52 protein-coding genes and 1 pseudogene (2 of these 53 only partly in view) are annotated in these 56371 nt (G+C 70.9%); 26 read left to right on the plus strand and 27 right to left on the minus strand.

The window, feature by feature from the left end; all coding sequences use genetic code 11:
• The 3 genes in view from AB0230_RS05530 to AB0230_RS05540 are tightly spaced (at most 13 nt apart) and all read right to left on the minus strand, a layout consistent with a single transcriptional unit that may run on beyond the window.
• Positions 1–898: the 5' portion of a histidine kinase gene (locus tag AB0230_RS05530; RefSeq protein WP_366374439.1), read on the minus strand. 275 nt of this gene lie to the left of the window's left edge; the window shows 898 of its 1173 coding nt (coding positions 1–898); its start codon is at positions 896–898; the stop codon falls past the left edge of the window.
• A 13-nt stretch (positions 899–911) separates the two neighbouring features.
• Positions 912–1148: a YbdD/YjiX family protein gene (locus AB0230_RS05535; RefSeq protein WP_315993801.1), complete on the minus strand. Its 237-nt coding sequence runs from the start codon at positions 1146–1148 to the stop codon at positions 912–914.
• Positions 1149–1159: 11 nt separating this feature from the next.
• Positions 1160–3424 carry a carbon starvation CstA family protein gene (locus AB0230_RS05540; RefSeq protein ID WP_366374441.1) on the minus strand — a complete coding sequence of 755 codons (2265 nt, stop codon included), beginning with the start codon at positions 3422–3424 and terminating at the stop codon, positions 1160–1162.
• Positions 3425–3613: 189 nt separating this feature from the next.
• Between AB0230_RS05540 and AB0230_RS05545 the strand changes: the two genes are divergently transcribed.
• Both AB0230_RS05545 and AB0230_RS05550 read left to right on the plus strand, forming a co-directional pair.
• A complete protein-coding gene (locus AB0230_RS05545; protein ID WP_315993803.1) occupies positions 3614–3925 on the plus strand; it encodes a GNAT family N-acetyltransferase in 312 nt (103 codons plus the stop codon).
• Positions 3922–4944: a pirin family protein gene (locus AB0230_RS05550; protein ID WP_363387537.1), complete on the plus strand. Its 1023-nt coding sequence runs from the start codon at positions 3922–3924 to the stop codon at positions 4942–4944. Before AB0230_RS05545 ends, AB0230_RS05550 begins: the two co-directional genes overlap by 4 nt.
• Before the next feature lie 88 nt (positions 4945–5032).
• Here the strand turns inward: AB0230_RS05550 and AB0230_RS05555 are convergent, their stop codons facing one another.
• Positions 5033–6190, minus strand: coding sequence for a M15 family metallopeptidase (locus AB0230_RS05555; RefSeq protein ID WP_315993805.1), 1158 nt, complete (start codon positions 6188–6190; stop codon positions 5033–5035).
• Positions 6191–6305: 115 nt separating this feature from the next.
• Between AB0230_RS05555 and AB0230_RS05560 the strand changes: the two genes are divergently transcribed.
• Positions 6306–8279 carry an AAA family ATPase gene (locus tag AB0230_RS05560; protein ID WP_366374444.1) on the plus strand — a complete coding sequence of 658 codons (1974 nt, stop codon included), beginning with the start codon at positions 6306–6308 and terminating at the stop codon, positions 8277–8279.
• Between the two features lie 46 nt (positions 8280–8325).
• On the opposite strand, the gene AB0230_RS05565 is transcribed toward AB0230_RS05560, so the two are convergent.
• Complete coding sequence (locus AB0230_RS05565; RefSeq protein ID WP_366374446.1) at positions 8326–9018, minus strand: hypothetical protein; 693 nt, start codon at positions 9016–9018, stop codon at positions 8326–8328.
• Positions 9019–9145: 127 nt separating this feature from the next.
• On the opposite strand from AB0230_RS05565, the gene AB0230_RS05570 reads away from it, so the two are divergent.
• Positions 9146–10249 (plus strand): Rv2578c family radical SAM protein, encoded by a 1104-nt coding sequence (locus AB0230_RS05570; protein ID WP_315993808.1) that lies wholly within the window; start codon positions 9146–9148, stop codon positions 10247–10249.
• An 88-nt stretch (positions 10250–10337) separates the two neighbouring features.
• Here the strand turns inward: AB0230_RS05570 and AB0230_RS05575 are convergent, their stop codons facing one another.
• Complete coding sequence (locus AB0230_RS05575) at positions 10338–12536, minus strand: DEAD/DEAH box helicase (RefSeq protein ID WP_315993809.1); 2199 nt, start codon at positions 12534–12536, stop codon at positions 10338–10340.
• Between the two features lie 364 nt (positions 12537–12900).
• On the opposite strand from AB0230_RS05575, the gene AB0230_RS05580 reads away from it, so the two are divergent.
• From AB0230_RS05580 to AB0230_RS05590, 3 genes and pseudogenes are all read left to right on the plus strand, one after another.
• The gene (locus AB0230_RS05580) at positions 12901–13524 is read left to right on the plus strand and encodes an antibiotic biosynthesis monooxygenase (protein WP_315993810.1); all 624 of its coding nucleotides are present in this window, start codon (positions 12901–12903) and stop codon (positions 13522–13524) included.
• Positions 13521–14426 (plus strand): aldose 1-epimerase family protein, encoded by a 906-nt coding sequence (locus AB0230_RS05585; protein ID WP_315993811.1) that lies wholly within the window; start codon positions 13521–13523, stop codon positions 14424–14426. The genes AB0230_RS05580 and AB0230_RS05585 overlap by 4 nt, the downstream gene beginning before the upstream one ends.
• Before the next feature lie 241 nt (positions 14427–14667).
• A pseudogene (locus AB0230_RS05590) lies at positions 14668–15291 on the plus strand (DUF998 domain-containing protein); the annotation flags it as partial.
• A 593-nt stretch (positions 15292–15884) separates the two neighbouring features.
• Here AB0230_RS05590 and AB0230_RS05595 read toward each other — a convergent pair.
• The 5 genes from AB0230_RS05595 to AB0230_RS05615 form a co-directional block, all read right to left on the minus strand.
• Positions 15885–19061 (minus strand): efflux RND transporter permease subunit, encoded by a 3177-nt coding sequence (locus AB0230_RS05595; protein ID WP_366374450.1) that lies wholly within the window; start codon positions 19059–19061, stop codon positions 15885–15887.
• A gap of 82 nt (positions 19062–19143) precedes the next feature.
• A complete protein-coding gene (gene crcB / locus AB0230_RS05600; protein WP_315993813.1) occupies positions 19144–19509 on the minus strand; it encodes a fluoride efflux transporter CrcB in 366 nt (121 codons plus the stop codon).
• On the minus strand, positions 19506–19868 hold the full coding sequence (locus AB0230_RS05605) for a CrcB family protein (RefSeq protein WP_366374528.1): 363 nt from the start codon (positions 19866–19868) through the stop codon (positions 19506–19508). Before AB0230_RS05605 ends, crcB begins: the two co-directional genes overlap by 4 nt.
• 169 nt (positions 19869–20037) lie before the next feature.
• Positions 20038–21003 carry a DNA topoisomerase IB gene (locus AB0230_RS05610; RefSeq protein ID WP_315993814.1) on the minus strand — a complete coding sequence of 322 codons (966 nt, stop codon included), beginning with the start codon at positions 21001–21003 and terminating at the stop codon, positions 20038–20040.
• A gap of 5 nt (positions 21004–21008) precedes the next feature.
• On the minus strand, positions 21009–21278 hold the full coding sequence (locus AB0230_RS05615; protein ID WP_315993815.1) for a Rho termination factor N-terminal domain-containing protein: 270 nt from the start codon (positions 21276–21278) through the stop codon (positions 21009–21011).
• A 237-nt stretch (positions 21279–21515) separates the two neighbouring features.
• Between AB0230_RS05615 and AB0230_RS05620 the strand changes: the two genes are divergently transcribed.
• The 3 genes from AB0230_RS05620 to AB0230_RS05630 all read left to right on the plus strand — a co-directional run bounded on the left by AB0230_RS05620 (position 21516) and on the right by AB0230_RS05630 (position 23492).
• Positions 21516–21680, plus strand: coding sequence for a hypothetical protein (locus tag AB0230_RS05620; RefSeq protein ID WP_298870623.1), 165 nt, complete (start codon positions 21516–21518; stop codon positions 21678–21680).
• A 361-nt stretch (positions 21681–22041) separates the two neighbouring features.
• Positions 22042–22887, plus strand: coding sequence for a DUF4097 family beta strand repeat-containing protein (locus AB0230_RS05625; RefSeq protein WP_363387561.1), 846 nt, complete (start codon positions 22042–22044; stop codon positions 22885–22887).
• Positions 22887–23492 carry a PadR family transcriptional regulator gene (locus AB0230_RS05630; RefSeq protein WP_315993817.1) on the plus strand — a complete coding sequence of 202 codons (606 nt, stop codon included), beginning with the start codon at positions 22887–22889 and terminating at the stop codon, positions 23490–23492. Before AB0230_RS05625 ends, AB0230_RS05630 begins: the two co-directional genes overlap by 1 nt.
• A 4-nt stretch (positions 23493–23496) precedes the next feature.
• On the opposite strand, the gene AB0230_RS05635 is transcribed toward AB0230_RS05630, so the two are convergent.
• Positions 23497–24012, minus strand: coding sequence for a universal stress protein (locus tag AB0230_RS05635; protein WP_315993818.1), 516 nt, complete (start codon positions 24010–24012; stop codon positions 23497–23499).
• A gap of 178 nt (positions 24013–24190) precedes the next feature.
• On the opposite strand from AB0230_RS05635, the gene AB0230_RS05640 reads away from it, so the two are divergent.
• Entirely contained in the window at positions 24191–24373 is a 183-nt protein-coding gene (locus AB0230_RS05640; RefSeq protein ID WP_116537293.1) for a DUF3073 family protein, read from the plus strand.
• Positions 24374–24523: 150 nt separating this feature from the next.
• Here the strand turns inward: AB0230_RS05640 and AB0230_RS05645 are convergent, their stop codons facing one another.
• From AB0230_RS05645 to purM, 3 genes are read right to left on the minus strand one after another with little or no spacing between them, the layout of a single operon-like run.
• Entirely contained in the window at positions 24524–25744 is a 1221-nt protein-coding gene (locus AB0230_RS05645) for an MFS transporter (RefSeq protein ID WP_363387566.1), read from the minus strand.
• Positions 25741–27216 carry an amidophosphoribosyltransferase gene (gene purF, locus AB0230_RS05650; protein ID WP_315993820.1) on the minus strand — a complete coding sequence of 492 codons (1476 nt, stop codon included), beginning with the start codon at positions 27214–27216 and terminating at the stop codon, positions 25741–25743. Before purF ends, AB0230_RS05645 begins: the two co-directional genes overlap by 4 nt.
• A gap of 6 nt (positions 27217–27222) precedes the next feature.
• The gene (purM, locus tag AB0230_RS05655; RefSeq protein ID WP_315993821.1) at positions 27223–28365 is read right to left on the minus strand and encodes a phosphoribosylformylglycinamidine cyclo-ligase; all 1143 of its coding nucleotides are present in this window, start codon (positions 28363–28365) and stop codon (positions 27223–27225) included.
• Between the two features lie 92 nt (positions 28366–28457).
• Between purM and AB0230_RS05660 the strand changes: the two genes are divergently transcribed.
• Positions 28458–29069, plus strand: coding sequence for a zinc-binding alcohol dehydrogenase (locus tag AB0230_RS05660; RefSeq protein ID WP_366374456.1), 612 nt, complete (start codon positions 28458–28460; stop codon positions 29067–29069).
• A gap of 3 nt (positions 29070–29072) precedes the next feature.
• On the opposite strand, the gene AB0230_RS05665 is transcribed toward AB0230_RS05660, so the two are convergent.
• Positions 29073–29408, minus strand: coding sequence for a potassium transporter Trk (locus tag AB0230_RS05665; protein ID WP_363387572.1), 336 nt, complete (start codon positions 29406–29408; stop codon positions 29073–29075).
• 102 nt (positions 29409–29510) lie between these two features.
• Entirely contained in the window at positions 29511–29867 is a 357-nt protein-coding gene (locus AB0230_RS05670) for a sterol carrier family protein (protein WP_076673345.1), read from the minus strand.
• A gap of 258 nt (positions 29868–30125) precedes the next feature.
• On the opposite strand from AB0230_RS05670, the gene purD reads away from it, so the two are divergent.
• Positions 30126–31397: a phosphoribosylamine--glycine ligase gene (gene purD / locus AB0230_RS05675; RefSeq protein WP_366374459.1), complete on the plus strand. Its 1272-nt coding sequence runs from the start codon at positions 30126–30128 to the stop codon at positions 31395–31397.
• Positions 31398–31522: 125 nt separating this feature from the next.
• On the opposite strand, the gene AB0230_RS05680 is transcribed toward purD, so the two are convergent.
• The 6 genes from AB0230_RS05680 to AB0230_RS05705 form a co-directional block, all read right to left on the minus strand.
• Positions 31523–32455 (minus strand): sugar kinase, encoded by a 933-nt coding sequence (locus AB0230_RS05680; protein WP_366374461.1) that lies wholly within the window; start codon positions 32453–32455, stop codon positions 31523–31525.
• Positions 32452–33075 (minus strand): bifunctional 4-hydroxy-2-oxoglutarate aldolase/2-dehydro-3-deoxy-phosphogluconate aldolase, encoded by a 624-nt coding sequence (locus AB0230_RS05685; RefSeq protein ID WP_315993826.1) that lies wholly within the window; start codon positions 33073–33075, stop codon positions 32452–32454. Before AB0230_RS05685 ends, AB0230_RS05680 begins: the two co-directional genes overlap by 4 nt.
• Positions 33065–34291 (minus strand): D-mannonate dehydratase ManD, encoded by a 1227-nt coding sequence (manD, locus tag AB0230_RS05690; RefSeq protein ID WP_315993827.1) that lies wholly within the window; start codon positions 34289–34291, stop codon positions 33065–33067. Before manD ends, AB0230_RS05685 begins: the two co-directional genes overlap by 11 nt.
• Positions 34292–34379: 88 nt before the next feature.
• The gene (locus AB0230_RS05695; protein WP_315993828.1) at positions 34380–35780 is read right to left on the minus strand and encodes an MFS transporter; all 1401 of its coding nucleotides are present in this window, start codon (positions 35778–35780) and stop codon (positions 34380–34382) included.
• Positions 35781–35824: 44 nt separating this feature from the next.
• Positions 35825–36829: an L-idonate 5-dehydrogenase gene (locus tag AB0230_RS05700; RefSeq protein ID WP_366374464.1), complete on the minus strand. Its 1005-nt coding sequence runs from the start codon at positions 36827–36829 to the stop codon at positions 35825–35827.
• 75 nt (positions 36830–36904) lie between these two features.
• Positions 36905–38428, minus strand: coding sequence for a mannitol dehydrogenase family protein (locus tag AB0230_RS05705; protein WP_366374466.1), 1524 nt, complete (start codon positions 38426–38428; stop codon positions 36905–36907).
• A gap of 88 nt (positions 38429–38516) precedes the next feature.
• Between AB0230_RS05705 and AB0230_RS05710 the strand changes: the two genes are divergently transcribed.
• Together AB0230_RS05710 and AB0230_RS05715 are read left to right on the plus strand one after the other, a co-directional pair.
• Complete coding sequence (locus AB0230_RS05710) at positions 38517–39479, plus strand: LacI family DNA-binding transcriptional regulator (protein WP_366374468.1); 963 nt, start codon at positions 38517–38519, stop codon at positions 39477–39479.
• 84 nt (positions 39480–39563) lie between these two features.
• Positions 39564–40154, plus strand: coding sequence for a class I SAM-dependent methyltransferase (locus AB0230_RS05715; protein WP_366374470.1), 591 nt, complete (start codon positions 39564–39566; stop codon positions 40152–40154).
• A 67-nt stretch (positions 40155–40221) separates the two neighbouring features.
• On the opposite strand, the gene AB0230_RS05720 is transcribed toward AB0230_RS05715, so the two are convergent.
• From AB0230_RS05720 to AB0230_RS05730, 3 genes are all read right to left on the minus strand, one after another.
• Complete coding sequence (locus tag AB0230_RS05720; RefSeq protein WP_366374472.1) at positions 40222–41799, minus strand: DHA2 family efflux MFS transporter permease subunit; 1578 nt, start codon at positions 41797–41799, stop codon at positions 40222–40224.
• Positions 41796–42416, minus strand: a complete 621-nt coding sequence (locus AB0230_RS05725) for a helix-turn-helix transcriptional regulator (protein WP_366374474.1) — start codon at positions 42414–42416, stop codon at positions 41796–41798. The genes AB0230_RS05720 and AB0230_RS05725 overlap by 4 nt, the downstream gene beginning before the upstream one ends.
• Before the next feature lie 254 nt (positions 42417–42670).
• The gene (locus AB0230_RS05730; protein ID WP_366374476.1) at positions 42671–44437 is read right to left on the minus strand and encodes a BCCT family transporter; all 1767 of its coding nucleotides are present in this window, start codon (positions 44435–44437) and stop codon (positions 42671–42673) included.
• A gap of 121 nt (positions 44438–44558) precedes the next feature.
• Here AB0230_RS05730 and AB0230_RS05735 point away from each other — a divergent pair, with 121 nt between their 5' ends.
• The 9 genes from AB0230_RS05735 (at position 44559) to nhaA (ending at position 55072) form a co-directional block, all read left to right on the plus strand.
• Complete coding sequence (locus tag AB0230_RS05735) at positions 44559–45491, plus strand: phosphoribosylaminoimidazolesuccinocarboxamide synthase (protein WP_366374478.1); 933 nt, start codon at positions 44559–44561, stop codon at positions 45489–45491.
• A gap of 139 nt (positions 45492–45630) precedes the next feature.
• Complete coding sequence (locus AB0230_RS05740) at positions 45631–46968, plus strand: solute carrier family 23 protein (protein WP_366374480.1); 1338 nt, start codon at positions 45631–45633, stop codon at positions 46966–46968.
• Positions 46969–47246: 278 nt separating this feature from the next.
• On the plus strand, positions 47247–48299 hold the full coding sequence (locus AB0230_RS05745) for a LacI family DNA-binding transcriptional regulator (protein ID WP_366374482.1): 1053 nt from the start codon (positions 47247–47249) through the stop codon (positions 48297–48299).
• 62 nt (positions 48300–48361) lie between these two features.
• Positions 48362–49654: an extracellular solute-binding protein gene (locus AB0230_RS05750; protein WP_366374484.1), complete on the plus strand. Its 1293-nt coding sequence runs from the start codon at positions 48362–48364 to the stop codon at positions 49652–49654.
• Between the two features lie 63 nt (positions 49655–49717).
• Complete coding sequence (locus tag AB0230_RS05755; protein WP_366374486.1) at positions 49718–50659, plus strand: sugar ABC transporter permease; 942 nt, start codon at positions 49718–49720, stop codon at positions 50657–50659.
• A gap of 1 nt (position 50660) precedes the next feature.
• A complete protein-coding gene (locus AB0230_RS05760) occupies positions 50661–51614 on the plus strand; it encodes a carbohydrate ABC transporter permease (protein ID WP_366374488.1) in 954 nt (317 codons plus the stop codon).
• Positions 51611–52549: a PfkB family carbohydrate kinase gene (locus tag AB0230_RS05765; protein ID WP_366374490.1), complete on the plus strand. Its 939-nt coding sequence runs from the start codon at positions 51611–51613 to the stop codon at positions 52547–52549. The genes AB0230_RS05760 and AB0230_RS05765 overlap by 4 nt, the downstream gene beginning before the upstream one ends.
• 1 nt (position 52550) lies before the next feature.
• Entirely contained in the window at positions 52551–53522 is a 972-nt protein-coding gene (locus tag AB0230_RS05770; protein ID WP_366374530.1) for a glycosyl hydrolase family 32, read from the plus strand.
• A gap of 218 nt (positions 53523–53740) precedes the next feature.
• Entirely contained in the window at positions 53741–55072 is a 1332-nt protein-coding gene (gene nhaA / locus AB0230_RS05775) for a Na+/H+ antiporter NhaA (protein WP_315993839.1), read from the plus strand.
• 10 nt (positions 55073–55082) lie between these two features.
• Here the strand turns inward: nhaA and AB0230_RS05780 are convergent, their stop codons facing one another.
• A complete protein-coding gene (locus AB0230_RS05780) occupies positions 55083–55634 on the minus strand; it encodes a hypothetical protein (protein ID WP_366374492.1) in 552 nt (183 codons plus the stop codon).
• A gap of 194 nt (positions 55635–55828) precedes the next feature.
• Between AB0230_RS05780 and AB0230_RS05785 the strand changes: the two genes are divergently transcribed.
• Complete coding sequence (locus AB0230_RS05785) at positions 55829–56341, plus strand: VOC family protein (protein WP_315993841.1); 513 nt, start codon at positions 55829–55831, stop codon at positions 56339–56341.
• Positions 56334–56371 carry the beginning of a MerR family transcriptional regulator gene (locus tag AB0230_RS05790; RefSeq protein WP_363387626.1) on the plus strand. The gene runs 754 nt beyond the window's last position, so the window shows 38 of its 792 coding nt (coding positions 1–38); it begins with the start codon at positions 56334–56336; its stop codon lies beyond the right edge, outside the window. The genes AB0230_RS05785 and AB0230_RS05790 overlap by 8 nt, the downstream gene beginning before the upstream one ends.

A 56371-nucleotide genomic window follows, 5' to 3' on the forward strand; every position in this document is an offset into this window, starting at 1 on the left:
CGCCCTCACCGGGTTCGAGCCCGTGCCGAACGGCGTTCTCGACGAGGGGCTGCACGGAGAGGAACGGGATGACGGTCGCCAGGGTCTCGGGGGCGATGCGTAGCCGCACGGTGAGCCGCTCGCCGAAGCGCGCCCGTTCCAGTTCCAGGTAGGAGTGGATGCTGCGCAGTTCCTCCGACAGCGTCGTGAACTCCCCCTGCCGACGGAACGAGTACCGCGTGAAGTCGGCGAACTCGAGCACGAGATCGCGCGCCCGCGGCGGGTCGGTCGAGATGAACGACGCGATCGCGGTCAGGGCGTTGTAGATGAAGTGCGGGCTGATCTGCGCGCGCAGCGCCCGCAGTTCCGCCTCGGCCAACGCCGCCCGCGACGCGTCGAGACCGGCGAGCTCGATCTGGGCCGCGCACCAGTCGGCGACGTCACCGGTCGCGCGCACGAGCGGGCCTCGCGCCTGGTCGGCGAACGCGACGACCGCTCCCCACACCCGTCCGTCGACGACGATGGGCGCGCCCACCGCCGACCCGCCCTCCTCGGAGAACACCTGCCGACGTCCCGTGTCGTACACCCGTGCGGCGATGCGGCGCGCGGAGGTCGCCAGCGCCTCGGATCCGTCGAGCGCCACCCGGTCGCCCCCCGATTCGACGATCGCCACGGCATCCGCTCCGAGCAGCGCGCGCAGGTGCGTGGCCGCACGCTCGGCGTCGGGCTCGTCGCGGCCGCCGCGCAGCGCCGCCGCGGCGGCCGCGGCGACGTGCAGGGTGCGGTGCGTGGCGCGGTCGACGTCGCTGCCGAGATCGCGTGAGCCGCGCGCGAAGCGCCGGGCCGACACGAGCGCCAGGGTCAGGACCGCGCCGACCACGACACCCACGGCGCCCGCGAGCAACGGTGCGTCGAGCATCCTGGCAGCCTACTCAGCAGCAGCGGGCGCCGGGGTTGCGGTCCTGCTCGTCGGATCGCTGACGCCAGAACTGCCGCTCCGTGAGCGGCTGCGCCTGAGGGTGGTGCGCTCGGAGGTGACGCACGTAGACGTCGTAGGCGCGATCGCCCATGAGGGTCGTCACGTACCACCGGATGCCACGGCCCACCCGCGCGAAGCGGGTGCCCATGCTCTCGCGGGGGCCGGGGGCAGTGGCATCCGTGCGGTCCATGATCGACGGCCTCAATGGTGCGACGACGCGGTCGGACGGTCGGGGTGGTCGGCCGGGAGGGCCTCCCACTGCTTCTCGATGGCGCGCTCCTCCTTCGTGGCGAGGAAGCCCGCCGCGGCGAAGCGGCGCGACGGAACCGGCGCGTCTTCGAGGTTCTCCCCTCCCCCGGCGCGCAGAGCCTTCGCCGTCACGATCACGGCCATGACGATCACGACGATCGCGAGCGTGACGAAGATCACCGAAAGCACGCCCTGCACGAAGGTGTTGCGGACGACGGCCTCCATGGCGGCGACGCTCTTGGCGGTGCCGAATTCGGTCTTGCCCTCGGCCAGCGCCCCGCGGAACGCGAAGTGGTTGGCCCAGTACCCGACCGCCGGGACCGGCGAGAAGATCTTGTACATGGATGCCGTGATCGTCACGACCGCGGCGAACGCCAGCGGCACGGCCACGATCCACAACCAGCGGAAGTACGAGCGGCCGCGCTTGGCGACGATCGCGAGCACCACGGCGAGCGCGATCGCGGCGAGCAACTGGTTGGCGATGCCGAACAGCGGGAAGAACGTGTTGATGCCGCCGAGCGGATCGGTCACGCCGAGGATGAGGATCGAGCCCCAGCCCGCGACCATGATCGCGGTGCAGATCCAGGCTCCGGGCCGCCACGAGAGGTCCTTGAACTTCGGGATGACGGTGCCGATCGAGTCCTGGAGCATGAAGCGGGCCACGCGGGTTCCGGCATCCACCGCCGTGAGGATGAACAGCGCCTCGAACATGATGGCGAAGTGGTACCAGAAGGCCATCATCGCCTGACCGCCGAGGGCCTGCTGCATGATGTGCGCGAGGCCGAGCGCGAGAGTCGGGGCGCCGCCCGTGCGCGAGACGATCGAGGTCTCACCCACCGCTGCGGCGGTGGAGGTGAGCATGTCGGGCGTGAGGTTCACCCCGGCCAGGCCCAGTCCGTTCACGAAGGCGACGGCGCCCTCGACGGTGCCGAGGGTGGCGGCAGGCGAGGAGTTCATGGCGAAGTAGATGCCGCGGTCGATCGAGAGGGCGGCGACGAGCGCCATGATCGCGACGAACGACTCCATGAGCATTCCGCCGTAGCCGATGAAGCGCGTCTGGCGCTCCTTCTCGACGAGCTTCGGGGTCGTTCCCGAAGCGATGAGGGCGTGGAAACCGCTCAGCGCGCCGCAGGCGATCGTGACGAAGAGGAACGGGAAGATCGGGCCGCTGAACACCGGGCCCGTCTGGCCACCGGCGAACTCGCTGAACGCGGGGACCGAGATCTCGGGGCGCACGAGCACGATGGCGCCGGCGAGCATCACGATCACGCCGACCTTCATGAAGGTGGAGAGATAGTCGCGGGGAGCGAGCAGCAGCCAGACCGGCAGCACCGCGGCGACGAAGCCGTAGATGATGACGCCCCACGCGATGACGGAGCGGTCGAGGTGGAAGGCCGCGTAGCCCCACTCGGTCGAGGCCACCCAGCCGCCGGCGACGATCGCCCCGATGAGGAGCACGAAGCCGATGATCGAGATCTCGGTGATGCGGCCCGGGCGGATGTAGCGCAGGTACAGGCCCATGAACAGCGCGATCGGGATCGTCATCGACACGCTGAACACGCCCCACGGGCTCTCGCCGAGGGCGTTCACGACGACGAGGGCGAGGATCGCGACGATGATCAGCATGATGAGCAGGCTCGCGAGGATCGCGGCGGTCCCGCCGATCTTCCCGAGCTCGTCGCGGGCCATCTGGCCGATCGTGCGGCCGCCCCGGCGCATGGAGAAGAACAGCACGAGGTAGTCCTGCACCGCACCGGCGAGGATCACGCCGACGATGATCCAGATCGTGCCCGGGAGGTAGCCCATCTGGGCCGCGAGCACGGGGCCGACGAGGGGACCGGCGCCCGCGATGGCGGCGAAGTGGTGGCCGTAGAGCACGCGGCGGTCGGTGGGGACGAAGTCCTTGCCGTCGGCCTTCCGCTCGGCGGGGGTCGCGCGGCGGTCGTCGGGGCGCGTGATGTAGCGCTCGATGACCTTCGAGTAGAAGCGGTAGCCGATGAGGTACGTGCAGACGGCGGCGAACACGAACCAGATCGCATTGACGGTCTCCCCGCGCACGATCGCGAGCATCGTCCAGCCGAGGCCGCCCAGCAGGGCGATCCCGATCCACAGGGCGATCTTCGCCGGGGTCCACCGGCTCTCGAGCTTGTCGGGCGGGACCGCGACGGGCGGAAGGTTCGGGTCGGTGACGACGTCGTCGTCGACGGATGCGCTCATGATGCCTCCTGTTCGCGGCGCTGCGGACTCGCCGACACTAAGCGGATGCCGTGCCCCGACGCCCGCGGCATCCGTCGATCGTGCGGTGAGCGGCGCGAACGGTGCGACGAGCGGCGCGGCGTGTCCAGGGATGGCGGAACATCCATGCCAGCGCATACGTTGCTGTGAGCACCGACGACAGGAGACCCCATGGCCGACGAACTGACCGTGACCCGCAACGACGAGGCGCACCGCTACGAGATCCACGTCGGAGACGAGCTCGGGGGGTTCCTGGAGTTCGAGCCCGCCGGTGACCGCGTCGAGCTCCCCCACACCGAGATCGACCCGGCCTTCAAGGGGAAGGGTCTCGGCTCGAAGCTCGCCGGCGAGGCACTGTCCGACCTCGCGCGCCGCGGCGACACCGTCATCCCCTCGTGCCCGTTCGTCGCGCACTACCTCGGCGAGCACGACGTCGACGGCCTCTCGGTCGAGTGGCCCGAGGGCGCCGACGAGGCGTCGTGACCCGCCTCGACGTCGCCCCGCCCGAGGCGGAGGGCCCGGTCGAGTGCGACGGGCCGCGCGCGCTCGTGGTCGAGGCGCGCGAGGTGCCGCTGGGCGGCGTGCGCGGCATGGAGGTGCATCGCACCCTCCCGCACCGCTCGCTGCCGATGGTCGGCGCGTGGTGCTTCCTCGACCGGTTCGGTCCGCAGCAGACCCTCATGCGCGTCGAACCGCACCCCCACATCGGCCTGCAGACGGTCACCTGGCCGATCGTGGGCGAGGTGCGGCACCGGGATGCCGTGGGCAGCGACGTCGTCGTGCGGCCCGGCGCCCTGAACCTCATGACCAGCGGCGCGGGCATCGCGCACTCGGAGTACTCGGTGGGCGAGGGACCGATCCCTCTCGACGCGCTGCAGCTGTGGGTGGCCCTGCCCGAGTCGCGTCGGCACGGCGCCCCCGCCTTCGAGCGCCACGAGGACCTGCCCGTGCTCGACCTGGGCGACGGATCCGACGCGGTCGTCGTGATGGGCGAACTGGGCGGAGTCTCGTCGCCGGCGACCGTGCACACGCCGATCGTCGGCGCGGAGCTGCGCCTGGCCGCCGGTGCCACCGTGCGGATCCCCTTGGACCCCACGTGGGAGTACGCCGTCTCCGGCATGGTCGGCGCCGCCGAAGCGACGACGGGGGTGGATGCCGTCGACGCCGACGCCTCGAGACGACCGGCGCCCGCGATCGAGCCCGGGTCGACGGCATCCGTCGATCACACGCGGCTGGTCTACCTCGGCACCGGACGCGACCACCTGGAGCTGCGCAGCGACGAGGGCGCCCGGGTCTTCCTGCTGGGCGGGGAGCCCTTCGAGGCCGACATCGTGATGTGGTGGAACTTCGTCGGCCGCTCGCACGACGAGATCGCCGAGGCACGCGAGGCGTGGGAGGCCCGCTCTTCCCGGTTCGGCGAGGTCGTCGACCACGGACCCGAGCGCATCCCCGCGCCGCCCCTGCCCGGGGTGCGCCTCACCGCGCGACGACGCCGGGTCTGACGGCCCGCTCGACGGAGGCCGTGCGCAGGGGGCGGGACGGCGGAGCCGCGCGCATCTTCGCAGCGTCGGGACGCCGCTTGAACGACGCTCAGTACGTCGGCGCCGCCGGGAGCCCGAAGAACTCCTCGAGGGTGGTGTATCCGCCGTCGTGGTACGCCTGGGCGAGCTCCGGCCCGATGAAACGCAGGTGCCAGGCCTCGGGCTCGTAGCCGCTGACATCCTCGCGTCCCTCGGCATAACGCGTGATGAAGCCGAACTCCCAGGCATGCTCCCGCACCCAGGCGCCCTGCGCCGACGCCGCCACGTCGTCGAGCGTCGCGCAAGAGCCGTTGCACGGCACGATGTCGACGGCCTTTCCGGTCTGGTGCTCGCTGAACCCCGGGCGTGCGCTCTCGCGATCGGCCTCGGCCACGCCGCCCACGGCGACCCGACCGGCGTACGTGGACTGCTGCGTGGAGTAGGAGCGGAAGGCGCTCAGATAGCCGATCTCGCCCACCCCCGCGTCGGAGGCCGCGCGGACCATCGCGCTGAGGGCTTCGGCGGGAGCGGCGCGCAGGGCCGACTGCTCCAGAGCGCGCACGTTCGACGGCATGACGAGGTCACCCGGGTAGTAGTCGAGCGGATCGAGCGGGCGCTGCTTGTTGACGACGAGCCACTCGCGATCCGGGTCGCTGAGCGAGACGCAGGGGGCGAGTCCGGATGCCACCGCGGAGCGGAACGCCGCCCCACCGCCCGCAGCGGCGATCGCGGCGGTGTCGTCGCCCTGCGAGAGGGCAGTGGTGAAGGCCGGGTCGTCGCACGGGGTGGCGGTCGCGGCGACGGCGGCGACCTGCGGAACCGGCAGCCCGTCGTCGGGGACGGCGGGGGGACCGGCGACCGCAGCCGACACGACGGAGGCGTCCGCCGCGGCCGAGCCCTCGGCATCCGCGCTGCGCCCGAGCGTCGCGGCCCCCACCACCACGGCACCCACCAGCACCGCGACCGCCGCCCCGGCGACGAGCGCGAGGCGCCGCCGGCGCCGGAGCGGCAGGGGGGCGAAGAGGTCGGGGAGCCGACCTCTCGTCGCGCCCCGCGGCGTCGCGGCCGGTTCGTCGGGCCGCGCCGGGAGCGCGAGGGCACCGGTCGCCGCTTCCCGCAACTGGCGTCGGGTGATGGGCGCCGGGGCCACCGATACAGCCGCCGTCGCGAGTCGCTCGGCCTCCGCGCGCGCGGCGCGGCGGGGAGAGAGCTCGGGATCGGGGGACATCACTGCGTCCATTGTCTCCCGGACGCCCGCTGCGGTCGACCCGTGGCAGGCCGGAGGTTGCCCGACTCACGTCGGCCCGGCAGTCTGGGGACACCGTGAGCCGACCGGGGGGACCATGCTCGACGACGACGACCGCGCACTCATGCGCGCCATGAGCCGCTACCTCGAGACCGTGAACCGCGTCGTCGCCGACGACAGGGCAGGTGAGCGCACCCCGCTCGGCGAGGAGCTGAGCGCTCATCTCGGCGTGGACGTCACCACACTCCCGGTCACCACCGAGACCCTGTCGGCGCACCGCTACGTCGACGCCGACATCGCCCTGGATGAGCTCACCGAACGCGGCGGCGGACGCCTCATCGGCGTGACCGGGGGCGAGCAGCGGTTGCACGTGTCGGCATCCGAGCTGTTCGCGGGCCCCTACTCGCACTTCGCTCCCGGACCGGTGTCGTACGAGTCGCGCGACGTGAGCGCCACCGCCCAGCGGCGGGTCGTCTCGTTCGGCGTGCGGCTGCTCGCCTTCGACGGTCACCCGCTCGTGATCGTGCAGCGCTCGGCGAACCCGCGGTCGATGCCGTCGCAGCCCCAGCTCGAAGTGATCGGCGCGGATCCGGATGCCACGGCGGCGGCGCTCGCGGAGATCCGACGACTGATGATCGAGCGCAGCGTGCTGCGCGGCCACGTGCTGTCGTTCGTGCCGACCGAGTACGGGCACGAGGCCGGGGCCACCTTCCTGCCCCGCCCCGAGGTCGGCGCCGACGACATCGTGCTCGGCGAGGGGGTTCTGCAGCGGATTGTCGATCACGTCGTGGGTATCGGCGACCACCGCGAGGCCCTGCGCTCCGCCGGACAGCACCTCAAGCGCGGCGTCCTGCTCTACGGTCCTCCCGGCACCGGCAAGACGCTCACGGTGCGCCACCTGCTCGCCCGCACGCCGGAGACGACGGCCGTCGTGCTCACCGGATCGAGCATCCGCTTCATCACCGCGGCGGCCGAGATCGCGCGCACCTTCGCCCCCGCCCTCGTCGTGCTCGAAGACATCGACCTGGTGGCGGCCGATCGCGGCTTCTCGCCCGAGCCCGTGCTCTTCGACGTGCTCGACGCCCTGGACGGGTTGGAACCGGATGCCGACATCGCCTTCGTCATGACCACCAATCACGTGCAGATCCTCGAGGAGGCTCTCGCCGCCCGACCGGGTCGCGTCGACCTCGGCGTCGAGATCCCGCTCCCCGACGACGCCGACCGACGCCGACTGTTCCGTCGCTACGCCCAGGGTCTGCCGCTGTCGGCGGAGGCGATCGAGGCCGCAGCCGACCGCGCGCAGGGCACGACGGGCTCGTTCGCAAAGGAGCTGCTGCGCGGCACCGTGCTCCGCGCCGCCGTCCGGGGCGAGGAGGCACCGACCGATGACGATCTGACGGCGGCCCTCGACGAGCTCCTCGACTCGGGAGCCGCTCTGACGCGCGTGCTCCTGGGGGCACGGCCCGAAACCCCTCCACCGTCCCCCTCTGCGTACATCGCCACCGAGACCCCCTTCGTTCCGCGCCCCGGCGGCCCCTCGATGCAGGTGTCGCCCTCGGGGGAGATCGGCTACCACGACGAGACCGACGGCCACTGGGTCGCCCTCGACACCGTCGGCGACGACACGGTCGGTTCGATCGCGTTCGACCAGGAGGTCGAAGACCCGCTCGTCGACACCTCGGAGCCGACCCACGAGCTGAGCTTCCCGATGCCCGTCTGGCACACCGTCTACGCCGAGCTCGGCAACACCGGCTCCGTCGAACGCGTCGGCGGCGACCCGGTCATCGCGGCCCGCACGGAACGGCTTCAAGCTGCCGGCAGCGCGGCGGCCGCGCGGCATCCCGGCCCCCTCGCTCCCAGCGGGTGGCCGCTCGACGACGCGGAATTGCCGGTGTCGCTGGCGGATGGGGACGAGGAGTTCTTGGTGGAGATCCTCGCGGGCGGGCAGCGCGTGACGCGCGGGATCCTGGCGGAGCCCGACCTGCCCGACCATGTACGACGCGAACAAGAGGAGTCCTTCACGGCGGGCGCAGAGGCCCTGCGGTTCATCGCGGCCCGTCTGCCCGACTGAGGTGGTTGCGACCGCTCGTCCCGCCGCGACACTGGCGCGCCGCGCGTCAGGCGATGCCGCTGGATGCGACCTCGGCCGCCGCGAAGAGGGCGACCACGATGCTCAGCACTCCCGCGACCAACAGGAGCGAGGGGTGCGCGAGCCCGATGACGACGCGCCGGGTGTGCGGCAGCTCGGTGAGGAACTCGTCGGGGATCCGATGGCGCTCGGGTACGCCCGCCCACCCGCGCAGGCGCGCGATGTAACCGACGCAGCGGAAGACGAGCACGGCCCAGAGCATCGCGACGATGAACGGCACGACCGCACCGAAGATCTCGAAGGCCTCGACCCACGCTTTCTCGGGATCGGCCCCGGTGTCCTCGGCCAGCTGCACCGCGACCGCCGCGCCGAGGACGACGGAGCCGACCCACAGGATCAGCGCGCCGAGGACCGCGAAGAACCGCGCGAAGAAGTGACCGAGGATGGACTCCTCGTACGCGAGATGCGTGCGCGGCGTCTGCGCGAGCACCAGCAGCGTTGCGCCGAGCGACGGCAGGGCGCCGAGCAGCGAGAGGACGACGCCGGCGGTCTCGTCTTCCACCCAGATCTCGCAGACCACGAGCAGCACCACCGCGACGCCGAGCCAGATCCATCCCGACAGGGTGGGATGCCGCACCACGAAGAAGGGATGCAGCGACTCCACCCGGCGCGCGGACCCGTTCACGAGCGTGTGCCCCCACACGTGCCGGTCCGCATCCATGTCCGCCCCCTGTCCACCCGCGCGGGGCGGGCTTCGCAGCCACAGTAGCGGTTCGCGGTTCGTGCATGCGGACGCATGTGGAGAGGTCGGCCTTGCTTCTGGGTAGAACATGTGTTCGACTGTTCGCATGAGGTGGCAGGGTCAGCAGTTGGGCGTCGACGACACGGCGGCGCTGCCCGGCATGGAGCGCATCGACGGTCTCGTCCGGTCGGTCACGACCCCCGAGTTCGCGGGGATGACGTTCCACGAGGTGCTGTGCAAGACCGCCCTGAACCGCGTGCCCGGCGCGTCGGCCATGCCGTTCGACTGGACGGTGAATCCGTACCGCGGCTGCAGCCATGCGTGCTCGTACTGCTTCGCCCGCAAGACGCACGAGTATCTCGACCTCGACTCCGGCGCCGATTTCGACTCGCAGATCGTGGTGAAGGTCAACGTCCCCGACGTTCTGCGGACCGAGTTGCAGCGCGGATCCTGGGCGCGCGAACCGGTCATGCTCGGCACGAACACCGACCCCTATCAGCGGGCCGAGGGGCGTTACCGCCTGATGCCCGACATCGTCGGTGCCCTCACCGACACCGGAACACCCTTCTCGATCCTCACGAAGGGCACGCTTCTGCGGCGCGATCTGCCGCTGCTGGCGGACGCCGCCCAGCAGGTGAAGGTCTCGCTCGCGATGTCGATCGCCGTCTTCGACGACGCTCTTCAGCACTCGATCGAGCCGGGGACCCCCAGCGCCGAGGCGCGCCTCGAGACGGTGCGCACCGCGACGGCGGCGGGATTCCGCGTGACGGTGTTCCTCATGCCGATCCTCCCCCACCTCACCGACTCGATCCCGGCGCTCGACGACGCCCTCGCCCGCCTGCGTGCGGCCGGCGCCGCGAGGGTGGTCTACGGCGCGCTGCACCTGCGCCCGGGCGCCAAGCAGTGGTTCTTCGCGTGGCTCGAACGCGAGCACCCGCACCTCGTGTCGTCCTACCGCGGCCTCTATCCCGGCGTCTCGGTCACCGCACCCAAGGCGTACCGCACGTGGCTCGGCAAGCGCCTCCGCCCACTGTTGCGCCTGCACCGACTCGACGGGTGGGACGAAGACGACCACCCACGTGGTCGCCCACAACCGGGACTCGCGGCCCGCACCCCGGCCACCAGCAGCCTGGGGCCGGTTCGCACGACCCGGGGCCCGGCATCCCCTCGCCCCCAGGTCGCGCCGGCGAGCGAGCCGAGGCTGTTCTGACGGCGAAGGCCGGGACGTCGCGGCCACCGACGGCAACGGGAAAGCCCCCGCCGCGCGAACGCGAACGGGGGCTTACCGGTGTGACGGATTACGACGTGACGTCGGAGAGCTGACGACCCGAGATCTCCTCGAGCACGTCGTCGCCCAGCTGCGTCGGCTCGAACGGCGCCTCGATCTCCGCACGGTCGAGCAGCTCGGTCATCCGGCGCTGACGCTGACGCGTGATGAGCGTCACCACCGTGCCGCTGCGACCGGCGCGGCCGGTGCGGCCCGAACGGTGCAGGTACGTCTTGTACTCGTCGGGGGCGTCGGCCTGGATGACCAGATCGATGTCGTCGACGTGGATGCCGCGAGCGGCGACGTCGGTGGCCACGAGCACGTTGACGCGACCCGAGGTGAGCTTCTCGAGGTTGCGCGTGCGCTTCTGCTGGTTCAGGTCGCCGTGCAGCGCGACGGCGGCGATACCGGCGTCGTCGAACTGCTCGGCGAGCATCTCGGCGTAGGCCCGGGTGCGGGCGAACACGAGCGTCTTGCCCTCGCGATCGACGAGCGAGTCGAGGATCTGCGCCTTGTCGCGGTGCTCGATCACGAGCACGCGGTGCTCGATCGTGCTCGAGTCCTGGTCTTCACCGGCGACCTCGTAGACGGCCGGCTCGACGAGGAACTCGTCGACCAGGGCCGCGACCTCGCGGTCGAGCGTGGCCGAGAACAGCAGCTTCTGGCTGCCCTTCGCGGTGGCGCGCAGAATGCGCTGCACGGGCTCGAGGAAGCCGAGCTCGCACATGTGATCGGCCTCGTCGAGCACGGCGACCTGCACCTGCGAGAGATCGAGCTTGCCCTGGTTGAGCAGGTCTTCGATGCGACCCGGGGTGCCGATGATGATGTCGACGCCCTTCTTCAGCGCACCGACCTGACGCGCCTGAGGGACGCCGCCGTAGATCTGCGTGGTGAAGAGCCCCACGCTGCGGGCGATGACCTGCACCGTGCGGTCGATCTGCAGGGCGAGCTCGCGGGTCGGCGCGAGGATGAGCGCCTTCGGCGCGCGACCGAACTCACGACGCTGACCGGCCTGGGCGCGCAGGATGCTCTCGACGAGCGGCGCGCCGAAGGCGATGGTCTTGCCCGAGCCGGTGCGGCCACGGGCCAGAACGTCGCGTCCCTCGAGGATCGGCGCCACGGTCGCGGCCTGGATCGGGAACGGCTTGTCGGCACCGAGGCCCGCGAGAGCGCGGACGATGTTGTCGCCGAGACCCAGCTCGGCGAAGCCGGCGCCGGTCACGGTCGCGGCATCCACCGCTTCGGCCTGCAGTCGCTCGTGCACGACGTCGACGCGCTGCTCGTGCTCGGCCGAGCGCTTCGGGCTGGCGTTCCAATCCGAGCGGCTCGGGCCGTCGGCGCGACGCGGACGCTCGTCGAACGAACGGGCGGGGCGGTCGCCGAAGTCGCGACGGGGGCGCTCGTCACGGTCGAACGACCGCGCGGGACGATCGTTGCGGTCGAAGGAACGCGCTGGACGCTCACCGGCGTCACGACGGGGACGGTCGTCCCGATCGAACGAACGCGCCGGGCGATCGTTGCGGTCGAACGAACGCGCCGGACGGTCGTTCCGGTCGAAGGACCGCGCGGGACGGTCGTTCCGGTCGAACGAACGCGCGGGACGGTCGTTGCGATCGAAGGACCGCGCCGGACGGTCGTCACGGTCGAACGAACGCGCGGGACGCTCGTTCCGGTCGAAGGAACGGGCCGGGCGCTCACCCGCGTCACGACGCGGACGCTCGTCACGATCGAACGAACGCGCCGGACGGTCATTGCGATCGAACGAACGCGCCGGACGGTCGTTCCGGTCGAAGGAACGGGCCGGGCGCTCACCCGCGTCACGACGCGGACGCTCGTCACCATCGAACGAACGCGCCGGGCGCTCGTTCCGGTCGAAGGACCGGGCGGGACGCTCGTTCCGGTCGAAGGACCGGGCGGGGCGGTCGTTCCGGTCGAACGAACGCGCGGGACGGTCGTCGAACGAACGGGCGGGACGGTCGTCGCGAGCGGACTGGCGGATGCCACGGGCCTCGTCGCGGCCGGCACGATCCGATGCGCTCCACCGGCGCTTGTCGGGGGCGGCCTCGGTCTCGGCGCGGTAGCCGCGGTGGTTGGGGCTCTTGCTGCCGGGCTTGACGGGGCCCTCGGCACCGGGACGACGCTTGCGGTCCTGGAACGAGGTCTTGGCGCCGTAGCGCGGCTCGAAGTTCTTCGCGGCGCGACCGCCGGCGGGCTTCTTGTTCTTGGGCATGGGGGACTTCCTGGGTTCTGTTCGCGCGAAACAGCGACACCGCTCGTGGCGGTGAGATACCCGGACTGTCGTCGGCCGGGGGCCATTCACTGATGATGGTCGAGGCCGCGATCGCGTCCTGTCCATCGGCCCCTTGGACTCACAAACCCATCCGCGCATCACACGCGGTGTCCAGAGCCGACCGCCCCACGTTACAGCCCGCGCCTGGGAATGGCATCCACGCCCCGGGTCGCCGCGTGCGACGAGAACAGGGGATGCCACCGGAACAGGCCGATTCGGCGGAGAGCCCCCTGTTCTCGCGACATCGCCTGTTCTCGTCACGGCCGGTGCCGACGGAAGCGCCGACAGGACCGAAGATGGACGCATGGCAGACACCGACGCCCACCCCATCACGGTGGCGATCGAGCGGCGCATCGACCCGACGCGCACCGCCGAAGCGACCTCCTGGATGCAGGCCGGCACCGACCTCGCGACCGCGTTCCCGGGCTTCCTCGGCTCGGGCTGGGTGCGCGCGGGCGAGGACAGCGACCTCTGGTACATGCTGTACCGCTTCCGCGACATCACCACGCTCGAGCAGTGGGAGACCTCCTCGCAGCGTGAATGGTGGCTCGACTCCGGGCGCCCGTTCGCGCGCGAGGAGCGCACCGAGCGGCGCACCGGCATCGAGGGGTGGTTCGACGCCGCGTTCGGCTCGGTCCTCGCCCCGACGGATGCCACGACCTCCCCCGTGCAGCAGCCGGTGCCCCCCGCTCCCCCTCGGTGGAAGCAGGCCGTGACGATCTGGGTCGGGTTCTTCCCCACGAACCTCCTCGCGTCGTGGTTGCTGGGCTTCGTCCCGGGGTTCGCCGAGATCCCCCTGCCCCTGCGCGTGCTCGCCACCACCCTCATGCTCACCCCCGTCATGACCTACGCCGTCTTGCCGTGGGTCACCCGGCTGCTCCGTCCGTGGTTGCAGCGTCCGCCCCGCTCCCGAAAGGCCTCGTCATGACCGCTGATCCCACCGGCCGGCGCTTCCACCTGCGCGGCGCGCACTCCTCCGCCGAGATCGCCCAGGTCGGCGCCGCTCTGCGCGCGCTCACCGTCGACGGCGTCGACCTCGTGCCCCGCTACCCCGATGACGTGCCGACGCCCGCGGCATCCGGGGTCGTCCTCGTCCCGTGGCCGAACCGCATCCGCGACGGCCGGTACTCCTTCGACGGCGCCGACCTGCAGCTGGCGATCAGCGAGCCGAAGTTCGGCAACGCGAGCCACGGCCTGCTGCGCTTCGGCGCGTACGAGCCGATCGAGCAGTCCGACGAACGACTCGTGCTCGGAGCCGACGTCGTCCCGCAGACCGGCTATCCGTTCCACCTGCGCACCCGTGTGACCTTCTCCCTCCGGAACGACGGACTCCACGTCGCCCACGACATCGAGAACGTCGGAGCGACGGCCGCTCCCGTCGCGCTGGGCGTGCACCCCTACCTGCAGATCGGCGGGGTTCCCACCGCCGACCTCGTGGTCCGTTCCACCGGCACGACGACGCTCGTCCTCGACGACCGCAACATCCCCGTCGACGAGGTCCCCGTGGGTGCGGGCACCGATTTGCGCGCGGGCGTGCGCCTGGGCGACGCCGCTCTCGACAACGGCTATCGAGGCCTGGACAGGGATGCCGAGGGCCTCGCGCACCACACCCTGACCGCGCCCGACGGGGCTCGCGTCGAGCTCTGGCAGGACGAGGGGTTCCGCTGGGCGCAGGTGTTCACGACCGACCGCTACCCCGGCCACTCCCTCGCCGTCGCGATCGAGCCGATGACGGCGCCCGCGAACGCTTTCGCCACGGGGGACGATCTCGAACGGCTCGAACCGGGAGACATTCTCCACCGGGAATGGGGAGTTCGCTTCTCGGCATAGATGTCCTTGTCCCCCATTTGGGGGACATGAAATCTCGCATATGACCTGGGGAAAGCTGGGACAACCCCGTACCTATTTGGGCGACGCGAACGATACCATTCGTCGTGACGGATTTCCGTCAAGGCCGGGGGCGGCAAAGGGTCAAGGTTCGCCCCGGTTCATACCCGAATGAGCCGACGGGGGCCGAGGGTCTCGCGATGTGGGGGGATCCTCGTTCCGTCACGAGGAAAGATCCCCCATCATGAGCAGCGCGCTCCGCTCCGCCGTCCCCTTCTCCCTGTCGACGTCGCACCTGACCGGCCTCACCCGCCGTCTGCGCTCTCTCCCGTCGCTGCACGTCGGGGCCGCCGCCCTGACCGTGCTCGTGACGGGCCTGCTGCTGGCGATCGCGACGACGAGCGACCCGCTGTGGTGGCAGCTGCATTTCAGCCAGCTGGGAATCTTCGGCGACGTCTCGAGCGCGTTCTTCAACACCACGCTCAAGGTCAGCGGGGTCATCGTCGTGGTCTTCGCGTTCTGCGTGCGCCGCGATGTCCGTCGGCTCGGCCGGGGACCGGTGCGCCGAGGGGCTGCGACCGTGGCATTCATCTGCCTGAATGTCGTCGGCGTCAATCTCGCTCTCGTCGGCTGCATTCCGCTGAACACCGACAAAGACCTCCACGATCGCGTCGCGGGCTCGATGGTCCTCGGTTTCCTCGCCCTCCTGATCAGCGCGCCGATCATGTTCAACCGCCTCGGCAAGCGGATGGCGGTGAGCACCGTGATCGCCACCGTGTGGCTGGTCGTCTCGATCGCCCTCTTCGTCTCGGCGACGATCAATCTCGCTCTGTTCGAGACCATCTCGTGCACCGCGATGTTCGCCTGGTCGGGAATGTTCACGCATGTACTGGCCGGCGCCGCCTCACGGGCCGTGACTCCCGCGCACGCGGACTCCTCGCGCTCCGGCGCCCACCTCGCGGGTCGCCGCGCGCGCAGCCGCCGTCTGGCCGGCTCCCTCGGCGTCGTCTCCTCGACGACCGCCGCCGCGTCCGTGTCGCGCACCCGCTCCCCGCGCGTCAGCGGCCCGGGTCGTACCGCTCGTCGCATGAGCGTCCTCGCCCTCCTCGCCGGCCGCCCCGCCTCATCGCTCGCGGCCCGCGCCGAAGGACGCATCGACCGCGCCTCGTCGATGCGCTCGGTCGGCGCAGACCGGCTCCGCTCCGCTGCGGCGTCCTCGGCACGCGGCCCCCGCGCGGGAGCGACCACGACCGACCCCCACTCGACGCGGTCGCTCGCAACCGCCACTCGGGCGAACGCCCGCGACGACGCCGCGACAGCCTCGGCTCCCCTCGAGGCGCGGGGCCCCGCGGCATCCGCCGCCCGCCCCGCGATCGTCGCTCAGGCGGGCGGGTGCCGGACCGCGCCGCGGACGCACCGCCGTGACGAGCGGAGCGAGCCCCGCCGCGGGCCCGCGCGCCGTCAGTGCTTCTCGCGCAGCTCGCGTCGGCTCAGCGGGTGCCCGTCGTCCGCGATCGGCGCAGCGCCCGTCGACGGCGACGACGCCTCGTCGCGCGCGGCACGCCGCGCCCGTCGACGTTCGCTCGCTCCTTCGATGAGGTTGTAAAGGGTCGGCAGTACGAGCAGCGTCAGGAACGTCGACGACACGAGGCCGCCGATCACGACGACCGCGAGCGGCTGCGAGATGAACCCACCGTGGCCCGTGATGCCGAGGGCCATCGGCACCAGGGCGAAGATGGCGGCGAGCGCCGTCATGAGGATCGGCCGGAGACGTCGCGCCCCACCGACGATCGTGGCGTCGTGGACGCTCAGCCCGCGCGCACGGTACTGATTGACGAGGTCGATCAGCACGATGGCATTCGTCACGACGATGCCCACGAGCATGAGCGCCCCGATCATCCCGGCGACGCCGAGCGGCACGCCCGTCACCAGCAGCAGCAGGATGGCGCCGGTGGCGGCGAACGGGACCGACACGAGCAGTTCGAGGGGCTGGCGCAGCGACTTGAACGTCGCGACCATCACGACGTACACGATGAGGATCGCCGCGAGCAGCGCGAGACCGAGCTGACCGAAGGCGTCCTGCTGGTCGGTGACGGCCCCGCCGACCTTCGCGGTGGCTCCCTCGGGCAGCTGCACGTCGGCGAGGGCCGCGTTCACGCTCGCGGAAGAGCTGCCGAGGTCGTCGGTCGTGGGGGTGACCGTCACGGATGCCGTGCGGAGTCCCCGCGCGGTGGTGATCGAGGGCGGAGTCTGGCTCTGCTCGACGGTGGCGATCTCGTCGAGGCGCACGGCGCCCCGGGCGCTGGGGATCTCGAGGGCGCGTAGATCGTCGATGGTCTGGGGCGGGTTGGCCGTCGCGAGGTAGACCGTCACGCCCCGACCGTCGAGCTCGACCGTGCCCGCCTGGCGCGGCTGCTGGGCGCCCGACACGAGGGCGCCAACGGTCTGCTCCGAGAGGCCGCGCTCGGCGGCCGCGTCGCGGTCGACGCGCACCGACACGAACGGCAGCGAGGCCGACAGGCTGCTGGTGACCTGGCCGATGCCGTCGCGTCCGTCGAGACCGGCGACGACCGCGTCGTTCGCCTGCTGCAGCGTCGTCGCGTCGGGCGCGGTCACGTCGACCGTGATGTCGGTCGAGCCGAAACCGCTCCCCTGCGCGGAGACCTCGATCTCACCGGCATCCGTCAGCTTCTCGAGTTCGGTGCGTACGCGCTCGCGCAGCTCCACCTGGTCGGTGCCCGACTGCGAGGTGATCGAGTAGGTGATGCCCGAACCGCCTCCCGAGAAGGCGTCGCGCAGCGCCGAACCACTGGAGCCGATCGAGGTCTGCACCGTCTGCACGCCCTCGGTGTCGAGCAGCACCGCCTCGACCTTCTGCGCCGCCGCGTCCTCGGCATCCAGGCTCGGGGCGGATCCGATCTTCTGCGTCACGGTGAAGGTGTTCTGGCCCGAGTCGCCCAGGAAGTCCGTCTTGAGGAGCGGCACCGAGGCGAGCGTGCCACCGAGCACCAGCACGGCGAGGCCCAGGGTCACCCACGAGTGCTTCAGCGTCCAGCTGAGCACGGGAACGTAGGCCTTCTGCAGACGCGAGGGGGGCGCGTCGGCCGCTTCGGGGTCGATGGCGTTGCCCTCGGCATCCCGCACGACCTTCCCCGGCTTGAGGAACCACGACGCCAGCACGGGCACGATCGTCAGCGAGACCAGCAGCGACGCCGCCATCGCGATCGTCACCGTGAGCGAGAACGGGCGGAACAGCTCCCCCGTGACGTCGCCGACGAACGCGATCGGCAGGAACACCGCGACGGAGGTGATCGTGGATGCCGTGATGGCGGCCGCGACCTCGCGCACGGCCCGGATGATGGTGGGGATCTTCTCCGCGTCGCCGACGTAGTGCCGCTTGATGTTCTCGATGACGACGATGGAGTCGTCGACGACGCGGCCGATGGCGATCGTGAGGGCGCCGAGCGTGAGGATGTTCAGCGAGTAGCCGAAGGCCTGGAGCCCGACGAAGGTGATGAGCACACTCGTGGGGATCGAGATCGCGGTGACGAGCGTCGAGCGCACCGACATGAGGAAGATCAGGATCACGACGACCGCGAAGACGAGACCGAGGAGCCCCTCCTGCGCGAGCGCCTCGATCGACTGCGTCACGAACGGCGCCTGGTCGAAGACCACGGTGAAGGTCGCGCCCTGGCCGAGCTGCGACTCGAGACCCGGCAGGGCGGCAAGCACGCCGCGCGAGACGTCGACCGTGTTGGCCGCGGGGAGCTTGGTGACGGCGATGGTCAGCGCGGGCTGGCCGTCGACGCGCGAGAGGGTGGTCACGGGGTCCGTCTGCAGCTCGACGGACGCCACGTCGCCGATGGTCGTCTGCCCCGCCTGGAACTGCGCGGCATCCGTCGGCACGAGCGGAAGGGCGGCGATCTCGTCGACGCTGGTGAGCTTGGTGCCCGTCTGGACGGTGAGCGTCTGATCGCCCTCGGTCAGCGAGCCGCCGGGGAAGAGCACGCCGTTCGCGTCGAGGGCGTCGGTGATCGCCTGCTGACTGAAGCCGCGGTCGCCGAGCTTCGTCGTGTCGGGGGTGATGGTGACGCGCTGGCCGGTGCCGCCGACGATCTGGGCGCCGTTGACGCCGTCGACGTCTTCGAGATCGGGGATGACGCTGCTCTGCAGGATCGACTGCGTGGCTTGCGCGTCGGTGAAGCCGGTGACCGCGAGCTGGATCACGGGGAAGTCGTCGATGCTGGCGGAGGCGACCGTGGTGTCGGCCGACTCGGGCAGCTGATCGTTGATGCGCGCGATCGCGGCCAGGATCTTCTGCTGCGCCGCGGCGAGATCGGTGCCGTAGGTGAACGACGCCGACACGATCGAGGAGTTCGTCGTGCTGGTCGCGGTGGTGGACTCGAGACCCTCGACCCCGCGGATCGCGTTCTCGACGGGCGTCGACACGTCGGCCTCGACCACCTCGGGGGAGGCGCCCGGGTACGTCGTGACGATCGCGAGCTGGGGGAACTCGATCGAGGGGATGAGCTCCTGCTTGAGGCTCGTCAGTGCGAGGCCGCCGAAGATCGCCGCGACGATCGTGACGAGGGCGATGAGGGCACGGTTCTTCAGGCTCAGAACGGCCAGGTACGACACGAAGGACCCTCCGGGATCACGATTCGATACAGGGGTGTATCGAGAGGCCAGTATCCCATGCCCCTCCGCGGCCCGGCGCGGCTCAGAGCAGCGAACCCACCGTGAGGCCGAGGGCGGCGGCGAGCACCGACCCGACGAACGACAGCAGGGCGTACGACACCGCGGCCCGCGTACGCCCCTCTTCGGCGAGCAGGGCGGTGGTCACCGCGACCGCACTGAAGGTCGTGTACCCCCCGAGCAGCCCCGTGCCGAGGATCCAGCGCCACGCCTCGTCCGCCGGGAGCGGACTCAGGATGCCGAGCGCCAGCGCGCCGGTCAGATTGACGACGAGGATGCCCCACGGGAACCGCTCGCCCGTGCGGCGGCGGATCGTGACGTCGAGCAGGTATCGCAGCGCCGCGCCGACGCCGCCGGCGAAGGCGACCGCGACGAAGACCAGGGGCGTCATCGTGCGCGCCCCCCGCGCCCGAGCAGCACGCCGCCCCAGGCGGCCGCGGTGCCGACGATGACCGTCGCCACTCCCCACCACAGCAGCGCGAGGTCGGCCGACTCCACGGCGAGCGCACTGTAGGTGGTGAACCCGCCCAGCACCCCCGTGCCGATGAAGAGCTGCACGCGCTGCGCGCGCGAGGACTCCGGCATCCGGGCCCGCCATCCGAACAGGATGCCGATCGCGAACGCCCCCACGACGTTGATGATCGGCACGAGGGCGGAACCCAGGTCGTCGCCGAGACCGAGGGTGAGTCCCACGCGCACGGCCGTGCCGATGGCACCGCCCACCGCGACGAGGACCGCGTCACGCCACATGCTCACCGCGCCACCCTACGCCGCCGCCGCGTTCCCCCGGCGCCCGCCGGCGTTCGCTCACGTCCGGCCCGCTCACCGTCGTCGAGCGCCCACGGTACCCGGCCGATCCTCCGCGGCGTCCGGGTGTCCCGGAGACGCTCGACGACCGGTGCGGGCACGCGTGCCGTCGTCACTCCCCGAGGATCAGGCGTCTGATCGCGGCATCCTTCGATCCGCCCAACTCCATCGTGCGGCCCTTGCGGTACAGCGAGAAGACGCGCGGATCGATGTAGCTCGACCGCGCCACGGCGGGGGTGTTGCCGAGCGCCTCCGCCGTCGCGCGGACAGCGGCGACCTCGGCCTTCTTGCGTTCGTTCTTGCCGCCGACGGCTCCCACCTTCGCGAGCGATTCGGCGGCCATGATCGTGCCGCGGAGCGTGCGGAAGTCCTTCGCGCTGAAGGGTCCTCCGGTGAGGGAGCGCACGTACGCGTTGACGTCGCCCGGCGTGAGGGGAACGCGTCGCCGTCCGCGCTTGTAGCTCAGCAGCGCCGCTCGCGGTCGCCCCAGCGCGAGTTCTCCGATGAGGGATGCCAGTTCGGCGTCGTGCACGCGCAGATCGGCGCGCTTGCCGCTCTTCGCCGGGAACGACAGCCGGACGAGATCACCCTCGACCGTGGCATCCCTGCGCTGGAGGGTGGTGAGCCCTCGGCTGCCGTTCGTGACGAAGTAGCGCGCGTTGCCGACGCGGGGCGCGACCAGGTCGAGCAGGCGGAACGACACCGCCAGCACGCGTTCCCGATCGATGTCGCTGCGCCGCAGCGACTGCGTCACGCGAGCGCGAGCGCGCGGGAGGGCTTCAGCGAGTTGCAGGGCACGGGAGAACTTGCCCTTGTCCTGACGCTTCGACCAGTCGGCGTGATACGTGTACTGGCGCCGCCCGGCCTCGTCTGTGCCGACCGCCTGGATGTGGGCGTTGGGCTCTCGCGCGATCCACACCTCGCGCCACGCGGGCGGGATGACGAGACCGCGCGCGCGCTCGGCGTCGCGGTCGGGAACGGCCGCCCCGGTGTGATCGACGAAGCGGAACCCCGACCCCGAGCGCACCCGGCGATACCCCGGATCCTCGTAGGGCCGGACGCGGATCAGTCGCGCCATGCGCGTCAGTGCGAGCGGAGCATGTCGATCAGCTCCGCCTTCTTCTTGCCGGAGTAGCCGGTGATGCCGAGTTCCTTCGCGCGCTTCTTCAGCTCGTCGACGGTGCGGTCCTCGTAGTTCTCGGCGTGGCCGCCCTTTTCACCGATGCTGTCGCGTCCCTGCGCGGCGGCGGCGTTCGAGATGCGGGCCGCCTTCTCCTTCGAGTCGCCCTGCGCGCGCAACTCCTCGTACAGTTCGGGGTCCTTCAGGCTGTTGGATCCTCGCCCCTGGGGCATGGCCGTCTCCTTCCGTCGAGGATCCGACGCTACGGGCGCGCCCGTCGCGGCGTCCGCGGGGTTGACAACCACGCGGCTACCAGCCGGTTTCGCGCAGCGTCAACCCCACCGACAGCGCCCCTCACCGGTGGCACGGTGGATACCGATCATCCGGTGCGTGCGGCGTTCGCGCGGAGCGCAGCGGATGGACCTACTCGCCAGGTCCCGCGCCATCGCGCGGGGAAGAAGGAGCCCCCCATGAACATCTTCCTCATCATCATCATCGTCGCCGCGATCGTCATCGCCATCTTCAGCGGACTGGGCCAGGCGGCCAACTTCCTGCTGTGGATCGCCATCATCGTCGGCCTCATCGCCCTCATCGTGCTGCTGTTCCGTCTCATCAGCGGACGCAAGCCCGTCTGACCTCATCGAGGAGCGACGCGTTTCGGGTGCGCGTCGCCCTCGACTCCCGGCGGGTCTTCCCGCCCCGGATGCCACGTCCTCACCGAGGGCGTGGCATCCGTCGTTTCCGGGGGTCCCGGTCCCTTCGACAGGCTCAGGGAACTCCGGAGCGGCGCGGAGCGAAAGGCGAGTCCGAGCGCCACGCCCGCGCGGGTGGCTGAGCCCGTCGAAGCCTCCGGACGCCACCATCTGCACCGAGAGGTGGCCGAGCCCGTCGAAACCACCGGACGCCGCCACCGCCCACGCGGCAGGGGTTGACTCGAACGCGATATATCGCGATACTCGACCCAACGCGATATATCGCGAGTGAGGAGACCAGACCATGGAGAAATGGATCGTCCATCCGGGCGAGACGCGCGTCATCGACGTCGCGGCCCTGCGCGAACTGAAGATCGGCCTCGTCGGCGGGCAGGTCGACGTGATCGCCCATGACGAGACCGACGCCCGCATCGAGGTGCACGGCGTCACCGTCAAAGACCTCCGCATCGAGATGGTCGACGGCCGTCTCGAGATCGACCACCCCCAGCTGCGGTGGGACAACTTCCTCGAGGTCTTCCGTAATTTCGGTGCCGGCGGCCCCAAAGCCGAGATCAGCGTCGCCGTGCCGCGCACCGTCGCCCTCACGCTCGGCGTCGTCAGCGCGAGCGCCCTGGTCGCGGGCCTGCGCAGCGACGTGCGCCTGAACACCGTCTCGGGCGACATCATCGTCGACGGCATCGAGGGCGACGTCGACCTGAACGCCGTCTCCGGTGACCTGCAGGTGCGCGAGCTCGACGGCGCGCTCAGCGCCAACAGCGTCTCGGGCGACGTCGCCGCCACCGGCCGCATCACGAAGGCCTCGATCGACACCGTCTCGGGGGCGATGCTCGTCGACTCCAGCGGTCACACCCAGTCCATCTCGCTCAACTCCGTCAGCGGCACCGCGACCATCCGGCTCGATCGGTCGCTCCCGGCGAACTACGTCTCGCGCTCGGTGAGCGGCCGCGTGCAGATCGACGGCATCGTGCGCTCGGGCAAGGGCCCCACCACCTATTCGGGATCGACCGGCACCCTCGCGGGGAGCTTCGTCGACGTCCGGGCCAACACCGTCTCAGGCGAGATCACGGTGCTGCGCCGCGGCATCTCGGGCCTGCGCCCCGAGGAGCTCGCCGGAGAGGAGGAGTGGTGATGAGCCCCGTCTTCTCCCACGGCGATCTGCGCCTGTACATCCTCAGCCTGCTCGACGAGGCCCCCCGCCATGGTTACGACCTCATGCAGGCCCTGTCCGAGCGCACGGGCGGCACCTACTCGCCCTCCGCCGGCACGATCTACCCGCGCCTGTCGAAGCTCGAGGAAGAGGGGCTGGTGACCAAGACCGTCGACGGCCGCAAGACCGTCTACGAGATCACCGATGCCGGACGCGCCGAGGTCGCCGAGCGCTCCGGCGACCTGGAGGGCATCCAGGCCGGACTCGCCGACAGCGTCCGGCTCATCGCCGACGAGGTGCGCGGAAGCGTCCGCGACGCGATGCGCAGCCTGCGCGCCGACCTCGCCGCCGCCTCCCGCGAGGAACGCGAACAGGCGCAGACGACTCCCGCCGACGACGCCCGCTCGCGCAGCCGTGAGCAGCTGTCGCGCGCCGACGCGGCGATCACGGAGTTCCGCGGACGCGTGCGCTCGGAGCTCCGCGCGCACGTCGCCCGGGGCGGCGAGCTCTCGGCATCCGGGGTCGACGGGATCGAAGAGGCGCTGCAACGGGCGTCGGACGCCGTCGCGCACGCCCTGCGGAGCTAGGGCGTCACTCCCACGGCAGCTGATCGTCGGCGCCGGCCGGCTCGCCCACGGGGACGACGAGCACCGGTCGGCGCTGACGATGCGTGAGCCGAGCCGCGACGGATCCGGTGAGGAACTCCCGCAGCGACTCGCCCAGCCCGCGCTTGCGCGTGCCGACGACGAGGAGAGAGGCCTCGAGCTGGTCGGCGAGATGGATCAGCGCGAGCGCGGGGTCACCGATCTCCTGCTGCACGCTCCAGCTCACGTCGTCGCCGGCCAGGGCCTCGGTGGCCGCGCGGCGCACCTCCTCGAGCGCCGCCTTCGACGCCGCACCCGCCACATCGACCGTGGAGGAGTGCACGTAGCCGTCGGGGTCTTCGAACGCGACGAACCGGGTCGTGTCGACGTGCACGACCACGAGGGGCGCTCCCGCGAGCGCCGCGTAGCGGGCCGCCTCCCGCACGACCCGCGGCGACTGCCCGGGAACCACTCCGGCGATCACCGCTCCCGCGGCGCCGTGCGAACGGGACTGTTCGGTCATGCCTGCTCCTCTCGCCACACCGGCGCCGAGCCGCCCGCCATCCGCGCCCTCTCGGGCCGGACGGCTGGGCCGGAATGCGCCGTGATATCCTGGCTGTTACTCTTACCGGCTCGGTCCGGAACCGCAATACGCAGGGCCCGCAATGCGGCCCTCGACGTCGATCGTGAGGGGGTCTCGCATGGGGCGTGGCCGTCAGAAGGCGAAGAACACCAAGATCGCCCGTGAGCTGAAGTACGACACCTACTCGGTGAACTACTCGGCGCTCGAGCGCGAGCTCGGCGCACCCGCGGCGGGTGAAGACGCGTACGTCGACAAGTGGGCCGACCAGTACTCCGACGAATACGAAGACGAGAAGGCCTGACGCCTTCCGCTCGTTTCGTTCACGCGCCGACGCCTCAGCGTCGGGTGAGCGACAACGCGATTCGCCGACCCTCGACGCTGAACGGCGGTGACGACATCGTCACCGCCGTTCGCACGTGCACCTCTCGATGACCACGCCCGGTGGCGTCCGTCACCAGGTGCGCCCGGTGCGGCGCTCCCACGCGTCCTCGATGCTCTCGCGCCGCGCGACGACGATGCCCGCCGGCACGGCGCACGCGACCGCCAGCCCGAGCAGCACGAGGGCCGCGGTCCACCCGCCGGTGATCTCGTGGGTCAGGCCGATCGCGAGCGGCATCAGCGCCGCCAGGCCGTAGCCGACGCTCTGCACGAGACCGCTCAGGGCGACCGCCGTCTCGTGCGCACGCGTGCGCAGCCCGAAGAGCACGAGCACCATCGGGAAGAGCAGGGGCGGGATGCCGATCAGCACCACCCACAGCACGGTCGCCGCCGTCGGGGCGAGAAGCAGGCCGCCCGCCCCGAGCAGACCCGAGATCACGGCCGCCGCGTAGAACGGCGTCGTCCGACCGATGCGCTGAACGAGCAGGGGAACGACGAGCGACACCGGCAACCCCATGAAGGCGAACAGCGCCAGCAGACCGCCGGCCGTGGCGGCATCCACCCCCGCCACATCGATCAGCAGGGGCGGGAGCCAGGCGAACAGGCCGTAGGCGATCGAGGAGTTCACCGCGAACGTGACGACGAGCGCCCACGTCTGCGGCACGCGCACCACGCGCGACAGCACCGAGGTGCGGGGCTCTTCCACCATGTCGGCGCGGGAGGCCCGCGCCCGCAGGCTCATCGCGATCCAGGGCACCACGGCCGCGAGCGCCACGACGGCCCAGACGGCGAAGGATCCGCGCCACCCGACAGCGTCGGCCAGCGGGACCGCGACCAGCGGTGGCGTGAAGGTCGCGACCGCCATCGTGGTCGTGTACACGGTGGTCATCAGGCCGATGCGCTCGGGGAAGTACTTCTTCACGACCGCGGGGATCAGCACGTTGGCCACGCCGACCGCCGCGAACACCCCCGCCGTGGCGGCGAGGAGCGTCCACGCGTCGACCACGGCCGCCCGGAGGCCGAGCATGACCGCCGCGACGACGGCGGCGATGAGCACGCTGCGCTCGAGACCGAGGCGGCGCTCGATGGCGGGCGCGACCATGCCGGCGAGCGCGAACGCCACGGGAGGGGCCATGCCGATGAGACCGACCACCGCGGCCGGGAGCGCGAAATCGCGGCCGATGATCAGCAGCAGTGGCGACAACGACGCGACGGCGATGCGCAGCGTCAACGCGAGCAGCACGATGGCCGAAGCGGCCAGTGCGAGCGTTCCCGCCGCTCTCGCCGGGGTCAAGACTCCTGACTGCCCTCGACCCAGGCGAGGTACTCCTCCGACACGGTGCCCGTGACGTAGCGCCCGTCGAAGCAGCTCATGTCGAGGTCGACCAGGTCGGTGCCCTCCATGATGGCGGCCTTCAGGTCCTCGACCTCCTGGTACACCAGGTAGTCGCAGCCGAGCTCCTCGGCGATCTCCGGGATCGTGCGCCCGTGCGCGACGAGCTCGTGACGCGAGGGCATGTTGATGCCGTAGACGTGGGGGTAGCGCACGGGAGGTGCGGCCGAGGCGAACGTGACGCTCTTGGCCCCGGCATCCCGAGCCATCTGGATGATCTCGCGGCTGGTGGTACCGCGCACGATCGAGTCGTCGACGAGGAGGACGTTCTTGCCCTGGAACTCCGTCGACATCGCGTTGAGCTTCTGGCGCACGCTCTTCTTGCGCACCGCCTGCCCGGGCATGATGAACGTGCGGCCGACGTAGCGGTTCTTGTAGAAGCCCTCGCGGTACTCGATGCCGAGCTTTCGGGCCACCTGCATCGCCGCCGGACGTGCCGAATCGGGGATGGGCATGACCACATCGATGGCGCCCGCGGGAGTGTACTTGGCGACCGTGTCGGCGAGCCGCTCCCCCATGCGCAGGCGGGTCTCGTACACCGAGACGCCGTTCATGACCGAGTCGGGGCGCGCGAGGTAGACGTACTCGAAGGAGCACGGCGCGAGCATCGTCTTCTCGGCGCACTGCTGGGCGTGCAGGGTGCCGTCGAGGGTGATGAAGACGGCCTCACCCGGCTCGACGTCGCGGACGACCTCGAAGCCGCCGTTCTCGAGCACGAGGGATTCGGATGCCACGATCCATTCGTCGCGCGGCTCACCGCCGGGCACCTGCGCCGCGGGACGCTTGCCGAGGATGAGCGGACGGATGCCGAACGGGTCGCGGAACGCGAGCAGCCCGTAGCCGGCGATGAGCGCGATCGAGGCGTAGGAGCCCTCGACGCGCTCGTGCACGCGACCGACCGCGCGGAAGACCTGCGCGGGGTCGAGGTCGGGTCCGGTGATCTCGGACTGCAGCTCGGAGCCGAGGATGTTGACGAGCAGCTCCGTGTCGCTGCTGGTGTTGAGGTGACGACGGTCCTTGTGGAAGAGCTCGGTCGTCAGCTCGCGCGTGTTCGTCAGGTTGCCGTTGTGCACGAGCACGATGCCGTAGGGGGCGTTGACGTAGAAGGGCTGCGCCTCTTCTTCGTTGGATGCCGTGCCCTTGGTCGCGTAGCGCACGTGCCCGAGGCCGATGTCGCCGAGGAGGGCGCGCATGTCGCGCGTGCGGAACGCTTCGCGCACCTGGCCGCGGGCCTTGTGGATGTGGAACACGCCGCTGGACTCGGCCGTGGCCATGCCCGTGGAGTCCTGTCCCCGGTGCTGGAGGAGGAGGAGCGCGTCGTAGATCTCCTGGTTGACCGGGCCCTGCCCGGCCATGCCGACGATGCCGCACATGGGGTGTTACTTCGCTCCGTTCGCCGGGTGACCGGCATCCGCGTAGGTTCCGACGAGACGGACGGCGCCGCCGTCGACGCCCTTCGCGCCCTGTTCGTAGTCGCCCTCGGGGCGCTGGTCGTCGCGGACGACTCCGACCTGCCAGGTGGCGATGCCGTCGGCAGTGAGCGCCGCGGTCGCGGCATCGGCGATCTCGGGCGCCACGACGGCGAGGAAGCCGATGCCGAGGTTCCAGGTGCCCTCGGTCGCGGTGAGGTCGAGTCCGCCGATGTCGGCGAGCACGCGGAACACGGGCGACGGGCTCCACGTCGAACGATCCACGTCGACCCACGTGTTCTGCGGCAGCACGCGCGCGAGGTTCGCGGCGATGCCGCCGCCGGTGACGTGGCTGAGCGAGTGGATGCCGGAGCCGACCGCCGCGTCGTCGAGCAGACGCAGCAGCGGCGAGGTGTACAGGCGCGTGGGCTCGAGGAGCGCTTCGCCCCAGGTCGCGCCGAGTTCCGCCGAAGCCGAGCCGTAGGCGATGCCGGCGCCCGTGATGATGTGACGCACGAGCGAGTAGCCGTTGGAGTGCAGGCCGCTCGAGGCGAGGGCCAGCACGACGTCGCCGCTCTTGACGCGGTCGGCGCCGAGGACGCGGTCGGCCTCGACCACGCCGGTCGCGGCTCCCGCGACGTCGTAGTCGTCGACGCCGAGCAGACCGGGGTGCTCCGCGGTCTCGCCGCCGACGAGCGCGGTGCCCGTCATGGCGCAGCCGCGCGCGATGCCCGCGACGATGTCGGCGATGCGCTGCGGCACAACCTTGCCGCACGCGATGTAGTCGGTCATGAACAGCGGACGCGCACCGACCACGACGATGTCGTCGACGACCATGCCGACGAGGTCTTCGCCGATCGTGTCGTGCTTGTCGATCGCCTGCGCGATCGCGACCTTGGTACCGACGCCGTCGGTGCTGGTCGCGAGCAGCGGCTTGGCGTAGTCGCGCAGCGCGGAGGCGTCGAAGAGACCGGCGAAGCCGCCCACGCCCCCGAGCACCTCGGGGCCGTGCGTGCGACGCACAGCGGACTTCATCAGTTCGACGGCGAGATCTCCGGCGGCGGTATCGACGCCTGCGGCGGAGTACGGGTTTTCGTGGGGAGCGGAGGCCACCGCAACAGACTACCCGGGGTGACACGCGCGGGTGTTCGGAGCTCGACGCAAGGCCCGCCCCACCCGCCTCCGCGCCTCCCTACAATGGCGCCATGACGGGCGGCCAGCCGGAATGGGTGATCCGCGAAGACGCGGCTCAGCCGGTGCTCGTCGCGCTCTATCTGCGACAGGCGCTCGGCATCCGCTCTCCGGAGGAGCTGCCCGCACTCCGACGCGTTCCCTCGCCGATGATCGACGAGCGGGCGGATGCCGCCCAGCAGCAGCTCGAGCGCGAGTGGCGGAGCTATTGGGCGCTGACGGTGGAACCGCAGGCGCACCCCTCGCCGGTGCCGCTCGAACTGGTCGATGGTTTCGACACCCTCGTCGCCCTGCCGGTGGAGGGCGCCGATGTGCTGCGCAGGGCCATCGCCCGGCACGCGGACGACGCCGTCGACTTCGCCCGACTCGCCCACGATCGCTACGCGCGGGAATCCGCGGCTCGCCCCGGGGTGTCGTATCGCGCGTACGCGAGCGCGATCGCGGCGCACGAACGCGTCGTCGGCCGCCGGGCGCACTCGTTCGAGCTGAACGTGCAGGTGCTGCCGCTGGCTCAGCGGGGCGTGTGGTGGATCGGTTCGCTCACCGTCGCGGTGACCGACGGTCTGCGCAGCGACGTGGTCGCGTTCGACACCGCGATCCACCCGATCATCGCCGAACTGGCGTGAGGGTCAGACCTCGAACTGCTCGTGGTCGACGGTCACCTGGCGGGTGCGTGCGCCGAGGGCGCGCTCGAAGACGAGCGCGACGATCGCGGCGACCGCCACTCCCGCCACGACGCAGATGAGCGCCGTGAAGCCGAAGACCTGCATCTCGGAGTACACGACCTGCGTGTAGGGGCTCACGTCGCTGCCGTCGATGGCGACCGTGAGGATGAGGGCGACGAGGATGCCGAGGAAGGCACCCGCGGCCAGGAAGACGCCGTACTTGGGGGCGCGGCGCACCGTGACGGTCTCGATGTCGTCGCGGACGTACACCGGTCGTTCGGGAGCGGGTTGGTCGGACATAGGCACATTCTCCCACCGCTGCGCCGCGAGCGGGTCGGGTTCTTCGGCGTCGAGGCACCGGCGGCGGGCCGGACGGAGAGGGCAGGGATGGAGGCCGAGGGCCTACGGCCGCAGGGGAAGCAGCGCGCTCAGGTCGGCGCGCACCCCGGATGCCACGATGCGGCCGGCGGTGACGGCATCCGTCCAGTGCTCCTCGCCGGTGGCGACGGCGATCCAGGTCGCGGCATCGGTCTCGACGACGTTGGGCGGAGTGCCGCGGGTGTGGCGCGGGCCCTCGATCACCTGCACGGCGCCGAAGGGCGGTACGCGCATCTCGACGGAGTTGCCCGGCGCCTTCTCCGCCAGCAGCTGCAGCAGGTAGCGCACCGCGGTGGCGGTCGCCGGGCGGGGAGCGTCTCCGGCGGCCACGGCGGCGAGCGCGGCGCGTCCGTCTCCGGTCTCGATACGGCGGGGAGGCATGGCATCCACGCTACTCGGGGGCGACGGGGGCGGGCCATGGGCGACGCCACGGGCGGAGCGGCGGGACGACCCAAGGGGGCGGGCAGGGGCACTGCGATCGGGGCGCGGCGGTTCCGGCGAGGCTCCCCGCATGACGTCGGCGATCTGCGCGAACTCAGCTCCCCCCGCGCCCTTGCCGACCGAGGTCGCGCGCATCACGCAGTCTGCGCCCGCGAACCCTCGCCGGAGCCGACGCCCGCCGCTCGGTAGGCTGGCCGCGTGAGAATCCTGGTCCTCGGTTCGGGCGCGCGCGAGCACGCCATCATCCTCGCCCTGCGCTCCGAAGAGGCTTCGCACGCGATCTTCGCCGCGCCGGGCAACGCCGGCATCGCGCGCGAGGCGCACCTGGTCGGCCTCGACCCCCTCGACCCCACCGCGGTGCTGACCTTCGCGAAGGACGAGGCCATCGACCTCGTCGTCGTCGGACCCGAGGCCCCGCTCGTCGCGGGCGTGGCGGATCCGCTGCGCGCACACGGCATCCCGGTCTTCGGTCCGGGCAAGGCCGCAGCGCAGCTCGAGGGATCCAAGACCTACGCCAAGCGCATCATGGATGCCGCGGGCGTGCCCACCGGACGCTCGGCGCGCGCGCACGACCTCGCCTCCGTCGAGGCCGCCCTCGACGCGTACGGGGCGCCTTACGTGGTCAAGGCCGACGGCCTCGCCGCGGGCAAGGGCGTGATCGTGACGAGTGACCGCGCCGCCGCGATCGCCCACGCCGAGACGTACCTGCCCACCGGTGCCGTGCTCGTCGAGGAGTTCCTCTCCGGGCCCGAGGTCTCGCTCTTCTTCCTCAGCGACGGCGATCACGTCGCCCCCCTCAGCCCCGCGCAGGACTTCAAGCGCCTGCGCGACGGCGATGAGGGCCCGAACACCGGCGGCATGGGCGCGTATTCGCCGCTGCCCTGGTTGTCGGACCGCTTCGGCGACGAGGACTCCTTCGTCGACCACGTCACGCGCGTGATCGCCGAGCCCGTGATCCGGCAGATGGATGCCGAGGGCACCCCGTTCATCGGGCTCCTCTACGCCGGACTCATCCTCACCGAGCAGGGCGTCAAGGTCATCGAGTTCAACGCCCGCTTCGGCGACCCCGAGACGCAGGTCGTGCTGCCGCGCCTTGTCGACCCGCTGTCGCGGCTGCTGCTGGCCGCGGCATCCGGCACGCTCGAGGACGAGCCCCGCCCGGCGTTCGCCGAGGCCACCGCCGTCACCGTCGTGCTCGCGAGCGAGGGCTACCCCGAAGCGCCGATCACCGGCCGCGTGCTGACCGGGATCGACGAGGCCGAGGAAGTCGACGGCGTGCACGTCGCGCACGCGGCCACGGCCGACCGCGACGGCGAGCTGATCGCGACGGGCGGACGCGTGCTCTCCGTCGTCGCGACCGGCACGACCTTCTCCGAGGCGCGCGAGGCCGCCTACGCGGGGCTCGAGCGCATCGGCCTGGAGGGCGGGCAGTTCCGCACCGACATCGCGGCGAGGGTCGCTCAGGACTGACAGCGGGCGAGGAGGCCACACCTCCGCCGCCTCGATCGCATCCCGACACGACCGCATCCCCGGCGCCCCGCACCCGCCGCGCACCGATCGGCCGCGGACCGCTCAGTGCGGCGCGACTGTCACGCTCAGCGCCGCACCGGATCCCCACCGCCGACGAGGAAGCGCTCGAGGTTGCGCCGCGTCGGGGCCGCCTCCCAGTCGCCGGGCACGAGACAGGCCATCGCCCCGCAGGCATTGCCCCGGACGAGGGCGTCCGCGCCCGACCGCTCCTCGAGCCAGGCGCTGAGATAGCCGGCCACGAAGGCGTCTCCCGCGCCGACGGTGTCGAGCGGCTCGATCAGGAAGCCCGGAGCCTCGGTCACGCCGTCGGGAGTGAAGACGGCGGCCCCCTCGGGGCCGCGCTTGACGACCACCTGTGCGACCCCTTCCGCGAGGAGCGAGGCGGTGGCATCCGGCCCCAGCAGCTCGAGCTCCTCGACGCCGCCGAAGACGAGGGTCGCGTGCTCCGCGATCTCGCGCAGCAGCGGCCCCGCGATCTCGGGGGCGGCGAGCGCCGAACGGTAGTTGATGTCGAAGCTCACCGGCACGCCCGCGTCGCGGGCCCGCTCGACGACCGCGAGCACGGTGGCGCGGGCGGTGTCGGACAGCAACGGCGTGATGCCCGTCACGTGCAGCAGCGCCGCCTCTTCGACCCACCCGTCGGGCACATCGGCGGCACTCACGCGGGACCCCGCCGAGCCGCGGCGGTAGTAGTGCACGGCGGCGGATGCCGCGGACGGACGCTCCTTGATCATCAGGCCCGTGGGCGCTCCGGCATCGACGAGAGCGTGGACGTCGACGCCCTCCCCGCGCAGCTCGCGCGCGATCCGCTCGCCCAGGGGGTCGTCACCGACCCGACCGAGCCACGACGCATCGACGCCGAGGCGCCGCAGCCCGACCGCGACGTTGCTCTCGGCCCCACCGATGCCGAGCACGAGCCCCGACGCGTGCCGGAGCGAGCCGATCTCGGTCGTGCGGGCGAGCGCCATGGTCTCGCCGAGGGTGACGACGCGCGTCACGACGCGCACACCTCCACGAACCGCCTCGCCCGGTCGCGGAGCGCGCCGAGGTCGCCGCCTCGGAACGCATCGCCGAGGAGCGGGCCGCCGACGCTGACGGCCACGGCGCCCGCGGCGAGCCACGCGGCCGCGGAGTCGGCATCCACTCCCCCGGAGGGGACGACGGCGATGTCGGGGAACGGTCCGCGCAGGTCCTTCAGGTACCCCGGGCCGACCTGTCCGGCCGGGAAGACCTTCACCGCCGAGGCGCCCGCCGACCACGAGGCGAACAGCTCGGTGGGGGTGAGACCACCCGGGACGATCGGCATGCCGGCGGCGACCGCGCGCTCGACGAGGGCGGTCGAGGTGATGGGGGTGACGACGTAGTCGGCGCCGACGGCGATCGCGCGCTCGAGCTGATCGAGGTTCGTGACCGTGCCGATGCCGAGGTCGCCGTCGAACGACGAGCGCAGGTCGGCGAAGGCGTCGAAGGTGCCCGGCGTCGTGAGCGTCAGCTCGACGCTCTGCACGCCCGCCTCGGCGAGAGCGGCGAGCACCGGCACGTAATCCGACGCGGCGGACGCCCGGGCGACGACGACGAGCTTCGAGGCGACGGTGCGGGAGGGGAGCTCACCAGTCATGGACGGTCCCGTCGAGGAGGCGGTTCACGGGCAGGTACGCCTTCGTGTACTCGAACGCGCCGGCGGCCTCTTCGTCGAGCTCGACGCCAAGACCGGGCTGGTCGCCGGGGTGCAGGAAGCCCTTGTCGAAGGTGAACGAGGTCTGGAACACCTCGAGCGTCTGCTCGTTGTGCGGCATGTACTCCTGGATGCCGAAGTTGTGGATCGCCAGATCCAGGTGCAGGGCCGCGGCCATTCCGACGGGCGAGATGTCGGTGGGGCCGTGGATGCCGGAGCGGATGCCGTAGATCGCGGCGAAGTCGAGGAGCTTCTTCATCGCGGTGATGCCGCCGGTGTGGGTCACGGCCGAGCGCACGTAGTCGATCAGGCGCTCGGTGATCAGCGTCTGGTAGTCGTACACGGTGTTGAAGACCTCGCCGATCGCGAGCGGGGTCGTCGAGTGCTGACGGATGAGGCGCAGCGCCGTTTGGTCCTCGCCGGGGGTGGCGTCCTCGAGCCAGAAGAGGTCGTAGGGCTCGACGTCCTTCGCGAAGCGGGCGGCCTCGATCGGCGACATGCGGTGGTGACCGTCGTGGAGGAGGCGCAGGTCGGTGCCGAACTCCTCGCGGATCTTCGCGAACACCCCGGGCATGTGGTTGAGGTACTGGCGGGTGTCCCAGGTCTCCTCGGCGGGGCGGTCGCCGGAGCGCTTGGCCGGCTCGTAGTCGTAGCGCACGCCCGGGCCCGCGGCCGAGACGCCGTAGATCTGGCCGAGGCCGGGGACGCCCGTCTGCACACGCACGGCGGTGAAGCCGAGTTCGCGGTAGCCGGTGATCGCGTTCGAAAGCGCGGCGAAGTCGGTGCCCGAGGCGTGGGCGTAGACGCGCACGCCGTCGCGGCTCGCGCCTCCGAGCAGCTGGTAGAGCGGCATCCCGGCCTTCTTGGCCTTGATGTCCCACAGCGCCATGTCGACCGCGGCGATCGCGGCCATGGTCACGGGTCCGCGGCGCCAGTACGCGCCGCGGTAGAGGTACTGCCAGGTGTCCTCGATGCGGTCCTCGTCGCGCCCGATGAGCATCGAGGCGAGGTGGTCGGAGAGGTACGACGCCACCGACAGCTCGCGGCCGTTGAGGGTGGCATCCCCCCATCCGACGACGCCGTCGCTGGTGGTGACCTTCAGGGTGACGAAGTTGCGGCCGGGGCTGGTGACGATGACGTCGACGGATTCGATGCTCATGCGGGGTCTTTCTCGAGGAGGGAAGAGGGATGCCGGGCGGGCTCGCCGTCACGAGCCCGCCCGGGGTGCGGGGCGTCGCGCCCCGCGGTCACATCGCGGCGCGCGGGTCGGTCAGGTCGCGACCGGTCCACTCGGGGGCGACGATCGCGGCGACCAGGGCCGAGGCGGTGAAGACCCCCATGAGCACCATGATCGGGACGATGCTGCCCGTGGCGGCGGCCACCCACGCGGCGGCGACGACGGGGCCGATACCGGTGGCGATGATGGCGGCGATCTCGCGGACGACGGCGGTGAGGGTGTAGCGGTTGCGGGCACCGAAGATCTCGGGGATCGAGATGTTCTCCATGGACGCCAGACCCAGCACCGAGATGTTGTGGATCAGCGCGTAGCCGACGAAGATCGCACCCACTTCGCGCGAGTTGATCAGCAGCAGGGTCGGGACGATCAGCAGCAGCGACAGCGCCGACATGACGATGTACATGCGGCGGCGGCCGAACCTGTCGCCGAGGAAGCCGACCACGGGGATGGTGACGAAGCCGATCAGCGACGAGACGATGACGATCTCGGGGCCGACCTCCTTCGAGATGGCGAGGGTGATCGTGATGAACGAGATCAGGTAGGTCTGCACGATGCCGGAGTTGCCGGCCTGGCCGAAGCGGAGGAAGAACGACACGAGCACGGCCTTGAGGGGCTTCTTCTGCAGCGACTCGAGCGTGCGGATGTCGTTGGTCTCGGTGGCGACCTTCTGCAGCTCGGCGCGCGAGAGCGCCTTGCCGTCGACGACATCGGTGCGCTCCTCGAAGACCGGGCTCTCCTTGAGGTTGAAGCGCACCCACAGGGCGAAGAGCATGATGATCGCGCTGCCGATGAAGGGGATGCGCCACCCCCACGCGATGACGTCGCTCTCCATCATCACGGCGAGCAGGATCGCCCAGATGCCCGAGGCGAACAGCGTGCCGCAGTTCGTGCCCAGGGCGACCAGCGAGGCCACGACGCCGCGACGGTTGTCGGGGGCGTACTCGGCGAGCATGACGCCCGCCCCCGAGATCTCGGCGCCCGCGCCGAAGCCCTGGGCCAGGCGGAGGATGACGAGGAGGATCGGGGCGAGGATGCCGACCTGCTCGTACGTGGGTAGCACGCCGATCAGCGTCGTCGCGGCCCCCATGAGCAGGATCGTGTAGAACAGCACCTGCTTGCGACCGATCTTGTCGCCGATGCGGGCGAAGAAGAACGCGCCGACCGGGCGGGCCACGTAGCCCACGCCGTAGGTGGCCATCGCCAGCACGACCGCCATCGCGGCGTCGCCCCCGGCGAAGAAGATCTGGCTGAAGACCAGGGCGGCGGCCAGCGAGTAGAGCTGGAAGTCCATGAACTCCAGCGCGGTGCCGAGCCAGCCCGAGACGGCCGCGCGGGCGAGGTCGCCCACGGACCGCTTGGCGACGGGCGTCGACGACGACGCGTCGACGCCGGGGGCGGAAGAGCTGCTCATCGGATTACTCCTTCGTAGTGATGATGATCGTTCGGTTAAGCGGGTCAGAGGGAGAGGAGGACCTTGGCGGAGGCCGAGGAGTCGCGCGCCGTGGCGAACGCGGCCACCGCGTCGGTCGCGGGGAGGACGTGCGAGACGACCGCGTCGAGGGCGTCGGTGGATGCCAGCAGGGCGATCGCGTCGTCGATCTCGGTCGAGAAGCGGAACGCGCCGCGCAGAGTGACCTCCTTCGCGAGCATCGGGGCGAGGTTCACCCCGATCTCGGCGTCGGGGAGCATGCCGACCTGCACGACGGTGCCGGCGCGGCGGGTCGCGCGAACGGCCTGCGTGAGGGCGACGCCGACTCCCGAGCACTCGAAGACGACGTCGAACGACTCGGGGGCGATCGCGTCGGTGCCCACGAGGAAGGTCTCGGTCGCGCCGAGAGCGCGCGCCCGATCCAGAGGCTCGGGCCGGACATCGCCGGCGCCCACGATCGCGGCGCCCGCGTTCCCGGCCGCGGCGACGACGAGCAGGCCGATGGGCCCGGCGCCGATGACGAGAGCGCGCTTACCGGTCAGATCTCCCGCGAGGCCCACGGCGTGGATGGCGACGGCGAGGGGCTCGGCGAGCGCGGCGCGCTCGAGGGACAGCCCCGGGGGGAGGACGCGGATCATGTGCTCCTCGACGAGGAGCATCTCGGCGGCCCCGCCCTGGCGGTGCGGAAAGCCCGCGGCGCTGCCGAGGTAGTCGCCTCCGGCGCGCAGGTGCGGGCGGTCCTCGAGGCCGGTGACCTCCGGCCCGAACCGTGCAGGGTGCACGGTGACCGGGGTCCCCGGCGCGAGGCGCCCGGAGGGGTCGAGGTCGACCTCTGCGGAGAGCTCGTGGCCCGGGGTGAGGGGCTCGCGCACGGCGTACTCGCCGTTCTTGCCGTGGAAGTAGTAGTGCAGGTCCGACCCGCAGATGCCGACGTAGCGCACCCGCAGGCGCACTTCGCCCTCGCCCGGCTCGGGCGTCGGGCGGTCTTCCCAGCGGATGTCTTCCGCGCCGTGGATCGCGAGGAGCTTCATCGCGTCTCTTTCCTGTCGTCTCGCGCTTCGGGAGCGCCGGGGTGGTGGGGCGCTCGGGGAGCACCGGGGGTGGGGTCAGGTCGCGGGGTGCGCCAGGCTGCCGGCCGCCGCGAGGCTGTCGGCGATCGCGCTCTCGACGCCGCGCCGCACGATGGTGTCGACGAGGTCGCCGACCCGGTCGACGAAGGCCGTCCGATGGGCGACGTCGTCGCCGAACAGCCGCAGGTCGACGATGGCGCGGTGCGCGAGGTCGCGCCCGTCGCGCGTCGGGACCGCGGTGAGCCGTTCGCGCGCGGGGTCGGTCATCGCCTCGGCGTGCGGGCCGGGGTCGAAGCCGGCCGGCGGGGCGACGCAGGCGAGGTAGGCGGCGACCGTGAGCGCGATGAGGTGCGGGAACTCCCCGCGGTCGAGGGCGTGGGCGATCGGCCCCGGGATGCGCTGCCCGAGCTTCACCGATCCGTCGGAGCCCACCTGACTCGTGCGGTGCCCCAGCGCGCTGTTCCCCCACCGGGCGAACAGGTCGCGCTCGTACTGCTCGATGTCCACCCCGGCCGGAGCGGTGACCGACGGCTCGTATTCGCCGCGCAGGACCGCCGCGGCGGCGGCTTCGATGTCGGCCAGGGCGATGGCATCCGGGATCGTCGGAACCCCCCGCAGAGCGCCGAGGTAGGCGATGAGCGAGTGCGTGCCGTTGAGCAGGCGCACCTTGAGCTGCTCGTACGCGCCGACCTCGTCGGTGAACACGGCGCCTCCGGCCTCCCAAGCGGGTCGACCGCCGGCGAAGCGGTCCTCGATGGCCCACATGGTGAAAGGCTCGGCCGGGACGGGGACCTCGTCGCGCACGCCGAGGAGTCCGGCGACGCGGTCGGTCAGCTCGGCGGTGGTTGAGGGGACGATGCGGTCGACCATGCTCGAGGGGAACGTCACGGCACGGTCGAGGTAGGTCAGGACGTCGCTGCCCTCGGCATCCGGGAGCTCCTGGAGGAACTCGCGGACGAGCTTCTCTGTGTGCGAGCCGTTCGAGAGCAGGTTGTCGCAGCTCAGGATCGAGAGGGGCGCCCCGCCGGCGGAGGCCCGCGCCTGCAGGCCTCGGGCGAGCTGGCCGATGGTGGACATGGGTGCGCCGCCGCGGAGGTCGGCCTGCACGCGCGGATCGGTCACGTCGAGGTGCTGCGTCGAGGGCGAGAAGCTGTAGCCGTTCTCGGTCACCGTCAGCGTCACGATCCGGATGCGGGGGTCGGAGAGGTCGGCGACCACTCGGGCCGGATCGGCGGCGGCGACGTACGAATCGGTGTGGACGCCGGGGATGTCGAGTGTCGTCGCCTCGGGCGAGACCGTGGCGACGGCGTAGAGGTGGTCCTGGGCGTGCAGCGCGTCGACGACCCGGCGCGAGCGGGAGGCCACGCCGACGATGCCCCAGTCCCCGCCCTCGGCGCGGAGGGCCGCAGCGGTGTAGACCGCCTGGTGGGCCCGGTGGAAGCTGCCGAGACCGAGATGCAGGATGCCGGCGGCTTTCGGGGCGGGAGAAGAGGCGACGGACGTCCGCGCGCCGCGGTGCAGGCTCGCGGTCGGTCCGGAGGGATCGTCGATGATCGGCATACAAGCAGTGTGCGTTGTTTGTACAAACTTGTCAACCGTTTTCATGGAACCATGCACGATGATGGGAGGACTGCACGAAGGAGCACGGATGGCGGCGAATCTCACCGAGGTGGCGCGGCATGCGGGCGTCTCGATCGCCACGGCCTCGCGCGCCTTCGGCGAACCCGACCGCCTCGCCCCCGCGACGCTCGAGCGGGTGCGCGTCGCCGCCGCCGAGCTGGGCTACGCGGCCCCCCAGGCTCCGGTGGGGACGCGCACGATCGCGGTCGTGGTCCCGGATGCCGCGAACCCGGTCTACGCGACCCTCCTGAAGGCCATCCAGGGCCAGGCGTGGCACGGGCGCCATCGCATCGTGCTCTACGACGCCGACGAAGATCTGCGCCGCGAGCGGGAGTCCATTGAGCTCGCGATGAAGGCCGACGGCCTCGTGCTGTGCTCCCCGCGCCTGCCCGAGGAGGAGGTGCTCTCCCTGATCGGCGAGACGCCCCATGTCGTGATCAACCGACTGATCCCCGGCGCCTCGTGCGTGATCATGGACGCCGACCGCGGCCCGAGCCAGGCCGTCGAGCACCTCGCCGCCCTCGGACACGCACACATCGCCTACGCCTCGGGCCCCCACGGCTCCTGGGCCGACGACCAGCGCGCGAACACCGTCGCGCGCGCCTGCGAGCATTTCGGCATCCGCCTCACCCGCCTGAGCAATCACGCCGCGTCGATCCAGGGTGGGCGAGCGAACGCCGCCGCGGCCATCGCGAGCGGGGCCACCGCCGTGATCGCCTACAACGATCTCGTCGCGCTCGGCCTGGAGGCCGGCATGGGCGAGCTCGGCCGGGTATGCCCCGACGACGTGAGCATCGTCGGGATCGACGACATCGATCTCGCCGGTGCCGTCACCCCCAGCCTCACCACCGTCCGCATGCCGATCGGCCGGTCCGGCGCCCTCGCCGTCGACCTGCTGCTGCAGTCGATGAGCGGCACCACCCCCGACGCTGCGGCGGTCCTGCCCTCGGAGCTGATCGTCCGCGGGTCGACCGCGCCGCCGCCCGCCTGACGGCGAGGCGTTCTGACGGGATAACAGGCCTCCCGCGTGCTCGGTGGCCGACCCGACCCCCGCCCTTCACCGTACCCTCGACGGATGAGCGCGATCGCGTACGAGGCCCGAGCCGACGAATACATCACCGCGCTCGGATCGATGGATGCCGTGCACCCGGTCGACCGCGCGATCGTCGACGCGTGGGCCGGGGGGCTCTCGGGCCCGGTCCTCGATGCGGGCTGCGGCCCCGGCCACTGGACGCGACACCTGGCCGACCGCGGCGTGGATGCGCGTGGGGTCGACCTCGCGCCGCGATTCGTGGAGCACGCACGGTCGGCGCATCCCGGTGTCCGATTCGATGTCGGTTCGATCGACGGACTCGACGCGGCGGACGGCGCCTTCGGCGGCATCCTGTCGTGGTTCTCGACCATCCACCACGAGCCCGAGGAGATCTCGACGCCGTTGCGGGAGTTCGCGCGCGTGACCCGCCCGGGTGGTGGTCTGCTCGTCGGCTTCTTCGTCGGGACGTCGCTGGAGCCCTTCGACCACGCCGTCACGCGCGCCTGGCGGTGGCCGGCCGGCGAGCTGGCTCGTCGAGTGGATGCCGTCGGCTTCGACGTGATCGAGACGCACGCGCGTGAGGCACGGGGCGAGCGCGCGGTCGGAGCGCTGCGCTGCGAGCGGCGCGCGTGAGGTCGCCGCGCCGACGAACGACGGACGCCGCCACCCGCACGGGGTGACGGCGTCCGACATCCGGGTTTTACTCCCCCGCGGAGGCGGGGGCGGCCTGCGCCGTCTGCTGCGCGGAGCCCGCGTCGCGCGGAGCACCGTGCGGGCGGATCATCGCGGGACGGCGCATGAACAGCACCGCGACGAGGCCGACGGCGATCACGACGATCGGCAGCAGGAGCGACTGACCCATCGCCTGCGAGAATCCGCCGACCACCTGCTCCGGGAGCGGGCCCGACCCGAAGCTGGCCCCGGCATCCGCTGCCCCCGGCAGGTTGGCCTCGAGGCGGGCCTGCATGAAGGCGGCGATGGATGCCGACCCGATGACCGAGCCGACGGTACGGGTCGTGTTGTAGATGCCCGCACCGGCGCCCGCCTGCCGCGGCGGCAGGTTGCGCGTCGCGGTGGTCGCCAGCGGGCCCCACATCCCGGCGTTGCCGATGCCCATGAACGCCGCGGGGATGAGGAAGGCCCAGATCGGGGCGTCGTTCAGGATGAGCGCCGTGTACAGTCCCAGCGATCCGCCGACCAGCAGCAGACCGGGCACGAGCAGGAAGCGCGGGTCGGTGCGATCGAGCAGCTTGCCGGCGAAGGGGGCCAGCACGCCCGAGAGGATCGCGAGCGGCACCAGCAGCAGCGCCGATTCGGTGGGCGTGAGACCCCGGGCCAGCTGCAGGTAGAACATCTGCGGCAGCGCCATGCTCGTCACCGTGAAACCGACGGCGGCGATGGCCAGGTTGGCGATCGAGAAGTTGCGGTCCCGGAACAGATCGAGCGGCACGAGGGGCTCGCCCGTGCTGCGCGCCTGGGTCCAGATGAACACCGCCATGACGGCGACGCCGGCGATGACCATGCCCCAGATCCAGGCCGCCCACGCGTAGTGCTCGCCCTCCTGCAGCCCGAACACGATGAGGAAGAGCCCGACGGCGCTCAGGACGACACCGAGGATGTCGAACTTGTGCGCGGTGCGCGGGAGCTGCGGGACCAGGATCACGGCGGCGATGAAGCCGATGACGCCGACGGGGATGTTGATGAAGAAGATCCACTCCCAGCCGAGGCCGTCGACCAGCAGGCCCCCTGCGAGGGGACCGACGAGCGTCGCCACACCGGCGGTGGCTCCCCACAGACCCATGGCCGCACCGCGATTCTGGGGCGGGAAGGTGCGGGTGATGACCGCCATCGTCTGCGGAGTCATGAGGGCGGCGCCCAGGCCCTGCACGGCGCGGGCGACGATCAGCACCTCGAGAGTGGGGGCGAGACCGCACGCGAGCGAAGCGAGGGTGAAGATCGCGAGGCCCGCGAGGTAGATGTTCTTGGGGCCGAAGCGGTCGCCGAGGCGGCCGGTGATCAGCAGCGGCACCGCGTACGTGAGCAGGTAGGCGCTGGTGACCCACACGACGTTGTCGAGATTGTTGGTGTCCGGATCGAGGGCCGCCTTGATGGCCGGGTTGGCCACCGAGACGATCGTGGTGTCGACCAGGATCATGAAGAAGCCGATGACCAGGGCCCACAGGGCGGGCCAGGGGCTGCGGGCAGGGGTGCCGTGCGACCCGGTGCGGGTCGATCCGGTGGAAGAGGATGCCGCGGATGCGGCGCGGGAATCGGTCATGGGGTGGTCTCCTTCGAGACGCGTTCTTTCGTGAAGTGTTCCGGGATCTCGTCGGGGCCCCAGGCGAGGGTGCCGTCGGCGAGGCGCGCGCGCAGGGCGTCCTGCCACGCGAGTTCGGCGTCGAGGAGCGCGGCCTGCCGCTGGACCTCGACCATGAACTGGTCGGGGACGCCGCGATGGGCCGCCCCGTCCAGGCCCGTGCGGTGCTCGTGCGCCGAGGCGACGAGCAGGGCACGGCGTCGATCGAGCAGGGCGACCACTTCGTCGCGCTCGAGATTGTGCGCCTCGGAGAGCGCGACGCGGAAGTCGGTCGAGCGCTCGATCTGCGGCAGTTCGGTGCGCACCCACTCCTCGACCGCGCGGCGACCGGCGTCGAGCAGCGTGTAGGTGGTGCGTTCGGGACGGTTCCCCTCGCGGTCGACGCCCGCTTCGGCGAGCAGACCGTCGCGCTCGAGCCGGGCGACCGTGTGGTAGATCGTGCCCTTCTGCAGGGGCACGAGCCGGTCGTCCTTTCGCTCGCGCAACAGGCGCACGAGTTCGTAGGTGTGCATGTCCGCCTCGCGGAGGGTGGCGAGGATCATGACCGCGACGGGCGTGAGGCGAGTGCTTTCCGGCATCCGTCTTCTCCTCCGCTCGTGTGGTCCGTCTCGACTAGTCCACATGGACTATACGCCTCACGCGCCCGCCGCGCGAGTCCGCCCTCGTGAACGTCGAATGTCCAGAACACGCCGGCCCCGCACGCGCGGTGCGGCGTGTCGGGGACAGTCAACGCCCGGCGGTTGCCGTGGCCGGTGGGCTTGCGCACCGCCCACTCACGACGAAGACGCCGCGCCGGCGGACCGGGGCGGCGTCTTCCTGTCGAACAGTCGACTCAGCTCGACGAGGACGGCCCGGACACCGTCTCGGGGGCGTCCTTGTCGGCGACGGGCGCGCCGGCGGCGCCCTCGACCGGCGCCGCGGCGGACCGGCGGTGCCGCCAGCGGGCGGGCAGACCGAAGATGCCCCGCTGGTTGGGCTCCTCGACCTCGAGGCCGTAGTGCTGCCCGATCGCGTCGCGCAGCTGCGCACGCTCGGCCCTGTCGTACGCCTTCATCTCGCGGCGGAAGGCGACGACCGTCGCCCAGCAGATCGCGAGGAGCACGACGCTGAAGGGCAGCGCGATGCTGATCGCCGCCGTCTGCAGCGCCTGGAGTCCACCCGCGATGAGGAGGGCGAAGGCGATCACGGCGGTGGCGAGGGCGAAGAACACGCGCACCCATTTCTTGGGCTCCTCCTCGCCGCCGGTGGCGATCATGCTCATCACCAGAGCTCCCGAGTCCGCCGAGGTCACGAAGAACACGGCGATGAGGATGAGGAAGCCGATGATCAGCACGGCCGAACCCGGAACCCCCTCGAGCATCTGGAACAGCGCCGTCGAGACATCGACCGACCCGTCCGCACCGGTGTACGAGGCCGTACCGGTCAGTTCGCCGTAGATCGCGGTCCCGCCGAGCACGGTGAACCACAGGATGCCGACGAGCGTGGGCACGAGGATCACACCGACCACGAACTCGCGTACGGTGCGCCCGCGCGAGATGCGCGCGATGAAGATGCCCACGAAGGGGGCCCACGAGATCCACCAGCCCCAGTAGAACGCCGTCCACGCGCCCTGCCAGGCCACGCCGTCGTCGCCCGCGTAGGCGCTGACGGTGAACGACAGGCCGACGAAGCTCTGGATGTAGTTGCCGATGGACTGCACGACGTCGCGCAACAGGAACTCGGTGGGGCCGACGAAGAGCAGGAAGAGCATCAGGACCCCGGCGAGCACGAGGTTGATGTTCGAGAGCCACTTCATGCCCTTGCCGACGCCGGACAGCAGCGAGAACAGGACGAAGCCGGTGATGATGCCGATGATCACGGCCTGGCTGATGATGCTGGGCGGTACGACCCCGAGGAAGTCGAGACCCGCACTGATCTGGATGACGCCGAGACCGAGGGAGGTCGCCACGCCGAAGAGCGTGCCGACGAGGGCGGCGACGTCGACCGCGTTGCCCCAGCCGCCCTGCACGAGGCGCGCGCCGAGGATCGGTTCGAGCGCCCACCGGATGGTGCGGGGACGCTTGCGACGGTGGAAGGCGTAGGCGAGCGCGAGGCCCAGCACGACGTAGATCGACCACGCGTGCACGCCCCAGTGCAGGAAGGTCTGCGACATGGCCTGCTGCGCGAGCTCCGCGGGGGTGCCCGTGACGCCGGGGCGGGGCGAGACGAAGTGGCTGAGCGGCTCGCTCACGCCGTAGAAGACGAGGCCGATCCCCATGCCGGCGGCGAAGAGGAGCGCGAACCACGACATCGTCGAGAACTCGGGCTCGTCGTCATCCTGGCCGAGCTTGATGTTGCCGAAGCGGCTGAAGCCCATCGCGAGGGCGAAGACGACGAAGAACGCCGCGATCAGCACGTAGTACCAGTTGAACGTCGAGACGATGGCCGTCTGCACACTGGTGAAGGTGGCCTCGGCCGCCGCGGGGAAGAACAGCGCGAAAGCGATGAACGCGAGCGCGATAGCAGCGGCGGGCCAGAACACCCAGCCGCGGATGGTCTTGTGCCGGCTGCCCGCGTGAGGATCGATGGCTACCGCGGGTCCGGAGGTGTCATCGGTCATTCCTCCGAGGGTAGTGAACGCCCCCTCCTCGCCCGGGGGGCAGGCGCCGTGAGAGACGTTGTGCGACAATCCGCGCGAGCGCGCCGTGTGGACGCGAGCGTGCACCCGCGATAATGAGCGGGTGACCTCCGCCTCCCCCCTCGAGCTCGCCGGCTGGCGCCACGTCTACTCCGGCAAGGTGCGCGACCTCTACGTGCCCGCCGAGACGGCTCCCGACGCCACTCCCGCACACCTCCTCGTCGTCGCGAGCGACCGCGTGAGCGCCTTCGACCACGTGCTCGAACCCGGCATCCCCGACAAGGGCGAGCTGTTGACGACCCTCAGCCTGTGGTGGTTCGACCAGCTCGCCGGCGGCGACGGCGGGCCGTCGATTCCGAACCACCTCGTCTCCGACCGCCGCCTCGAAGGCGAGGAGACGGTGAGCCTGATCCCGGATGCCGTACAGGGGCGCGCGATGCTCGTGCGATCCCTCGACATGCAGCCGATCGAGTGCGTCGTGCGCGGCTACCTCACCGGGTCGGGATGGGCCGAGTACCGCGCGTCGGGCACGGTGTGCGGCATCCCCCTCCCCGAGGGCCTGAACGACGGCGACCGCCTCCCTGAGCCGCTCTACACACCGGCGTGGAAGGCTCCGATGGGCGAGCACGACGAGAACATCACGTTCGAACGCTCCGTCGAGCTCGTCGGTGCCGAGACCGCGACCGCCCTGCGTGATCTGTCGCTCGAGGTCTACCACCGCGCCTCCGCGACCGCCGAGGCCCACGGGCTGATCCTCGCCGACACGAAGTTCGAATTCGGCTTCGACGCCGACGGCGTGCTGACCCTGGCCGACGAGGTTCTGACCTCCGACTCGTCCCGGTACTGGGATGCCGAGGCCTGGCGCACCGGCACCACCCCCGCCGAGCGCATGGCGAGCTTCGACAAGCAGATCGTGCGCGACTGGTTGTCGGCGAATTGGGACAAGCAGGGCGAGCCCCCCGTCCTCCCCGCCGAGATCGTCGAGCGCACGCGCGAGCGCTACGCGACCCTCCTGCGCCTGCTCACGGCGTCCTGACCCGCCCGCGGAGGCCTCGACGAGTTCAGCCACCGCCCCTGCCGCACGAGGCCCCCGAGCCCCACCCCACCCGGTCCCTGAGCACCACCCCACGAGGTCCCTGAGCCTGTCGAAGGGACCGCCCCTCGCAAGGAGACACATGTTCCGCTGGAAGCTGCACGGCGACGGCCGCACCGTCGCACCCGGAGCCGTCGTCGCCCCGGGCGAACGCCTGAACTGGGGCGCGACGGTCGCGATCGGCCTCCAGCACGTCATCGCGATGTTCGGCGCGACCTTTCTCGTGCCGGTGCTCACCGGGTTCCCGGTGTCGACGACGCTGCTGTTCTCGGGCGTGGGAACCCTGCTGTTCCTGCTCGTGACGAAGAACCGCCTCCCCAGCTACCTGGGGTCGTCGTTCGCGTTCATCGCGCCGATCACCGCCGCCACGACCACCGCCGGCACGGGTTCCGCCCTCGCGGGCATCGTCGCGGTCGGCGTGCTGCTCACGGCGATCGGCTTCGTCGTGCAGTTCGCGGGCCTCGGGTGGGTCGACAAGGTCATGCCGCCGGTCGTCGCGGGCGCCATCGTCGCCCTCATCGGCTTCAACCTCGCCCCGGTGGCGTGGTCGAACTTCCAGGTGCAGCCCCTGCCCGGCACCATCACGCTCGTCGCCGTCATCCTGTTCAGCGTGCTGTTCCGCGGCTTCCTCGGCCGCATCTCGATCTTCCTCGGCGTGATCGTGGGCTACGTCGCGACCGTCATCATCCAGCTGACGACGGGTGAGGTCCTCATCGACTTCTCCGTCGTGGAGCAGGCCCCCTGGGTCGGGCTCCCGACCTTCGAGATCGCCGACTTCACGAAGCCGGCCACCTGGTCGGTCATCGCGATGTTCCTGCCGGTCGTCCTGGTGCTCGTCGCCGAGAACGTCGGACACGTGCGCGGGGTCGCGGCGATGACGGATGCCACCGCCAACCGCTCCACCGGGCGCGCCCTCATCGCCGACGGCGTCGCCACGACGCTCGCGGGAACCTTCGGCGGCTCGGGCACGACGACGTACGGCGAGAACATCGGGGTGATGGCCGCGACCCGCGTGTACTCGACCGCGGTCTACTGGGTCGCGGGTCTCGCCGCGATCGTGCTGAGCCTCTCACCCAAGGTGGGCGCGGTGTTCAACACCATCCCGCCGGGCGTCCTCGGCGGCGTGACCACGGCGCTGTACGGCCTGATCGGCATCATCGGCATCAAGATCTGGGTCGACAACCGCGTCGACTTCTCACGTCCGGTCAACCAGTACACCGGCGCGGTGGCCCTGACGCTCGCGATCGCCGGGTTCACGATGCAGTGGGGCGACTTCCAGCTCGGCGCCATCGTGCTCGGCTCGGTCGCGGCCCTGGTGATCTACCACCTCGGCAACGCGATCGCCCGCGCCCGCAAGACCGGCGCCGACGACGGCGGTCCGATCCCCGCGGTCGGCCCGCTGGGCGGCGACCCGAGCTGAGCCGCCGGGGTCGCGGCATCCGGGTCCTGCCTCCTGCGGTGGCCGCCCGCCGCGGCTGCGAGATCACCTGATCTGGACGAACGCACACGCTGAAACGTGTGCGTTCGTCCGTTTCGCGAGATGTCGCAGTCGTAAAGGCATCGCGAACGGGATGCCGCGCACCACCGTTGCCGGACCGTTACTTGACAGCGTGCCGTCGCAGACCGCACACTGATCTCGGTCGCTGGTAAATCGGTTTATCAGCGAGATAAATCGATTATCCAACGGAGGGTGGGACGATGACCCGAGTCCGCCTCGCCGATGTCGCGAAAGCGGCCGGCGTCTCCCCCGCGACCGTCTCGCTCGTCCTCAACGACGCCGAATCGCGCATCTCCGACGAGACCAAGGAGCGCGTGCGCCGTGTCGCCGACGAGGTCGGCTACTCACCGAACCCGATCGCCCGAAGCCTGCGCACCCGCGTGACCGGCACGATCGGTCTCGTTTCCGACCGCATCGCCACGACCCCCTTCGCCGGCCGCATGCTCGCCGGCGCGCAGGAGGTGGCGCGCGAGAACGAGCGTCTCGTCATCCTCGTCGACACCGACGGCCACCCGGAGATCGAGTCCGACGCGATCGCGACCCTCGTGAACCACCGCGTCGACGGCATGGTCTACGCCTCGATGTACCACCGGGTCCTGCCCGCCCCCGCGGGACTTCCGGTCGGAACGGTGTTCCTCGATTGCCGCCCTGACGGCGGCGGCTACCCCTCGGTCGTGCCCAACGACTACGCCGGCGGCCGCGCCGCCGCTCGAGAACTGCTCGACGCGGGCCACCGGCGCATCGCCTACATCGACGACGGCGACGATGACAGACCCGTCGCCGCCCAGCTGCGTCTGCAGGGGTACATCGACGTCCTGACCGAGGCGGGCATCACCCCCGATCCCGCCCTGCACGTCTACGCGCCCACGTCGGCCGCGGGCGGCCAGCGCGCCGTCACCGAACTGTTCGCGCTGCCTGTCGAGCAGCGCCCCACCGGCATCTTCGCCTTCAACGACCGCATCGCGGCCGGCGTCGTCATGTGGGCCCACCGCCACGGCATCCGGATCCCCGAAGACCTCTCGATCGTCGGCTACGACGACCAGCAGCTCGTCGCGGCGGAGCTCGATCCGCCGCTGACCACCGTCTCGCTCCCCCACGCGGCCATGGGCCGCTGGGCCATGGAGGTCGCCCTCGGCCTCCGCGAGGCGGACACGACCTCCCCCCACCTCATGGACTGCCCGATCGTTCGTCGGGCTTCCGTCGGCCCTCCCGCGCACCTCGGCAGCGCGCGGGAACCCCGGGCCGCGGACTGACGCCACCCCGGCGTCCCCTCACGATGGCGACAGCGATGTCGTCGTACACCGAAAGGAACACGATGAAGAAGTCCTTCATCCCGCTCGCCGCGATGGGCGTCGCTGCCGCGCTGGTCATGACCGGCTGCGGTCAGGCCGGCCAGGGCAGCACGACGACCGAGGACGGTCGCACCGTCCTGACCATGTGGACGCACTCGGCCGGAAACCCCGCCGAGCTCGCCGTCTACGAGAAGATCATCAGCGACTTCAACGCGTCGCAGGACAAATACGAGGTCAAGACCGAGTCGTTCCCGCAGGGCGCCTACAACGACGCGATCGTCGCGGCGGCGGCCTCGGGCGACCTCCCCTGTCTGCTCGACCTCGACGGTCCGATCATGCCCAATTGGGCGTGGGCCAACTACCTCCAGCCGCTGAACATCTCCAGCGACATCACCGACAAGCTCCTTCCCACGGCGGTCGGGAAGTACGACGGCGAGATCTACTCCGCCGGATACTGGGACGCCGCCCTGGGCATCTTCGCTCGCAAGTCGGTTCTGGATGCCAATGGCATCCGCATCCCGAGCATCGATCAGCCGTGGAGCGAGTCCGAGTTCGATCAGGCCCTCGCAACCCTGAAGGCCGCCGGGTACGACACCCCGATCGACATCGGAGCCGAGGACAAGGGCGAGTGGTGGCCCTACGCCTACTCGCCGTTCCTGCAGAGCTTCGGCGGCGACCTCATCGACCGCGACACCATGCTCACCGCGGACGGCGTGCTGAACGGACCGGATGCCGTGAAGTGGGGCACCTGGTTCCAGGACCTTTTCAAGAAGGGCTACGCGAACAGCGGCGGCACGGTAGGCAACCAGGAGTTCGTCGACGGCAAGGTGGCCCTGAGCTACACCGGCGTCTGGAACGGTCTCGCCGCGGTGGACGCGGTCGGTGACGACCTGCTGATCCTCCCGCCGCCGAACCTCGGAAGCGGCCCCAAGATCGGCGGCGGTTCGTGGCAGTGGGGCATCTCGTCGTCCTGCGCCGACGCCGACGGCGCACGCCAGTACCTGGAGTTCAGCTTCAACGACGAGTACATCACCCAGTTCGCCGACGAGCAGCTCGTGATCCCCGCCACCGAGGCGGCCACCGAGGCGTCGAAGTACTTCAACTCCACCGACGGCGCTCTGCGTCCCTTCGCGGAGTTCTCGAAGGAGTACGCCGTGCTGCGTCCCGAGACCCCGGCATACGCGGTGATCTCGACCACGTTCGAGACGGCGGCCAAGGACATCATGAACGGCGCCGACGTGCAGTCGGCCCTGGATGCCGCGGTCACCGAGATCGACACCAACATCGAGTCCAACGACGGCTACGGCGCGAAGTAACGCCGCGCCCAGCGGTGGGGGCCCGGCTCGGACCCCCACCGCGACCCGCGAAAGAAGAACCTGATGACCGTGTCTCCCCCGGTCGCCGCGGCGAAGCAGCCGCGCCGATCCCTCAGCCGCTTCCGCTCCTCACGCGGACGCGAGACGTGGGCGGGCCTGGCGATGATGGCCCCCGCCGCCCTCCTGCTCCTGCTCTTCCTGATCGTCCCCGTCCTGCTGGCGTTCACGCTGTCGTTCACGAACGCCCGGCTGATCTCTCCGAACCCTCCCCGCTTCGTCGGTCTGGACAACTTCTTCCGGGCCTTCACCGCCGACCCCGTGTTCCTGCAGTCGTCGCTGAACACGTTCCTGTTCGCCCTGGTCGTCGTGCCGGTGCAGGCGGGGCTGGGGCTCCTCCTCGCGGTGCTGGTGAACCAACGCCTGCGTGGCACCACGTTCTTCCGGGTGGTCTTCTTCATCCCCGTGGTCACCTCGATCGTCGTCGTGTCGATCCTGTGGCGCTTCATGTACCAGAGCGACGGACTGATCAACTCGATGATCGACGCCGTCACCTTCGGGGCGCTGAAGGGCGCCGACTGGCTGAACGACCCGAGCACGGCGCTCGGTGCGATCATCGTGCTGTCGATCTGGCAGGCGGTCGGCTTCCACATGATCATCTGGCTCGCGGGGTTGCAGACCATCCCGGAAGAGCTGTACGAGGCGGCCCGAATGGACGGGGCGAGCCGTTGGCGGCAGTTCACGAACGTGACCTGGCCGGGCCTGCGACCGACCATGGTGTTCGTCCTGGTGACGATCACGATCGCCGCCCTCGGACTCTTCGTCCAGGTCGACGTGATGACGCAGGGCGGCCCCCTCAACTCGACGTCGACCGTCGTGTTCCACGCGGTGCGTAAGGGCTACGAGCAGCAGGAGATCGGCTACGCCGCCGCGATCTCGCTCCTGTTCTTCGTCGCCGTGCTGATCATCGCGCTCATCCAGCGCTGGTTGACCCGAGAGAAGAACTGACATGACCGGCATCCTCGAGCGCCCCCGGCGCGCCACGCGCCCCGCGCGTCAGAACCCGCCCGCGCGGCATCGCACTCGCGCGTCCGAGGGGCGGCGGGGCCGCATCCTCACGTACGTGGCGATGTCGATCCTCGCGGTGTTCTTCCTCTTCCCCCTGGTATTCATGTTCGTGTCGAGTCTCAAGCCCGACGCGCAGATCCTTCGCGACATCAACTCGCCCGCGGCGTTCCTCCCCACCGGCGACATCAGCCTCGACAACTACTTCGGCGTGTTCGACCGCGTCCCCGTCGGGCAGTTCCTGTTCAACTCCATCCTGGTCACGGTGCTGACGGTGGGGCTCGGCCTGATCGTGAACTCCCTGGCCGGCTTCGCCCTGTCGCGCCTGCGCTGGAAGGGCCGGGTCGTCGTGCTCGCGCTGATCATCGCGACGCTCATCGTGCCGTTCGAGACGATTGCCGTGCCGATGGTCTACTGGGTCAACCAGCTACCGACCCTCGTCATGGAGGGTGGGGTGCTGAAGTACGACTTCGGCTGGCTGAACACCTATCAGGTTCAGATCGTGCCGTTCATCGCGAACGCCTTCTCGATCTTCCTGTTCGCGCAGTACTTCTCCACGATCCCGCAATCGCTCGATGAGGCCGCGCGCATCGACGGAGCGAGCTGGTTCACCATCTACCGTCGCATCATCGTGCCCCTGTCAGGGCCGGCGTTCGCCACCGTGGCGATCCTCACGTTCCTCCCCGCGTGGAATCAGTACCTCTGGCCCCTGATGGTCGTGCAGAAAGAGAACTTGCGTCCCGTCATGGTCGGCATGCAGTACTTCTTCCAGCTCAACACCGCTTGGGGTGAGGTCATGGCCTACACCTCGCTCATCACCCTGCCCGTGCTGATCGTGTTCCTGGTGTTTCAGCGTGCGTTCGTCAGCAGCATCGCGGCATCCGGGGTCAAGGGATGAGCGCATCGCTCGATGTCGTCGTGCTCGGTGAAGCACTGATCGACGTCGTCATCACTTCCGCCGGGGCGGCCGAGCGCCCCGGCGGGAGCCCCGCTAACGTCGCCGTCGCGCTCGGGCGGCTGGGACGCGCCGCCGCCCTCGTGGCGCGCGTCGCCGACGACGACCGCGGACAGGTCCTGCGCGACTGGCTCACGGCATCCGGAGTCGATGTGCACACCGCCGGTGACCCCGTCCGCACCGCCACCGCCCGCGCGATGATCGACGAGCGCGGTGACGCGACCTACGACTTCGACATCGACTGGACGCTGCCCTCGCCGGTCGGGATCCCCGGCGCGCGGATCTTCCATACCGGCTCGGTCGCCGCGACCCTCGTGCCCGGTGCCGACGAGGTGCGCGCGGCCGCGCAACGAGCTCGTGCGACGGCGCTCGTCAGTTACGACCCGAACATCCGCCCTGCTCTGACCGGTGGGGTCCTCGATGCCCGCGCACGCGTCGAGTCGCTCGTGGCCCTGAGCGACGTCGTCAAAGCCAGCGCCGAAGACGCCGAGTGGCTCTACCCCGGTGTCGCGCCCGTCGACGTCGCGCGCGGATGGGTGGCGTCGGGCGCCGGTCTGGCCGTCATCACCAACGGGGATGCCGGGTCCTTCGGCGTCACCGCGAGCGCCACCGTCGACATTCCCGCCGTCGCCACGCGCGTGGTCGACACCGTCGGGGCCGGCGACACCTTCATGGGGACGCTGCTGGACGGCATCCTGGACCTCGCCGGTGACACCGCCGAGCTGCGTGCCGCGGTGCGAAGCCTCGACGACTCCACCCTGTCTTCCCTCCTCCGTCGTGCCGCGGCGGCCGCCGCGATCACGGTGGGACGCGAGGGCATGGACCCCCCGACCCGAGAAGACCTGCAGCTATCCGCTGCACCGAAAGAGAGTGCCTGACGTGTTCGACCTCGCCGATTCCTACGTGTGGGATTTCTGGTTCGCCGACGACGGTGACACCTACCACCTGTTCTTCCTGTACGCCTCGCGCGCCCTGCACGACCCGGAAGACCGCCACTATCGCGCCTCGGTGGGTCACGCCGTCTCCACCGACCTCGTCTCGTGGGAGCGCGTCGCGGACGCCCTCGTGCGCGGCGGGGCCGACGACTTCGACGCCCTCGCCACCTGGACGGGCTCGACTGTGCGCAGGGAGGACGGTACCTGGTTCCTCTTCTACACGGGCTCGCGGCTCGGCGACGACGGCCGCAACGTGCAGCGCATCGGTTACGCCACGAGCTCCGACCTGTACACGTGGCACAAGAGTCCGGCGAACCCGGTGCTCGAGGCCGACGGCGAGATCTACGAGCGTCTCGCCACCACCGCCTGGCACGACGAGGCCTTCCGCGATCCGTGGGTGTTCGCCGACCCCGCCGGTGACGGCTGGCACATGTACGTCACGGCCCGCGCGCCTCGCGGTCCGCTCAACGGCAGCGGTGTCGTCGCCCACGCGACCTCCCCCGATCTCGAGACGTGGACGCTGCGGGCGCCCGTCAGCACCCCCAGCGAAGAGGGCTTCGGCCAACTCGAGGTGACGCAGGTCGAGGAGGTCGACGGCCGTGCCGTCCTGCTGTTCTCCTGCATGCCCGCCCAGGCGATGGATGCCGTGCGCGCGCGTCACCCGAGAGGTGCGGTGTGGGCGGTGGCCGCCGACAGCGTTCTGGGCCCGTTCGACATCTCGACCGCGACGCCCATTACGGATGACGACCTGTACGTCGGTCGTCTAATCCGCACTCGCGAAGGCGCGTGGCAGCTCCTCGCCTTCCGCAACGTCGGTCCCGACGGCACGTTCGTCGGCGGCATCACCGACCCGATGCCGGTCGGCTGGGAGAGCGGCCGTCTGGTGGTGACGCAGCCGATCGCCGTGTCGGTCTGATTCCACGCCGGGCGGGGTGCCGGCATCCCGCGCCCGAGATCTCCCGCCCCCACCGCGCGTGCGTGCGCAACTTCGCCGCATGCGCGCGTCGTGAGCGGGCGATCTCGGGCGTAGCCGTCCGCCGGGGAGAGTCCCGGTCCGCCTTCGCTAGAATGAGGGAGGCGTGTCGGGAAGTCTGGTCGACGATCTGTCGATCGACCCCGGAAGGGACCTCCTCCATGACCGAAACCCACACGCGCGCGCCGAGCTGGCCGGGCTACCGCGAAGTCCACCGCGTCACCACACTGCTCCGTCAGGAGTCCGTGGGCGGAATGCTGCTCGTGGTCGCCGCGATCATCGCGATCATCTGGGCCAACTCCCCCGCCGCCGACGCGTACTTCGCGCTGCGCGACTTCCGCTTCGGCTACGAGCCCTGGCACCTCGAGCTGAGCGTCGGGTCGTGGGCGGCCGACGGCCTGCTCGCCGTCTTCTTCTTCATGGTCGGCCTCGAGCTCAAGCGCGAGATCGTCTCCGGCAGCCTCCGCCGATTCGGCACCGCGATCGTCCCCGTGACGGCGGCCTTCGCCGGTGTCGCCGTGCCCGCCCTCATCTACGTCGCGATCGTGCACACGCAGCCGAGTCTGCTGGCGGGGTGGGCCATCCCCACAGCGACCGACATCGCGTTCGCCGTCGCCGTCCTCGCCCTCGTCGGCTCGCACCTGCCCGGTCCGCTGCGCATCTTCCTGCTGACGCTCGCGGTCGTCGACGACCTGATCGCGATCGCGATCATCGCGATCTTCTACACGACCGACATCCAGCTCCTCCCCCTCGGCGTCTTCGCCGTGCTCGTCGTCGTCTACGGCGTGATCGCCCACCGCGCCCGCGCGTGGTTCTCGCGCAACGCGTGGGGTGCCTGGGTCGTGCTGCTGCCGATCGGCTTCGCCGCGTGGGCGTTCCTGCACGCCTCGGGCGTGCACGCCACGATCGCCGGTGTGGCACTGGCGTTCACCATCCCCGTTGCCGCGTCCAAGCGCCAACCGGAGCACCACGGCATGGACCTCGCCGAGCAGTTCGAGCACCGCTTCCGTCCGCTCTCCAGCGGCATCGCCGTGCCGATCTTCGCGTTCTTCGCCGCGGGTGTCGCCGTGGGCGGCGGCGAGGGGATCGTCCGCGCCCTGATGGACCCCGTGACCATCGGCGTCGTCGCCGGCCTCGTGCTCGGCAAGCCGGTCGGCATCCTGCTCGGCGTGCGCCTGCTCACGCTCGTGACGAAGGTGCGCCTCGACCCGGCCCTGAAGTGGATCGACCTCGCCGGGGTGGGGCTGCTCGCGGGCATCGGCTTCACGGTGTCGCTGCTGATCGCCGAGCTCAGCTTCCCGGCCGGCTCCCCGCACACCGACGACGCGAAGATCGCGATCATGGCGGCCTCGCTGCTCGCATCCGTCCTCGCCGCGGCCGTGCTGCTCGTGCGCAACCGGCGCTACAAGCAGCTCGCCCTCGCCGAAGAGGTGGATGCCGACGGAGACGACGTCCCCGACGTGTATCAGCAGCCGGAGCAGCCGCGACGCTGAGGCGTCACCGTCAGCCGAAGATCTGCGACGAGATCTCCGACAGCCACGCGCGCGCGTCGACGTTGACGGTCTCGAGAGAGATCCACACGCCGTCTCGAGCGACCACGACGTCTTCGGTCTGCGCCGTGCCGCCGGCCTTCACGCAGTACTGGGCGCCGAAGTCCTCCGCGGCCTGGCACTCGTACCCCTGGGCGGCGAGCCCGTCGACCCCGGTGGAGACCTCGGCGGCGGACGCGGTGCCGATGAGGAGCAGAACGCCGGCCGACTCCTCCTGGATCCAGTTGCACGACAGCTCGGTCGTCGCGTTCGCGGGTGCCGGCCGCACGAACCCGTCGGCGTGCTGGGCGGTCAGGCCCCCACCGTCTGCTGCCGTGTCGCCGCCGCGCCGAGATCGTCGCAGGATTCCGGGATGCCGGCCGGGTCGACGGTCGGGGCGGTCGGCGCGGCCGTCGGGGTCGGGGTCGGGGTCGATGCGGAGCCCGTCGGCGAGGCGCTCGGGGCGGTCGCCGACGGCGAGTCGACGGTCGCGGTCGACGCCGGCGAGGGGGGCTCGGGGACGCACCCCGTCAGAAGGGCCGCAGCGGCGATCAGCAGCGCGCCCGACACGGCGATGAATGCACGGTTCATGGCGAGACCCCCTCCGCGTGACGGCGCTGTCCCGCACCGACCGCTCTCTGCGCTCACCATAGCCCCGAGAGCAGCGCTGCCTCATCACGCTCTTGACCCTTACGCGGCGTGAGGGCCGACGCTGGGGCCATGGACGAGAATTTCGAGGCCTTCGCGGTCAGCCCCGTGCCCCCTCCCGGACCGGATGCCGTCGCGCCCCCGTTGTACCGCGGCATCTACGGCATGCCCATGTTCGTCACCCTCTCGACCGCCGACCTGCCGGCATCCGTGGACTTCTGGACGCGGGGCCTCGGTTTCTTCGAGCTGTTCGCGATCCCCGGGCAGATGGTCCATCTTCGACGATGGGCCTTCCAGGACGTGCTGCTCGTGGTCGGCGAGAAGAGCTCGAGCGCCCCGCCCGCCAGCGTGAGCTTCGCCTGCGTCCTCGACGAGATCGACACCGTCGTCTCGTCGGTGCGCGCCCTCGGCACCGTTCCCGAGGTGCGCGAGACCCCGTGGAACACCCGGGACGTCGAGGTGATCACCCCCGAGAAGGCGCGGGTCGTCTTCACCGCGGCCAAGGTGTTCGACCCGGCGACCGTCGAAGGCCGGAACCTGCAGTCGGTGGGGATCGGGCGCGACGACAATGGGTCCCATGAGTGAGCAGGGGATGCCGGTGGGCGAGACGGCCGC

The organism is Microbacterium sp. NPDC089190 (assembly GCF_040701795.1).
Classification (GTDB): Bacteria; Actinomycetota; Actinomycetes; order Actinomycetales; family Microbacteriaceae; genus Microbacterium; species Microbacterium galbum.

Bases quoted from the DNA above. Each gene is read 5' to 3' on its own strand.
- AB0230_RS05695 (WP_315993828.1), bottom strand. From the start codon at position 35,780: ATGAGCAGCTCTTCCGCCCCCGGCGTCGACGCGTCGTCGTCGACGCCC.
- AB0230_RS05685 (WP_315993826.1), bottom strand. From the start codon at position 33,075: ATGACTGGTGAGCTCCCCTCCCGCACCGTCGCCTCGAAGCTCGTCGTC.
- AB0230_RS05565 (WP_366374446.1), bottom strand. From the start codon at position 9,018: ATGGATGCGGACCGGCACGTGTGGGGGCACACGCTCGTGAACGGGTCC.
- AB0230_RS05750 (WP_366374484.1), top strand. From the start codon at position 48,362: ATGAAGAAGTCCTTCATCCCGCTCGCCGCGATGGGCGTCGCTGCCGCG.
- AB0230_RS05635 (WP_315993818.1), bottom strand. From the start codon at position 24,012: ATGACCGAACAGTCCCGTTCGCACGGCGCCGCGGGAGCGGTGATCGCC.
- AB0230_RS05745 (WP_366374482.1), top strand. From the start codon at position 47,247: ATGACCCGAGTCCGCCTCGCCGATGTCGCGAAAGCGGCCGGCGTCTCC.
- AB0230_RS05710 (WP_366374468.1), top strand. From the start codon at position 38,517: ATGGCGGCGAATCTCACCGAGGTGGCGCGGCATGCGGGCGTCTCGATC.
- AB0230_RS05560 (WP_366374444.1), top strand. From the start codon at position 6,306: ATGCTCGACGACGACGACCGCGCACTCATGCGCGCCATGAGCCGCTAC.
- AB0230_RS05580 (WP_315993810.1), top strand. From the start codon at position 12,901: ATGGCAGACACCGACGCCCACCCCATCACGGTGGCGATCGAGCGGCGC.
- AB0230_RS05755 (WP_366374486.1), top strand. From the start codon at position 49,718: ATGACCGTGTCTCCCCCGGTCGCCGCGGCGAAGCAGCCGCGCCGATCC.
- purF (WP_315993820.1), bottom strand. From the start codon at position 27,216: ATGTGCGGCATCGTCGGCATGGCCGGGCAGGGCCCGGTCAACCAGGAG.
- AB0230_RS05705 (WP_366374466.1), bottom strand. From the start codon at position 38,428: ATGCCGATCATCGACGATCCCTCCGGACCGACCGCGAGCCTGCACCGC.
- AB0230_RS05545 (WP_315993803.1), top strand. From the start codon at position 3,614: ATGGCCGACGAACTGACCGTGACCCGCAACGACGAGGCGCACCGCTAC.
- AB0230_RS05535 (WP_315993801.1), bottom strand. From the start codon at position 1,148: ATGGACCGCACGGATGCCACTGCCCCCGGCCCCCGCGAGAGCATGGGC.
- AB0230_RS05785 (WP_315993841.1), top strand. From the start codon at position 55,829: ATGGACGAGAATTTCGAGGCCTTCGCGGTCAGCCCCGTGCCCCCTCCC.
- AB0230_RS05715 (WP_366374470.1), top strand. From the start codon at position 39,564: ATGAGCGCGATCGCGTACGAGGCCCGAGCCGACGAATACATCACCGCG.
- AB0230_RS05720 (WP_366374472.1), bottom strand. From the start codon at position 41,799: ATGACCGATTCCCGCGCCGCATCCGCGGCATCCTCTTCCACCGGATCG.
- crcB (WP_315993813.1), bottom strand. From the start codon at position 19,509: ATGACGCCCCTGGTCTTCGTCGCGGTCGCCTTCGCCGGCGGCGTCGGC.
- AB0230_RS05610 (WP_315993814.1), bottom strand. From the start codon at position 21,003: ATGGCGCGACTGATCCGCGTCCGGCCCTACGAGGATCCGGGGTATCGC.
- nhaA (WP_315993839.1), top strand. From the start codon at position 53,741: ATGACCGAAACCCACACGCGCGCGCCGAGCTGGCCGGGCTACCGCGAA.
- AB0230_RS05740 (WP_366374480.1), top strand. From the start codon at position 45,631: ATGTTCCGCTGGAAGCTGCACGGCGACGGCCGCACCGTCGCACCCGGA.
- AB0230_RS05665 (WP_363387572.1), bottom strand. From the start codon at position 29,408: ATGTCCGACCAACCCGCTCCCGAACGACCGGTGTACGTCCGCGACGAC.
- AB0230_RS05640 (WP_116537293.1), top strand. From the start codon at position 24,191: ATGGGGCGTGGCCGTCAGAAGGCGAAGAACACCAAGATCGCCCGTGAG.
- AB0230_RS05585 (WP_315993811.1), top strand. From the start codon at position 13,521: ATGACCGCTGATCCCACCGGCCGGCGCTTCCACCTGCGCGGCGCGCAC.
- AB0230_RS05630 (WP_315993817.1), top strand. From the start codon at position 22,887: ATGAGCCCCGTCTTCTCCCACGGCGATCTGCGCCTGTACATCCTCAGC.
- AB0230_RS05760 (WP_366374488.1), top strand. From the start codon at position 50,661: ATGACCGGCATCCTCGAGCGCCCCCGGCGCGCCACGCGCCCCGCGCGT.
- AB0230_RS05670 (WP_076673345.1), bottom strand. From the start codon at position 29,867: ATGCCTCCCCGCCGTATCGAGACCGGAGACGGACGCGCCGCGCTCGCC.
- AB0230_RS05700 (WP_366374464.1), bottom strand. From the start codon at position 36,829: ATGAAGCTCCTCGCGATCCACGGCGCGGAAGACATCCGCTGGGAAGAC.
- AB0230_RS05730 (WP_366374476.1), bottom strand. From the start codon at position 44,437: ATGACCGATGACACCTCCGGACCCGCGGTAGCCATCGATCCTCACGCG.
- AB0230_RS05540 (WP_366374441.1), bottom strand. From the start codon at position 3,424: ATGAGCGCATCCGTCGACGACGACGTCGTCACCGACCCGAACCTTCCG.
- AB0230_RS05660 (WP_366374456.1), top strand. From the start codon at position 28,458: ATGACGGGCGGCCAGCCGGAATGGGTGATCCGCGAAGACGCGGCTCAG.
- AB0230_RS05625 (WP_363387561.1), top strand. From the start codon at position 22,042: ATGGAGAAATGGATCGTCCATCCGGGCGAGACGCGCGTCATCGACGTC.
- manD (WP_315993827.1), bottom strand. From the start codon at position 34,291: ATGAGCATCGAATCCGTCGACGTCATCGTCACCAGCCCCGGCCGCAAC.
- AB0230_RS05575 (WP_315993809.1), bottom strand. From the start codon at position 12,536: ATGCCCAAGAACAAGAAGCCCGCCGGCGGTCGCGCCGCGAAGAACTTC.
- AB0230_RS05725 (WP_366374474.1), bottom strand. From the start codon at position 42,416: ATGCCGGAAAGCACTCGCCTCACGCCCGTCGCGGTCATGATCCTCGCC.
- AB0230_RS05620 (WP_298870623.1), top strand. From the start codon at position 21,516: ATGAACATCTTCCTCATCATCATCATCGTCGCCGCGATCGTCATCGCC.
- AB0230_RS05570 (WP_315993808.1), top strand. From the start codon at position 9,146: ATGAGGTGGCAGGGTCAGCAGTTGGGCGTCGACGACACGGCGGCGCTG.
- AB0230_RS05765 (WP_366374490.1), top strand. From the start codon at position 51,611: ATGAGCGCATCGCTCGATGTCGTCGTGCTCGGTGAAGCACTGATCGAC.
- AB0230_RS05615 (WP_315993815.1), bottom strand. From the start codon at position 21,278: ATGCCCCAGGGGCGAGGATCCAACAGCCTGAAGGACCCCGAACTGTAC.
- AB0230_RS05555 (WP_315993805.1), bottom strand. From the start codon at position 6,190: ATGTCCCCCGATCCCGAGCTCTCTCCCCGCCGCGCCGCGCGCGCGGAG.
- AB0230_RS05605 (WP_366374528.1), bottom strand. From the start codon at position 19,868: ATGTGGCGTGACGCGGTCCTCGTCGCGGTGGGCGGTGCCATCGGCACG.